Source organism: Ruminococcus sp. AF37-20, assembly GCF_003460465.1.
Taxonomy (GTDB): domain Bacteria; phylum Bacillota; class Clostridia; order Oscillospirales; family Ruminococcaceae; genus Hominimerdicola; species Hominimerdicola aceti.
In genome coordinates this window covers 1-44,157 of record NZ_QTVE01000017.1, presented here as the reverse complement: position 1 = coordinate 44,157, position 44,157 = coordinate 1, and the positions used below count along the sequence as shown (strand labels likewise).

58 protein-coding genes and 2 other RNA genes are annotated in these 44,157 nt (G+C 41.2%); 8 read left to right on the top strand and 52 right to left on the bottom strand.

All coding sequences use genetic code 11. The features are described from left to right. Positions 1–181: 181 nt before the first annotated feature. The 11 genes from DW015_RS10500 to DW015_RS10450 form a co-directional block, all read right to left on the bottom strand. Positions 182–373: a helix-turn-helix transcriptional regulator gene (locus tag DW015_RS10500; protein WP_041337515.1), complete on the bottom strand. Its 192-nt coding sequence runs from the start codon at positions 371–373 to the stop codon at positions 182–184. Between the two features lie 67 nt (positions 374–440). After that, on the bottom strand, positions 441–1,178 hold the full coding sequence (locus DW015_RS10495; RefSeq protein ID WP_041337516.1) for a DNA adenine methylase: 738 nt from the start codon (positions 1,176–1,178) through the stop codon (positions 441–443). A 61-nt stretch (positions 1,179–1,239) separates the two neighbouring features. Beyond that, positions 1,240–1,467: a hypothetical protein gene (locus tag DW015_RS10490; RefSeq protein WP_041337517.1), complete on the bottom strand. Its 228-nt coding sequence runs from the start codon at positions 1,465–1,467 to the stop codon at positions 1,240–1,242. A gap of 11 nt (positions 1,468–1,478) precedes the next feature. Continuing rightward, positions 1,479–2,354: a glycoside hydrolase family 25 protein gene (locus DW015_RS10485; RefSeq protein WP_117905599.1), complete on the bottom strand. Its 876-nt coding sequence runs from the start codon at positions 2,352–2,354 to the stop codon at positions 1,479–1,481. Next, positions 2,338–2,550 carry a hypothetical protein gene (locus tag DW015_RS10480; protein ID WP_041337519.1) on the bottom strand — a complete coding sequence of 71 codons (213 nt, stop codon included), beginning with the start codon at positions 2,548–2,550 and terminating at the stop codon, positions 2,338–2,340. The genes DW015_RS10485 and DW015_RS10480 overlap by 17 nt, the downstream gene beginning before the upstream one ends. A 7-nt stretch (positions 2,551–2,557) precedes the next feature. Next, positions 2,558–3,244 carry a hypothetical protein gene (locus DW015_RS10475; RefSeq protein WP_117905598.1) on the bottom strand — a complete coding sequence of 229 codons (687 nt, stop codon included), beginning with the start codon at positions 3,242–3,244 and terminating at the stop codon, positions 2,558–2,560. Next, entirely contained in the window at positions 3,231–3,440 is a 210-nt protein-coding gene (locus tag DW015_RS10470; protein ID WP_117863471.1) for a hypothetical protein, read from the bottom strand. The genes DW015_RS10475 and DW015_RS10470 overlap by 14 nt, the downstream gene beginning before the upstream one ends. Beyond that, on the bottom strand, positions 3,433–4,011 hold the full coding sequence (locus tag DW015_RS10465) for a hypothetical protein (RefSeq protein ID WP_117905597.1): 579 nt from the start codon (positions 4,009–4,011) through the stop codon (positions 3,433–3,435). The genes DW015_RS10470 and DW015_RS10465 overlap by 8 nt, the downstream gene beginning before the upstream one ends. 11 nt (positions 4,012–4,022) lie before the next feature. Then, entirely contained in the window at positions 4,023–5,183 is a 1,161-nt protein-coding gene (locus DW015_RS10460; protein ID WP_117905596.1) for a hypothetical protein, read from the bottom strand. A gap of 11 nt (positions 5,184–5,194) precedes the next feature. After that, complete coding sequence (locus DW015_RS10455; RefSeq protein WP_041337523.1) at positions 5,195–5,563, bottom strand: hypothetical protein; 369 nt, start codon at positions 5,561–5,563, stop codon at positions 5,195–5,197. A 10-nt stretch (positions 5,564–5,573) separates the two neighbouring features. Beyond that, the gene (locus DW015_RS10450) at positions 5,574–8,537 is read right to left on the bottom strand and encodes a hypothetical protein (RefSeq protein ID WP_117905595.1); all 2,964 of its coding nucleotides are present in this window, start codon (positions 8,535–8,537) and stop codon (positions 5,574–5,576) included. Positions 8,538–8,613: 76 nt separating this feature from the next. Here DW015_RS10450 and DW015_RS10445 point away from each other — a divergent pair, with 76 nt between their 5' ends. After that, a complete protein-coding gene (locus DW015_RS10445; protein ID WP_158455163.1) occupies positions 8,614–9,291 on the top strand; it encodes a zinc ribbon domain-containing protein in 678 nt (225 codons plus the stop codon). 32 nt (positions 9,292–9,323) lie between these two features. On the opposite strand, the gene DW015_RS10440 is transcribed toward DW015_RS10445, so the two are convergent. The 31 genes from DW015_RS10440 to DW015_RS10285 all read right to left on the bottom strand — a co-directional run bounded on the left by DW015_RS10440 (position 9,324) and on the right by DW015_RS10285 (position 28,640). Next, complete coding sequence (locus tag DW015_RS10440) at positions 9,324–9,881, bottom strand: Gp15 family bacteriophage protein (protein ID WP_041337525.1); 558 nt, start codon at positions 9,879–9,881, stop codon at positions 9,324–9,326. Then, the gene (locus DW015_RS10435) at positions 9,878–10,372 is read right to left on the bottom strand and encodes a hypothetical protein (RefSeq protein ID WP_117905594.1); all 495 of its coding nucleotides are present in this window, start codon (positions 10,370–10,372) and stop codon (positions 9,878–9,880) included. Before DW015_RS10435 ends, DW015_RS10440 begins: the two co-directional genes overlap by 4 nt. A gap of 43 nt (positions 10,373–10,415) precedes the next feature. Continuing rightward, entirely contained in the window at positions 10,416–10,919 is a 504-nt protein-coding gene (locus DW015_RS10430; protein WP_117905593.1) for a hypothetical protein, read from the bottom strand. Next, a complete protein-coding gene (locus DW015_RS10425; RefSeq protein ID WP_117863477.1) occupies positions 10,920–11,351 on the bottom strand; it encodes a hypothetical protein in 432 nt (143 codons plus the stop codon). Continuing rightward, on the bottom strand, positions 11,335–11,706 hold the full coding sequence (locus DW015_RS10420) for a minor capsid protein (RefSeq protein WP_117905592.1): 372 nt from the start codon (positions 11,704–11,706) through the stop codon (positions 11,335–11,337). The genes DW015_RS10425 and DW015_RS10420 overlap by 17 nt, the downstream gene beginning before the upstream one ends. Then, entirely contained in the window at positions 11,703–12,029 is a 327-nt protein-coding gene (locus DW015_RS10415) for a DUF6751 family protein (protein ID WP_041337529.1), read from the bottom strand. Before DW015_RS10415 ends, DW015_RS10420 begins: the two co-directional genes overlap by 4 nt. Next, the gene (locus tag DW015_RS10410) at positions 12,030–12,350 is read right to left on the bottom strand and encodes a hypothetical protein (RefSeq protein WP_117863478.1); all 321 of its coding nucleotides are present in this window, start codon (positions 12,348–12,350) and stop codon (positions 12,030–12,032) included. Positions 12,351–12,353: 3 nt separating this feature from the next. After that, positions 12,354–12,590, bottom strand: a complete 237-nt coding sequence (locus DW015_RS10405; RefSeq protein ID WP_117905591.1) for a Rho termination factor N-terminal domain-containing protein — start codon at positions 12,588–12,590, stop codon at positions 12,354–12,356. Between the two features lie 11 nt (positions 12,591–12,601). Continuing rightward, complete coding sequence (locus DW015_RS10400) at positions 12,602–13,489, bottom strand: hypothetical protein (protein ID WP_117905590.1); 888 nt, start codon at positions 13,487–13,489, stop codon at positions 12,602–12,604. A 20-nt stretch (positions 13,490–13,509) separates the two neighbouring features. Then, positions 13,510–14,046, bottom strand: a complete 537-nt coding sequence (locus tag DW015_RS10395; protein WP_041337533.1) for a phage scaffolding protein — start codon at positions 14,044–14,046, stop codon at positions 13,510–13,512. 321 nt (positions 14,047–14,367) lie between these two features. Beyond that, positions 14,368–14,628 carry a hypothetical protein gene (locus DW015_RS10390; RefSeq protein ID WP_041337534.1) on the bottom strand — a complete coding sequence of 87 codons (261 nt, stop codon included), beginning with the start codon at positions 14,626–14,628 and terminating at the stop codon, positions 14,368–14,370. 11 nt (positions 14,629–14,639) lie between these two features. Next, positions 14,640–16,310 (bottom strand): phage minor capsid protein, encoded by a 1,671-nt coding sequence (locus tag DW015_RS10385; RefSeq protein ID WP_117905589.1) that lies wholly within the window; start codon positions 16,308–16,310, stop codon positions 14,640–14,642. After that, positions 16,310–17,770: a hypothetical protein gene (locus tag DW015_RS10380; RefSeq protein ID WP_117863481.1), complete on the bottom strand. Its 1,461-nt coding sequence runs from the start codon at positions 17,768–17,770 to the stop codon at positions 16,310–16,312. Before DW015_RS10380 ends, DW015_RS10385 begins: the two co-directional genes overlap by 1 nt. Next, the gene (locus DW015_RS10375; protein WP_117905588.1) at positions 17,767–19,143 is read right to left on the bottom strand and encodes a PBSX family phage terminase large subunit; all 1,377 of its coding nucleotides are present in this window, start codon (positions 19,141–19,143) and stop codon (positions 17,767–17,769) included. The genes DW015_RS10380 and DW015_RS10375 overlap by 4 nt, the downstream gene beginning before the upstream one ends. After that, positions 19,127–19,594, bottom strand: coding sequence for a hypothetical protein (locus DW015_RS10370; RefSeq protein WP_041337537.1), 468 nt, complete (start codon positions 19,592–19,594; stop codon positions 19,127–19,129). The genes DW015_RS10375 and DW015_RS10370 overlap by 17 nt, the downstream gene beginning before the upstream one ends. 241 nt (positions 19,595–19,835) lie before the next feature. Beyond that, a complete protein-coding gene (locus DW015_RS10365; protein WP_117863483.1) occupies positions 19,836–20,318 on the bottom strand; it encodes a transcription termination/antitermination NusG family protein in 483 nt (160 codons plus the stop codon). Continuing rightward, on the bottom strand, positions 20,315–20,863 hold the full coding sequence (locus DW015_RS10360) for a phage protein Gp27 family protein (RefSeq protein WP_041337539.1): 549 nt from the start codon (positions 20,861–20,863) through the stop codon (positions 20,315–20,317). Before DW015_RS10360 ends, DW015_RS10365 begins: the two co-directional genes overlap by 4 nt. Positions 20,864–20,875: 12 nt before the next feature. Further along, the gene (locus tag DW015_RS10355; protein WP_041337540.1) at positions 20,876–21,202 is read right to left on the bottom strand and encodes a hypothetical protein; all 327 of its coding nucleotides are present in this window, start codon (positions 21,200–21,202) and stop codon (positions 20,876–20,878) included. A gap of 1 nt (position 21,203) precedes the next feature. After that, complete coding sequence (locus tag DW015_RS10350) at positions 21,204–21,500, bottom strand: hypothetical protein (protein WP_041337541.1); 297 nt, start codon at positions 21,498–21,500, stop codon at positions 21,204–21,206. A gap of 100 nt (positions 21,501–21,600) precedes the next feature. After that, positions 21,601–21,915, bottom strand: a complete 315-nt coding sequence (locus DW015_RS10345) for a Mor transcription activator family protein (RefSeq protein WP_041337542.1) — start codon at positions 21,913–21,915, stop codon at positions 21,601–21,603. Further along, positions 21,902–22,429 (bottom strand): phage protein GemA/Gp16 family protein, encoded by a 528-nt coding sequence (locus tag DW015_RS10340; protein ID WP_051706958.1) that lies wholly within the window; start codon positions 22,427–22,429, stop codon positions 21,902–21,904. Before DW015_RS10340 ends, DW015_RS10345 begins: the two co-directional genes overlap by 14 nt. 18 nt (positions 22,430–22,447) lie before the next feature. Continuing rightward, positions 22,448–23,098 carry a hypothetical protein gene (locus DW015_RS10335; RefSeq protein WP_041337543.1) on the bottom strand — a complete coding sequence of 217 codons (651 nt, stop codon included), beginning with the start codon at positions 23,096–23,098 and terminating at the stop codon, positions 22,448–22,450. Next, positions 23,085–23,345, bottom strand: coding sequence for an AbrB/MazE/SpoVT family DNA-binding domain-containing protein (locus DW015_RS10330; RefSeq protein ID WP_041337544.1), 261 nt, complete (start codon positions 23,343–23,345; stop codon positions 23,085–23,087). The genes DW015_RS10335 and DW015_RS10330 overlap by 14 nt, the downstream gene beginning before the upstream one ends. A 263-nt stretch (positions 23,346–23,608) precedes the next feature. Continuing rightward, on the bottom strand, positions 23,609–23,806 hold the full coding sequence (locus DW015_RS10325; RefSeq protein WP_041337545.1) for a hypothetical protein: 198 nt from the start codon (positions 23,804–23,806) through the stop codon (positions 23,609–23,611). A 24-nt stretch (positions 23,807–23,830) separates the two neighbouring features. Continuing rightward, a complete protein-coding gene (locus DW015_RS10320) occupies positions 23,831–24,754 on the bottom strand; it encodes an AAA family ATPase (protein WP_117905587.1) in 924 nt (307 codons plus the stop codon). Positions 24,755–24,757: 3 nt separating this feature from the next. Continuing rightward, on the bottom strand, positions 24,758–26,776 hold the full coding sequence (locus DW015_RS10315; protein ID WP_117863485.1) for a DNA-binding domain-containing protein: 2,019 nt from the start codon (positions 26,774–26,776) through the stop codon (positions 24,758–24,760). 48 nt (positions 26,777–26,824) lie between these two features. Further along, the gene (locus tag DW015_RS10310) at positions 26,825–27,028 is read right to left on the bottom strand and encodes a hypothetical protein (protein ID WP_041337548.1); all 204 of its coding nucleotides are present in this window, start codon (positions 27,026–27,028) and stop codon (positions 26,825–26,827) included. Positions 27,029–27,044: 16 nt separating this feature from the next. Continuing rightward, positions 27,045–27,118, bottom strand: an RNA gene (locus DW015_RS10305) — hammerhead ribozyme type II. Positions 27,119–27,700: 582 nt separating this feature from the next. Continuing rightward, an RNA gene (locus DW015_RS10300) (hammerhead ribozyme type II) lies at positions 27,701–27,772 on the bottom strand. 169 nt (positions 27,773–27,941) lie between these two features. Further along, positions 27,942–28,175, bottom strand: a complete 234-nt coding sequence (locus DW015_RS10290; protein ID WP_117905586.1) for a hypothetical protein — start codon at positions 28,173–28,175, stop codon at positions 27,942–27,944. Between the two features lie 12 nt (positions 28,176–28,187). Continuing rightward, the gene (locus DW015_RS10285) at positions 28,188–28,640 is read right to left on the bottom strand and encodes a hypothetical protein (protein ID WP_041337551.1); all 453 of its coding nucleotides are present in this window, start codon (positions 28,638–28,640) and stop codon (positions 28,188–28,190) included. Between the two features lie 192 nt (positions 28,641–28,832). Here DW015_RS10285 and DW015_RS10280 point away from each other — a divergent pair, with 192 nt between their 5' ends. Both DW015_RS10280 and DW015_RS10275 read left to right on the top strand, forming a co-directional pair. Beyond that, positions 28,833–29,534, top strand: coding sequence for a S24 family peptidase (locus DW015_RS10280; protein ID WP_117905585.1), 702 nt, complete (start codon positions 28,833–28,835; stop codon positions 29,532–29,534). 681 nt (positions 29,535–30,215) lie between these two features. Continuing rightward, a complete protein-coding gene (locus DW015_RS10275) occupies positions 30,216–30,530 on the top strand; it encodes a transposase (protein ID WP_347501058.1) in 315 nt (104 codons plus the stop codon). 123 nt (positions 30,531–30,653) lie between these two features. Here DW015_RS10275 and DW015_RS10270 read toward each other — a convergent pair whose 3' ends face one another. From DW015_RS10270 to DW015_RS10230, 10 genes are all read right to left on the bottom strand, one after another. Next, positions 30,654–31,256, bottom strand: a complete 603-nt coding sequence (locus tag DW015_RS10270; protein ID WP_038670458.1) for a hypothetical protein — start codon at positions 31,254–31,256, stop codon at positions 30,654–30,656. Continuing rightward, complete coding sequence (locus tag DW015_RS10265) at positions 31,243–32,904, bottom strand: hypothetical protein (protein WP_117905584.1); 1,662 nt, start codon at positions 32,902–32,904, stop codon at positions 31,243–31,245. The genes DW015_RS10270 and DW015_RS10265 overlap by 14 nt, the downstream gene beginning before the upstream one ends. A 17-nt stretch (positions 32,905–32,921) precedes the next feature. Beyond that, the gene (locus DW015_RS10260; RefSeq protein ID WP_038670449.1) at positions 32,922–33,593 is read right to left on the bottom strand and encodes an ABC transporter ATP-binding protein; all 672 of its coding nucleotides are present in this window, start codon (positions 33,591–33,593) and stop codon (positions 32,922–32,924) included. Positions 33,594–33,595: 2 nt separating this feature from the next. Further along, positions 33,596–34,924 (bottom strand): FtsX-like permease family protein, encoded by a 1,329-nt coding sequence (locus DW015_RS10255; protein ID WP_117905583.1) that lies wholly within the window; start codon positions 34,922–34,924, stop codon positions 33,596–33,598. Then, positions 34,921–36,066, bottom strand: a complete 1,146-nt coding sequence (locus DW015_RS10250) for a hypothetical protein (RefSeq protein WP_022287137.1) — start codon at positions 36,064–36,066, stop codon at positions 34,921–34,923. The genes DW015_RS10255 and DW015_RS10250 overlap by 4 nt, the downstream gene beginning before the upstream one ends. Positions 36,067–36,272: 206 nt before the next feature. Continuing rightward, positions 36,273–36,677, bottom strand: a complete 405-nt coding sequence (locus DW015_RS10245) for a hypothetical protein (RefSeq protein WP_046442033.1) — start codon at positions 36,675–36,677, stop codon at positions 36,273–36,275. A gap of 118 nt (positions 36,678–36,795) precedes the next feature. Next, the gene (locus DW015_RS13890; protein WP_278306200.1) at positions 36,796–36,930 is read right to left on the bottom strand and encodes a hypothetical protein; all 135 of its coding nucleotides are present in this window, start codon (positions 36,928–36,930) and stop codon (positions 36,796–36,798) included. Continuing rightward, positions 36,902–37,522 (bottom strand): accessory gene regulator B family protein, encoded by a 621-nt coding sequence (locus tag DW015_RS10240; protein WP_117905582.1) that lies wholly within the window; start codon positions 37,520–37,522, stop codon positions 36,902–36,904. Before DW015_RS10240 ends, DW015_RS13890 begins: the two co-directional genes overlap by 29 nt. 119 nt (positions 37,523–37,641) lie before the next feature. Further along, positions 37,642–38,328, bottom strand: a complete 687-nt coding sequence (locus tag DW015_RS13620) for a GHKL domain-containing protein (protein ID WP_207659375.1) — start codon at positions 38,326–38,328, stop codon at positions 37,642–37,644. A 617-nt stretch (positions 38,329–38,945) separates the two neighbouring features. Next, complete coding sequence (locus DW015_RS10230; protein WP_117905580.1) at positions 38,946–39,674, bottom strand: LytTR family DNA-binding domain-containing protein; 729 nt, start codon at positions 39,672–39,674, stop codon at positions 38,946–38,948. Between the two features lie 168 nt (positions 39,675–39,842). On the opposite strand from DW015_RS10230, the gene DW015_RS10225 reads away from it, so the two are divergent. The 5 genes from DW015_RS10225 (at position 39,843) to DW015_RS10205 (ending at position 44,043) form a co-directional block, all read left to right on the top strand. Further along, positions 39,843–40,301: a helix-turn-helix domain-containing protein gene (locus tag DW015_RS10225; RefSeq protein ID WP_117905579.1), complete on the top strand. Its 459-nt coding sequence runs from the start codon at positions 39,843–39,845 to the stop codon at positions 40,299–40,301. A gap of 393 nt (positions 40,302–40,694) precedes the next feature. After that, positions 40,695–41,345, top strand: coding sequence for a TIR domain-containing protein (locus DW015_RS10220; protein ID WP_117877055.1), 651 nt, complete (start codon positions 40,695–40,697; stop codon positions 41,343–41,345). A 9-nt stretch (positions 41,346–41,354) separates the two neighbouring features. Further along, complete coding sequence (locus DW015_RS10215) at positions 41,355–42,239, top strand: macro domain-containing protein (protein WP_242993271.1); 885 nt, start codon at positions 41,355–41,357, stop codon at positions 42,237–42,239. A 112-nt stretch (positions 42,240–42,351) separates the two neighbouring features. After that, on the top strand, positions 42,352–42,918 hold the full coding sequence (locus tag DW015_RS10210; RefSeq protein WP_117905578.1) for a TIR domain-containing protein: 567 nt from the start codon (positions 42,352–42,354) through the stop codon (positions 42,916–42,918). A gap of 696 nt (positions 42,919–43,614) precedes the next feature. Continuing rightward, positions 43,615–44,043, top strand: coding sequence for a sigma-70 family RNA polymerase sigma factor (locus tag DW015_RS10205; protein WP_022287983.1), 429 nt, complete (start codon positions 43,615–43,617; stop codon positions 44,041–44,043). Positions 44,044–44,157: the final 114 nt, after the last annotated feature.

Here is a 44,157-nt window from a genome sequence, read left to right as displayed (position 1 = left end):
GGTATTTATTGTATACTGTAAAAAAATGAGCGGCTGTTTTTCAAGCCGCTCCACAATTGATGTTTGACAAGCAAAATCCAAAAAACTGACAAGCAAAACGCAAAAAAGTGATGAAATGTTTCAACAAAACGAAACACTCATCACTTTTTTTGAATTATCGAGAATTTTTGAAACGTATTTTTTACAGCTCTAAAATGTCATTTAAATCGCATTTTAAAAATCTGCAAATCAGCTCAAGATGTGAAAATTTGAAACCGACAGCGATGTTATTGCAAAGCTGTGAGATTGTGGACGGTCTGATGCCTGTCGCCTGCGCAAGTTCAGCCTGAGTAATGCCCCTGGAATTAAGCAAAGCCCTTAATTTTACTCTCATGATTACCTCCGGTATGTTTTTTACAACATAAATAACGAAATCCGTTATTTATTCTCTAAAAAAAATACTAGAAATTTGTGATTATTACCTCTTTGAAATCACCTGATGAAAGACTGTTATTGCGGGTGACCGCCTGAATATTGTAGTCTTTATACAGGTCTCTCACATACTTGTCATCGTTGTACGACAGTACAAATCTGCCCTTGATCTGGTGAAGAACTCTGCAGAGCCGCTCATGGTCATCCTCGGTAAATTTAACAGTGTAATGCCGCTCTGTCTTGTGGTATGGAGGGTCGCAGTAGAATAAAGCTTTCTCACGGTCGTATACCTTGATAAGATCCTCAAAATCTTTGTTTTCGATCACTACTCCATCCAGTCTTGCCTCGATATCTGCGAAATTATCTGTGTTAAGCCGCTTTTTGTTGCAGCCAAACGTTCTCAGACTTGCTCCGAAGCCTGTCTTGACAAGCACATAGAACATAGCAGCCCGCTGAATGTCTGTAAATCCGGTTACAGATATGCGCTCACGGCAGTCAAGGAACATTTCCCGGCTGTTTAAATAGTATTTTATCTCCTTTTTAAGCTCATCAGAATGATATTTTAAGCATCTGAAAAAGTTGACCAAATCACTGTTGGCGTCATTATAGATCTCTAGATCAGCGTGTTTGCCTTTTGCAAAAAGTATAGACCCGCCTCCGCCGAATACATCGATAAATCTGTTGTAGCTTTCAGTAGGCGGGAAAGACTTGATGATCTTACTTTTAAGCTGGCTCTTTCCACCAATCCATGGTATTGGACTTTTCATAAATATGACCTCCTTTTAATATAGTATACAGCTCCGAGCGGATTGCCCGGAGCTGTTACTTTTAAATCTTTTTAAGCCAATCAGCAACAACATAATAATGCTTGCGACCAAGCTTGATTTTTCTCCAGTAGTGACCGTGATGAAATTCATAAAAATCATCAGCGACTTTTACCGGAGTATTATCTTCGAGAACGCCAACGATCGTTCCGGCGGTGAAGTTGCAATCGCTCCTGTAATTAAGCCTAGTGACTGTCACCATTTGGCTGTATGATGTTTCTTTTGTATCCATAAGCTACTCCTTTACTTTATCGTTGCAGACAGCTTTTTAATAAATTTAGTCCCCGCAATACCGTTCTGAGTATAGCCCCACTTTTTCAACAGAACATTGACCGCCTTTAGGGTACCGTCTCCGAACGTGCCGTTGTTGTCAAGTTTGTACCCTGCCAGCATAAGGAGCTGTTTCAGTGCAAGAACTCCATCGGATTTATCACCTTTCTTAAAGCCCGAACTGTCAAGTACCTTAGACGTGCTTGTGTTAGTAGCCTTAAACCCGTTAAGCCCCTTAGCCTTTATCACAGATGGGTAATCCACATAGCAGTAATCCATGTCTACCGGCACGGAAACACCGCTGACCTTGCCCGTTGAACTGTACTGCCACATACCGTATGTGCCGCCGTAGTTGCACTTGCTGTTGTATTCTGCAATCCACAGTGCATAGCGTCTTGCGACATCATTTGTTATGTAAGTCTGGAGCGGACTGCGGCTGATATACAGACCTGCGAAGTAGCCTGCTTCCTCCAGCGCAGTGCAAAAAGTTTTTACCATGTCGGAGCATACCGTTTTACCGCGTGCAAAAGCTTTCTGCCACTCCAGATCAAAGTAAATCGGGTATTCAAAAGTTTTGCCCTTGATGTAATCGAGACAAAGAACTGCGTCCTGTTTCGCACCGGATACCGTTGTCTGCCATGTATAGTAATATGCACCGACGTCAAGCCCAGCTGCCTTTGCATTTTTGTAATGCGTTTCAAAAAGCGGGTCTTTTACTACACAGTTCTTCGTGTGATCCCAGTTATTGCATCTGATAATAACAAAACTGTAGCCCGCCGCTTTGACCTTTGCGAAATCTACGTTTGTCTGATACATAGAAACATCAATGCCTTTAATTGTCGCTGCCATGATAATTATCCTCCTTGTTATTTTTATAGTTTTTCTGATACTGCGTGCCGAAATAGAACGATATCACCACAGTAAACACCGTGATGAACTGCTCTGCTGAAATCGTGCGGCGCAGTGCCAGCACGCAAAACACCGCTGTCAACAATATCGTCACGATAGACTTGACGTCTATAAGCTTTGCAAATTTCTGTTTCATATCTTGCTCACTCCTTTATCTCAAAAGCAAATCTGCTTAACAGATATTTCTTGCCGTTAAGCAGCACTGTCTGCGTGGGCACTGCATAATCAGGATAGTAGTCGCTGTCATTCTGCCCCGATGTGTGTGAAAGAATGTGATAAAGGTTTGTAAAGCCTTTGTTCAAAGTCGACGATGTCACAGGTGTGAAAGAGGTCAGCCACTTGCGCCGACACACAGGTCTGACAGGCACAGACTTTATCGTCATTCCGTCAGTAAATACAGAACATAACCGTATGTTGTTGTCTGCACAGCTTGTTGCCAAGCCGTACCCCTTTTCCTGCGTTTCATAGTCTGTTACCTCGCCGATAACGATGTTAATGCCTGGGCGGTCATTCTGATTGCCGTCAATGCCTATGGCTGCCAAGCCGTCCTGTTTGTATATGACCCAACGCCTTTTTGGAGAGATGTTGCTATAAGTTCCAACACATGGACAAGTCAAATCTTCCGTTCGCAGGTCAATCCAGCCGTTTGTTCCCGTGTCGCTGAATTGACCACGCAGAAACACCTCATCAGTGACCCACAGATTGAATACAACATCATTCGTGCTGAGTGTTGCACCATCGCCCTCATAGACTATCTTTTTAAAGTCCCACACCTCGATAAGCTTTGTTATCAGCCCTCTCAGTCCGTCTGTGCCCTCATATATTTTCATCTTCGACCGCCTCCGCTATGCCTGTTATACCTATATTCCCATACGCTTCTCCCACTGACACTCCCACAAGGCTCTGTCCGCTCGCCATATCGGGTATAGTGTCGATAATATCCATATTGCCGTTGAAGTCCTCGATGCTGAACCTGTCCGACCTGTCGGGCTTTTTAAGTCCGAGATTTTCCGTGAAACTAGCCAACTATACTTCCCCCTTCCGCATTTTTGCCGACTATGAGATAGTATACCTTGAAAGCGTATGTTCCGCCCTGGTCAGAGTTGTGTTCAAGGTATGCCTCCCAGTCGATGTCCCTGCCGTTGCTTGCGACTTTGTATTGAAAACTCTGCGACTTGAAGTGCTTTTTGCCCCAGTCGCACACCATAAACACCGCAGGGTTCGTGACCCCCGAGGGTATCATTCCTGTGCGTGTATTGTATGACCACTGTGAGCCGTTGTCGGCGTTGACCTTCATATTCACCGTGAAAGACCCCCACCGCATATACAGTGGGTAGAGCCTGTTCACAAGGCTTACTATCTGCGCCGCTGTCTTTGCACGAAACACCGCTGTACCGCCGTCTAAAAGCTCGTCCGTCTGTTCGCCCGAGTACCGCAGCTCATACTCCTCCTCGCCCACTATTTCTTCAAGAGCTGCCACCCTCGCCGTGAGCTGCTGGATAAGCTCCTCGGTGGTGGGCGTTGTCTGACCTGTGTCTGCTGTATCGGCAGTTTTCTCCGCCTGCGTATCAGCCGTCATTATCTCGTTATCGTCCATAATCTCGCCTCCTAAAGCTGTTCTTCCACCGACAGACCCACCGCAGAAATATCGGCTGAAAGTCCGCCGTCAAAATTGAATCCTATGTTAGTTATTGGTATATCGTAGCTTTCACCGCTTTCGGTGACGTATGTTATCACGTCACCGACGTCAAATCGTGGGTCGCCAAGGCGGTGAAAAAGCTCCGTTGTATACCACGAAAAGCCGCCTATCCTATGCCACAATGACCGCAGCAGTGACATTGTCATATATGGATTTTCAAACTCCAGCACACGCCCTGCCGTGCCTGTGGTGTTGCCCAGCCGCAGAGTTTCGCTGTCGCTGACCTTGCAGACAATGCCTGCGAGGATATTCGGACGTTCTCCCAGTGTTGGCAGGTCGATAGTGTTGTTGTCCATTATCTTCACGCTCGAGCCGTACCATTTGCGGACGTATCTGCCGTATCGGTCAACAAAACCGAACTCGCCTTGTGCCGAGGCGATGTAGCTGAGCATTTGCCGCATTGTGGTGTCTTTGGGTATAGAGCTTATTTTGAAGTCGAAGTTTGCGGTCTTTAGGCGTATATGCCCCTTGCCATAGAGCCTTGCTCCGCCCTTTACACGCAGCTTTGCAGGGATGGTGTAGTCGTTGCCGTTTTGCAGTCCAAGCTGCTTACAGATGTCGTCCTCCACAGCTTTTGACCACGCAGGTAGCTTGACCTTTGGCACATAGGTCTTGTCGGAGAAGTAAAGCCTATCCGCAAGAGTGACCTCAGTATTTCCGCCCGACTTTTTCGATTTCACGCAGGTGAACCGCCCCAGAGGTATTCTTTCGCCGCCAAGCACCTCTCCAAGCTTGCTTATCTGCTCCACTGTCAGCTTTGAAAGTTCTGCGTAGGTGTAGGCTTCTAGGGTGGAGTAGGTGGTTTCGCCTGTGAGGTCTGCAAGGTACAGGGACAGGTCATACTCTTTGCCGAGGAAACGTGTTTCAGCATCGTTTATCTGTAATGCCCAAGACTGTGAGCACACTGCACCAAGCTCTATGTCGTCACTGAGGCTCGTTGACTGCACGTCACTGGTAGCGGACATTATGTTGTCCCCCATTATTACGCTCTCGTCGTTTTCAAGCCACATACGCCATGTGCGGCAGTAGCTTTCGATGCGTGAGGAGACGGTTGTACTTGTTGTATACATATATCCGCCTCCTACTGCATGATAAGGTCAACAGCAACGCCTTTGCAAAACTGCCGCTTTTCGTCCCAGCCGAATATTTCATAGCTTGGATCTCCTGCATAGACCCTTATTTTGATTTCATTAAAAGTCTCGTCCAAAAGTGTGGCGTTAAAAAATGGGCTATCAACATTTGAGATATACTTATTTATCTGTGCAGTCTGCTCGCCTGTGAGATGATACCATTTAATAGTGACCGTTTTCTTTATAGCCCTGATGTCTCCGACCATAAGACAATTAGCGGTGCGCCCTGCATTGCCCGACCAGATTTTATTGTTACAAAAAGTAATTTCAGCAGGAGTGGCTACCGTTTCTTCTTCAAATTTCAATCCATTTGATTTCATAGTATCCCTCCTATACTTTTATCGGCGATTTGCCGTTGCGCTTGATAAAATCATTTATATCGTCAATAACGATCTGTGACAGCACTCTGCCCTTTACTTCGATTGGTATCGTTACGCTTATTTTCTGATTGCCTACAGCTCCGCCGTAAACAGCAAGCGCCTCAAACAAAGCCTGCTTGATCGTATCCAGCGGAGCTTCGATGTTTGTGCCGCGTTTCTGGTCGCCGAGAACCGCAAGAAACTCGGAGTTCGGCGGAATTACCGCGCCGGTGGCGAGCATTGGAATCTGAGGAACTGGTATAGGGTCATAGTCCCAAAACTCATCAAATGGTGTAAAGCCTGCTATTTCAATATCACGAATATCATTAAGTATGCCATTAAGAAAATCCAGTGGAGTAGAAATAACTTTATTTATTCCGCCAATTATGCCGTTTACAACCGTTGTGAATACTCCTGTTATACCCTCTTTGATACCGTCAAAAATTTTGCCACCAGTCGAAAATACGTCCTTAACTGCTTGCCAAGCCTTTGAAAATATATCTTTAAACCAATCAGCTACCTTAATAAACGGTGATTTTATTGCAGTCCACAAATCCCTGAAAAATTGTGCTGTAGCCGAAAACGCCGATTTTATATTTGTCCACGCAGTTGTAAATATATCTCCAAACCAACTTCCTACTGCAGAAAAAATGTCTTTGATTCCTGTCCACAGATTTGAGAACCAACCTATAACGGCATTCCAGACAGACAAAATACCGTCCCAAGCTGCTTGGAAAATTCCCGTAAACCATTCTGCCACGACGGCAAATACATCTTTTATGCCTTGCCATATTCCGGCGAAAAAGTCTTTAATTGATGTCCAGACCTCTGTTACCCAGTCTACAAATTGCTGTATGGTCATTTTAAAGCTGTCCCACAAATCAATAAAAAACTGTTTTACTGTTTCCCAATTTTTGTACAGCAATACGCCGATAGCGATAAGCGCACCGATTCCTAGACATACAAGTGTGATTGGACTCGTCAAAAAATTAACTGCTACACCAAGTGCAGTAATTAACGGTGTCAATACACTTGTTCCTGCCGCCAATGCGGCAAATGCACTTACTACGCCTTGAATTATTCCGGATATTGCAAATGCCGATCCCAAAGTCCCAACTACAACAGCAAAATTTTCGACAGCAGTCTGATGATTCTTTATCCAGTCACTAACCCCATTTAAGGCTGATGTAATACCTTTCAACGCGCCTACTATAATACCTCCGGTCCATGTTGCAATAGGCTTCAAAAATTTATCCCACAGCCATTTACCCATAGGTTTTAACGCTGAAATGGCTGAATCAAGAACTTTTATAGCTGCCGCCAGCAAATTAAGAAATGTTGGTATCAAAGTACTTATAGTCCATGATGCCATAGGGAGCAAAATATTATCCCAGAACCATTCGATACCGTCAAATATGTCGGCAGTTAAAGGCTTTAATGCGGATGTTACATTTTCAAATGATGTAATGAGCGGTGAGAAGTCAATGTTCTGCGCCCATTCAACAGTGTCTGCCGTTATGTTTTCAATTGTGTCGAGTATATCATTAAAAATATCAAGAATGTCCTGAATAATTTTTGTACCACTGCTATCAGACCAAGCGGAGGAAAAATTGCGTGACACATATCCGATTGTATTATTAATGTTTGTCCATATACCGAGTAAATGTTCAGAAATTTGTTCGCCCGTTCCGTTACTCCAAACATCGGTGAATGATCCGCCTATGCTTTTGATAACACTCCATACACCCTCGAAAGCAAATCTCATACTATCTGTTACCTTGACTCCATTTTTATCCCAAGCTTGTTTAAATGGCGTAAAAATAGTATTAAAAGATGATTTTACCCAATAAAAAAAATCTTTAAGCTTTTTATCGGCATCAGATGTATCAACATCTACAGTAGTGGAGATCGTATTGCCGCTTAGAGTACCGACCACTGGCGATGCATTTGTATCAGATGAGGAACTGTTGTCCGCCAGCTTATTTATCTGATCAAAGCTTGCAAGTGCATTTTCTTGAGCCTCGACAGTAGCTTCAGCCGATGTTGCCATATCGGAATAATTTTCCGCCGCCTGCGAAGAACTTTCAGCAACTCCATCTGTTGTATTCATCAGTTTAATTCCAAACACCTCAGAAAGTGCTTTAACTGCTGAATTAGCAACAGCTGTCAAACTTTGCAATTCCGCTGTTATGTTTTTTACAACTGTTACAGCACCAGAAAGAACAGGCTGTCCTATTACAGCAAGCAACTGTTTCCAAGACTCTTTCAGATTACCGATGACATTTTCCCAGCCGTCTGCTTCTCGCGCGGCTTGTCCCTCCGCTCCAGAAAGAGCATTTGCATCCTTGACCATTTGCAATAGTGTAAGTTGCTTCTGAGCTTCGGATAATTCCATAAATGATTTTCCATAGAGTTTATTAGCCGCTGTGTTTCGCGTAGTTTCTGTACAACTCAAACCCAAAGCAGCATCGTTTTCAAAGTTGCCTTTCAAGAACGATTTTAGGCTTTCTGCAGTATCTTCAAGGCTTCGATCGTAATATGCCGCACTGTCTGCTGTTACCTGCAACGCTTCTTCCATCATTTTTAGAGCACTAACTGAATCCATACCCGTAGTTTTAGCAAAAGCATAAATAGATGTGCCTACATTTTGAAGTCTTGTCTGAAGAATGCTACTGTTATCAGCTATACTTTTCATAGCATTATCTGCAGCAGATTTTAAAGTTCCAAAAGTCTGTTGCATTTGAGAATTTGCAGCATTTATATCTGCAGCAGCTTCAAGAGCTTCTTTTCCACTGAACACAGTACCAAGTGCTGCACCCATTTTTAAAACTATATTTCGGAGATTATTAAGCTGGTTACCTAAACTGTTTATACCTTTGGAAAATCCTTTTGTATCTATTTTTGTATCGAAATTAAGTCTGCCGTCAATTGCCAATTATATCAGCCTCCTTTCTTGACAAAATCCTCCATACGCTGTATAATGAAAAAAATACATAATGGGAGGAAATGTTATGTTTTGCTTTAAATGCGGCGCAGAAATATCCGATGAATCAGATTTCTGCATGAAATGTGGAACTGAAATTCTGCATCACAATAAAACCGAAATTGAAGAAGTCAACTCGATTTCAACTATACCTATGAATGCCACAATAAAATCGGCTTTTGTGTCAACTATAATAGTTTCGGAAACGGAGATCTCATACAAAAGTGGGCTCAAAAGCGAAACTATAAAAGTATCCGACATATCAGATATTAGATATACAGCCGGAACTCCTTCCGAGAACGGTCGCTTGTTTATAACAGCAAACGGAAAATCATATAACGTAATGTTTTTCTTTAACAATAATAAAAAAATTGCTGAGTTATGTGGTTACTTCTCCGCACTTAGCAATAATACTTTTATACCGATGGAAGTAACCACATCAACTTCATCACAAACAGGCGAAACACAACATGAAGAAAAAACGTTATCAAAACGTCAGCGTATAAAGGAAAACAAGAAAAACGGTATTGCTTGCTGTCCTAAATGTGGAAGTACTTCGCTTACGGCAAACAAAAAAGGCTTTGGAGTCGGAAAAGCAGTCATAGGAACTGCTGTTGCCGGTCCAATAGGTCTTGTTTCCGGAAACAAAGGAGCAAAAAAAGTTCGTATAACTTGCCTTAACTGCGGTAATCAGTGGTGGGCGTAATAAAAAAGTCAGTCCAAACGGGCTGACTTTTTTTATAACAGATTATTTATAAAATCAAGTTCATCCTGTTCCTCTGCTGTAAGCTTCACCTTAATATCAATAAGTTCTTTGTTGTTCCGGTAAAAGTCCTGTTCTCCTTTACTAAGTTTTTTATTGTGTGCAAGCTTATAGCGTATATTTATAACATTACTGTATAAACCCTCACCAATCTCATTAAAAAGGCCTAAAACCGTCCACCAATGCATATAATCAATTTCACGAATTTCCTTTCCTGCTACCTTATTGAGAGCTGGAAAAATAATCCCTTCATCCTGATCCCAGTTTATCAACGGTTTAGGTTGACGTTTAGATTTTGGCATATCTCCGCCGTCAAGAAACCATTTGGCTTGTTCTGCCGCTTCGTAAAGATCCGAGTTAGGTATCTGATCGTGATGCTTGTACAACAGTTGTATACATCCATATGTTTTGGCTTTGTCATTAAGCGTATCGTCATTGCACATAGAAAAAATCAGCAAAGCTACGCGATAATCACTATATATTGAATATATTTTACCGTTGACTGTCAAAGCTTTAGGCAATGCACCTATCATTTTGTTTCACCAACAATGGTATTGCGCTGTGCCGCATAGGAATTAAGTTTCTCCTGTGATTTCTTTCTTTCCTCCACAGAACATTCATTTATGTACGCGAAGATGCACTGCATAAAATTCATAAATATTGGTTGACCTCCGGCAGGCGAAAGACATGAATCAGTTCCGAATACTATTAATGAAATATCATAACCAAAGATCTCATTTATAAGATCCTTCACCGCCATATCAAGTTTGTCCACACTATCAGCGGCAAGTTTCAGCTTTTCAAAGTCCGGATTATTCTCATCAAGATTCTGCAGATCATTGATAGAGTTCATATCGATATCTCCGTATCTACTGCGTATATTCTCATATTTCTCATCAAAGCCTGAAATTCGGTTAATAAACTGAGTATCTGTTGGATTAATACGGATTATTTTATCCGGATTCCCATTTAATTCGATATTTTTGTATCCGTCGTCAAAACTAAGCTTAATTGTTTCTGACATAAAAAACACTCCTTAGAAAAGAGGGGCTTAGTCGCCCCTCAAATTATCCTTTAGCCAGCGGCGTAAATGTCACCACTTTATTTGCGATTGTTACAGTACCCTTAATACGATTGCCGCAGGGTTGGATATTAAACGGTATGTTGACACCGCCCTGCGGTCCGCCATATGACTGCGGCTTAACGATGCAATCTTCCATCCATGCATCGTAAGGACCTTCGGTCTTATCGATAAGCACCTCAAGATATTTGCTCTTGCAGTCGTCGCCAACAAGACGATCCAACGCAATAGATTTGATCTTTTCGTAAATCGCATCTTCTGTATTTGCGTAGTAGGTTTCAACAGACAAACTAGGTTCGTAACCGTTGTCATTTACATCTGTTTCATCAAGGATATTCTTAACAGTCGCGGTATCCGGTCCCAAATCCATAGACATATCCTCAATGTTTTTGCCGATCAGGAACCATGACGGAGTTTCTCCGCCAAAAGTGGAATCCAACAAATGCATAAGATGACTTCTTTTAAGCTTTTTTATTCCTGTAGCTGCCATTTATATTTCCTCCTCAAATGTAAAATGTATCTGTATCTGATACAATCCTCTGTCTCCGTCCTCATCCAGAGCAAGCAGTATGCCATTATCAGCGGATATACTGATAGGTTCAAAATTTCCTGCAAGTTCTGGATAATTCCGGCTACTGTTCTGTTTTTCAATCCAGAAGATAAAATCCTCCGTAAAAGCTGATGCATTGAGCCTTGACAGATCATCGGCTGTGTATTCTCTGCTCTGGAGCAAAGCATTGTACTGCCATGTCTGATTTCCGCACACGTCCTCACTGAGTTTTACAAGACCTGATGTCTGTATACTGTAATTAACAGGTTCAGACTCAGTCTGGTCTATGTGCAGATCAATATCTCCAAGATTGGGATACTGTAACACATATTCTTTCATAGCCTCCAAAAGGCTTTTATTTTGCTCCGGCAATTCGTTTCACTCCTTTGATTATTCCGGACAGATGATCGGGTTTCATACGCTCGAACCATAGTCTGCCTCGCTTGCCCCCAAGGTTAAGCCCCTGCTTGCCCATACCTTTGTTATCGTAATAATTTTTGCGGGCGTATGGTGTGTTGTAATGCACCATGCCTGATCCAACTACCGTTGATGTAATACCGGACTGTTTAAGCTTACCGGTAAGCATTGGCACATAACTATCACAGCAACGTAATACTTCGCTGTCGATATACTTCTGTACTCGGCCGCCTTTTTGCAGACCACGCCTCGCAAACACTTCATTTTCGGGGGCGACCGTGAGAGTTACTTTAATACTGTTATTACTCATTTAGCCGTCACCTCAGTGTGCCGCATTATGGGACTGCCGTAATCCTTGCGCTCTACAGTACTGATTTTGAGCGGGCTTACAGCCTTAAGCAACTCTGCCACAGAGGCTGTCACGTCAAAATCAATATCGCCCTTTGCAATATAGTCGGACTTATCGACTACAGCCAACAACGGCAGATGTATCAACGCCCGGTCAACATCGGTCTTGCCCGTCTTTGCAATGTTTTCGGCTTCGGTGTCCTGCCACCAGCACGGATAATGCTGTGTAATAAATGCACCGTCGGGCTGTTTGTGCCAGACGGTGCATTTTGTATTATATCTCATTTATATCCACCCCACAGACCTGAGATTAAGGTATCTGGAGGCGGTCTTGATCAGCTCATCGGCGACAGCAGTCTGAGTGGTCGAATAACTTATCGAATAATCTCCGACCTTTTCGGAGGCTATCTGTTTATCCGGCTGTGCGGAGTACATGATCTCTGCACAAGCACAGCAGGCTTTGGCAAGGCTGATCTCGTCGGTCTCGGCAAAGCTCAGACTGTCGAGATATTCCGATGCACGCTCCGCAAAATAAGGATAATCCGTTTCGGAAATCTTATTGCCATGAAAATCAGCAGTGTAAAACGTGTAATCAGCATAAGCCATAGCCTACACCTCCGTTTCGCTTGTCGTATCCTCTACCGCAACTGCATCGACGATTTCCTGAATGATTGCGTCCTTCTTGCTTGCCGACCCGAGGTCAATGCCAAGTTCGGCGGCATAAGCTTTTAGTTCAGGGACTGTCATGCTCTTATAATCAATGACATTTTCATTTTCGCGATAGTCGGCAGGCGGTTCTATTGTTATTGGCTTCTCGTTAAAAGTCAATCCTACTGTCTTTGCCATAAAGACACCTCCTATGCCTTGTGGTGCAGATAAATACCTGCCGCCTTGTTTTCGTACACATCAGCCAGACCATAAGCACGGAAGAAGAACAGCCAGCTGTCATCCGTCTGATTTTCCTCCGGCGTAACGACCTTGTTTACCGTGTGCTTAGGATACTGGATAACCGCCGACTTCTGGATTATCATAAAGTTTATATCCTTTGCGGTTGTCGCCTTAGCAAAACCGCCTGCCGTTTCATCGACGCCCTCTGATTTTGTCGTGCCGTCCTTAAGATCGATCGCAGTGTAAAATCTGCTCTGAGGCACTTTTACGATCTTAGCAAAGCCGTCAAGTACAGCCTTTGACTTTGTGGTGTCCACATTGATAGCAAGGTTATACAGAGTAGGAGTGATGTACAGAATACGGTTTTCCGGCGATACTTCGTCTTCGTCCATTTTGTTCTGTGCAGTGATCAGAGCGGTAAGGACATCATTACCCGATGAAAGTGTTGCTCCTGCAGAAACCTTAGATATGCCTGTTGTACCTGCATAGGTCGCGAACCTGAATGCGTCCTGTTCGGGAGCAGCCTTGACGCGGATAAACTCTGAGGACAGTCTGCCGAAAGCAAGTCCTGCAGTCTCCTCATTGTCCATATTGTCAACGCTGAATTTACGACCTCTGTCGTAATTAAAGGTAACAGTCTCGTTTGTAAGAGTAACGTCGCCCTTTACATAGCCACTGTTTCTGGAGTAGTCCGCCAGACCGTCCATAGAGATCTTAGGGATTATGATCTCATTTGCGTTTGCGCCCGCTTTAACAAGAGTAGGATCGCTGTCGAGATCGGCGGTCAAAGATGCCTGCTTGTAAACCTCGTCAAGCAGTGCGATGTAGGTTTTAAATTTTGTAATTGCGTTTGCCATAATATTTTACCTCCGTAAAATTACTTAGTCGCAGGCAGACCCATTACGGCTCTTGCCTGTGCGTCTGATGTTGTTTCTGTTGCCGAACCGTGGTCAAGACCGGTGTCTATCCTTGCGGTAGGCTCATCACCATCCGCAAAGAGAAATGCTTTGTCGGCCTTAAGCTTGTCAAGCTGTTCGGTAAGACCTGTGATCTTGCCGTCATCGTCAAGCTTGAGGAGCGACGAGTCAAGCTGAGACTTGACAATGTCCACATCTCTTGCTTTTGCTCCGGCAAGGGACAGTTCCAGAGCCTTGTCAAGCTTAAGTGCGGCAATATCTGCATTGTACTTGCTTTCCCAGTCGGACGCCGCTTTCTTAAGTCCTTCAATGTCCTCGCCGTCAAATGCTTTGACCTTATCAGTAAGCTCTGAGATCGTGCCTTTTGCCGTTTCCAGTTCTGCGTTAAGGTCTGTGTACTTCTGCTGTTCTGCGGTCAGCTCCGCTGTGTGCTGTTCAAGCACCTTGTTTGCCTGCTCCTCGGTAATACCGAGAGCTGTTAAATCTTTCAGTTCCATAGGGATTTTTCCTCCTTAATTTTGAGTATAAAATTTATCTCCTCGCAAGCGGCTCGGATTTTTGCTCCGCAAAAACGAGGATAAATAAAACGCCCTTGAAAGAGCGTTTTACTATCGTTAAAATGCAGTTTTAATCATCTGATAAATCTACAAGGCATTTAATAACCAAACAAATACCTTTTATTATTGTGAAGACCCATGCGGCTACATAACAGCCAACGGGGATTTGCCCTGTATCGAGGGCGTAAAGCAATATAAGGGTTGAAAGCATAAATTATCAGCTCCTTTTTGCAAAATTAAAAGCCCCCAGTAGCTGGGAGCTTATTCATTATGAATTTGAAAATAAACCTTATCATAAATATCCAATGCTTTATATCCGAAATCTGTCATATTATTCTGATTTTCGTCCATGCCATAAACAACTGATATGTTGCTAATTATGCATTGAAACATAGAAACATCTTTATTATTTATTTCTATCTGACTTGTTTCGGGGAAGAGCTTGTATGGGTATTCCAAATCTTCAAAATCGCCATATTTGACAAGCATTTCATATTCATCTTTTTTGAAATTGAATATCATAATAATACACCTCACTTTGGATTACATTGAATAAGCACGCCCGTTTCAGGATTTATGGATACTGCACATTTATCTGTAACAAATAGCTGAGATATTTTAGGTTTACCATCTTCATCATATAAAATGTTACCGTTTTTATCCCTGCTAATTTTGGGTTTCATTGCTTTACCATTGGTCAAAGCATCCTGAATATCTTGAAGTTCAACGCCAAGACGTTTCTTACCCGTATCAGGATCTTTGATTACACCAATAACACGTTCAATGAAATGATCCGATTGCCCAGTTATTTCAATACCGTTAGTTGTAGTTAAACCAACAAGACTGTTGTTAATCTCATTGTGCAACTTCTTATAATGATCGTAACCTACAAGCGGAGAAATTTTTCCCTTTTTTACAGAAGTAATATATGCATTCATCAATTTGTACTCAGGAGAGTTATTATACTTCATATTTTCAAAAATGTCAAGGCTTTTCGGCGGATTTTCTATGCCGTAGCTTTTCATTTGCTTAACAAAGTAACGATTATTCCCATATACCGCTTTCTGCGAAACACTCTTGTTAAATCCAACAACCCGAACTCTGTCCTTTTCGGGATAAAGATCGTTCGTATCGCAAAACTCAGACAGCCGTTTTTCCTTAGTTTTCAGTATAGCCGAGTGGCGTTCAAACTGATTTTGCAGTCTCCGTTTAAGCACCTCGTCTTCCGTCTCAGAGATAGCACCGTCATATGCAGCTAAACGTCTTTTTGTAGCTCGTATAGACCGCTCCATAGCACGCTGTTTCTGCGATAATTCATACTGTCTGTTGTTTTCGGTCACGTCAACAGGGAGATTAGCACGTTCGGAAATTCCCTCGAAAAACGGATAAAAATCATGTCGGCAGTTCCAGCCTTTCAAGCCGTCACCCGTTCCGTAGCCTGTGGCGGTGCTGAGTTTAGGGTATTTTTTAGATTTGCCCGAAATGCTGTAAACCTTGCCTTGCCATAAAGCGTGTGAGGGACGCGCGCCCATGTGTGCGGTGACCTCAACCAGATCGCAGTCCATTTCTGCGGCAAGATCAAGCTGCATCTGACCTGCGGTCTGACTTATGCCCGTCATTACCGCACGCCGCACTGCAACGTCTGCCCAGTCGGTCTTACCCGATGGATAAGTTACAGTCGCAATACCTTGTTTAGCAAGCTCGACAACTGCGTCGTAAATAGCATCCTGATATGTAAAAGCACCGCTTTGTACCTTTAACCATGCCTTGTCCATAAGATGAGTAACAGTTGCCTGCGAGGACTCTACCATGGACTTACACAGATTTTTTGTCATACCATTTGCATTTTTAACGCCTGCCTTAAGCGTGTTGGATAATGCCACCGACCTCAGAGCGGCGGAGCAGTCCTTGCCGTAAGTTCTGTATATCTTGGCGTCGTTGTTGATTGCCTCCTTACAGGCATCGGTGTACAGCTTTGATATCTGCCGCTTTGATTTGCCTGTAAATTCTGCAAGCATAGCAGTGATCTCTTTTGTAGACATCTTCAGCTGGCTTGCTTTGTACAACTGCCATTCCGCCGAGGGAGTAAGATAGTCCGCTTTAACAAGCTTTTTGGCAATAGACTTGATTATATCAGTCTGTACCTCGCTTACAAGATCAATCAAGTCATCTGGCAGTTTTTGTAACGTCTGAGGGGTAAGCATTACTCCTCACCGTCCTCAAAGCCCATAAGCTCATCGTCGGTAGGTTCACCGTCTGCAAGACGTGCCTTTGCCTCCTCTTCCGATTCGCCGTACCATTTAACACGGTATTCCCACTTCTGCATTAAACCTGCTGTGACATCATCTTTGTCACGTTGTCGCTCGGCATTTTCGTCTACCAGTGGACTTTGGTCAAAGACTATGGATATATGTGCGTCCTCCTTGACCTGTGCGTCGATAAAGCTGTGGCCTATCCAGAGGAGCGTTTTAACAAGACCATGCAAAAAGCTCTCAACTTTTATAAAATGCTTGTGTGCGTTTTGGATCAAGTCCTGCTTGTCGCCTGTGTACTGGGTAGCAGTTACTATAGAGCCTGCATTAAACTGATAATGCTTAGTACCAAATCCCACCTTAAAGCTGAGATAATCAAGCTGTGCCTGTATACCCGCCGTATTGTCTGCAACTCTCAGATCGGGATTATGCTCCTGCACCATACTCTTACCCGTGCCATCGTCCATAGTCTCGCCGATATAATAAAACAGTTGTTGATTTACCTCATCGGGAGCAACCTTTTTATCTCCAGACATATCTTCAAGCATATTTTTGTTTAAAAACACTTTTTTCTGTCCCAACCAAAAATCAGAGTTAAGATTATTATATGCAAGATCAACTCCCTTCAAGTTGTCAATCGCTCCGGCAAAAACCGCACAGCCCATCCCATTATTGCCGTTAATGGGATTAACGATAGCAGGTTTGCATATGGTAAACCAAGGCTTGTCTGATCCTGTATGCATTATTCTTGCAACACCGTCCGGCAGAGGTTCTTCGCTCAACAGCGATTTATCTTTTATTCCAAAGATGTGATTTTCTATGACATATTCGCCTTTTTCCAGACGGTGTATCTCAAGATACAGCTTGTTGCTGCCTTTTGTACAGATATCGGAGCAAAACGCTGCTTCGGTGATAATGCCGTTGTCCGATGATAGGACTATTATCCTATCCGCCTCAAGGTAATTTAGATCTATCCATGCGTCCGGTGACGGCAGAAGTCTGCCGTCTGAGCTTACCACAGCATTTTTAAGACGTATCACAACGGCACAAGTGCCGGAATACATCATTTTTTCCATAAGGTCGTTAGCCTGATCCCAGAAGTTGTTGCTGCCGAACACTCCGCCGTTGTCGGTATCGCCAACGATGAACTTTTCCGAGTATTCATCATCTACTTTTACAAACGTTTTGTCGTTTATTAATATGCTTGCCCAGTCCTCGCACACCTTTTTGGCCATTTTCATGGTATACATATCACGACTCTTGCGTTTTTCTCCGTTTTCAAAAGTTATCCTATGAAATGGTTCATGAAAACCCTTCCACCAGTCTTTCCATACGGATATATTATTATAATAGTCGGTCGAAATGTTATAGCCGAAGTTATTATTCAGCCAGTTTATTATCTCACTGTTCAAATGTTTTCACCTCCTGCCAGCGTTAGCGGCTTGATAAATTTGCTAAAGCTGTACTCCAGAGCGTCGGCGGTATCTATATCGCAAGTACCGTCGTCAAGACGCTCATCTCTGTCCGGAATTTTAGGATCCCATATCTGCTCCGACAAGCTTCCGATAACATTTTTGCAAATGTCAAGCACCCAAAATCTGCCCTGAACCATCAAAGACGTAAGCATAGATATTCTGTCGTTTCGTGGAGCTTTGTAGCAGTCCACGATCTTGACCATCAGTCTTGCTCTGGCACAGGCTACTCTCAGACCGTTTATTACCGCTTGGTTTTCGTTGTCCGCCCATGCAAATTTAATTAAAAGCGGATTAAAACGCATATATAACGTCTTTACAAACTTTATAAAAGCAGTGTAAATAGTATCGGGACCGACCTCGCCCTTGCCGCCGTCTATTTTGTGATCTGCAATAACGACAAGCTTTTTAAAGCCCTCAATAAAAGCCGTAGCCACGAATGTGGTCTTTGACTTGTTGCCGCCGAAGTCGATACCTATCTGTATTGATGTGATCTTGCTTTTGTCAAGCTGTGATTCGGGTATTATATACTTTTCGGGGTTGTTGGCAAAGCTCTGGAAGATAAGACCCTCTGCCGCTATCCTTAACCCCAGTATATCTCGCTTGTACCAGATAGATGTCGGATCGTACTGAGATTTTACCTCAGCCTTACGCTGATCTGAGATATTTATGTTATCGTCAATAGTAAAATGTGCGTAGTTGTATCCGCCGAGGAATTTGCGATCGGCGGCGTCCTGCTGGTACTTGTCAATGTACTCGGTGTATATCCAGCTTTTTGGATTGTCCGGGTTAAGATCCCACCATATCTTACGCTTATCTGCGGCGATAGATCTGTTAAAAGCCTCCTGCACAAATGATTTGTGATGCAGATTGATCTCAGTACCTATCCACATACCATAAGAGTTGCCTCGTATGGACTTATAACTGCTGGCAAGCATAGCGCCGGAAAAGATGACGATCCTTGTTTTAAATCCTGTATCCTTGCCCTTTATGATAAGAGCCTCATTGCCCTTGTACTTACCCCAGCGGCATTGACCTCGAAAGAAATGCTCAATACCAAAGCCGTTACAGTCGCCAAGAATGATTTTCGCATTGCCGAGTGTTGACGCCGATGCAAGATGTATCTTGTCTTTAGTAGTCTTAAGCTCGTGACAAAAAGCAAGGGCGTTGTCCACTGTCTTTCCGGCTCTTACCGCTCCCTCGGCAACGTTTATCATGCAGTCCTGTGACTTTCGGATATATGCCTTATGCTTATCGCCAAAATTGTAGGGTATGGTCTTTTTGCGTTTCTCAGGCTTAGTTGTCCTTGCCATAGATATCCTCCTCAATTTCCGATGTGTCCTCCAGCTCAGGATCAGCCTTGGGATTCGGTGACCAGTTTTCTTTGTCTTTATTCTGCAAATAGCTCAGAGCGGCGGACGGATTGGGAGCGACTTTTTTTACCCTGCGCCTGATCGTTTTGCGCCCTCTGGCGTCAACTCTAACTTCTTCCTCTGCATATTCGCCGCCCAGAGCCGCCGCAAGCAAAGCTCTCTCCACTTCGGAGTTTACAAGTTCAGGATTGTCGTCCAAAAAATCCTGAAGTTCCTTGTGCCGCTTTTTATAATCTGTGGCAAGCTTTTTCCGTTCTGCCTTGTCGGAGGTATTAATAAAAGCCTCCGACAGCTCGCCGAGGCTTTGTATATCCGTCTGTATTTTTACATCATTAATGTTGCTTACAGCTGCCGACAGCGTGTCGATAGCCTGTTTTCTCTTTACATTCACATTAACACCTCCGTTCGCTCAAACTCAAACTACACGCCCGTTTTAAGGGCTTTCTCTTTCAAGTGTGAAATTATCCTAAGAATTATTTCAAAACGTGCTATAACGCCGTTAAACGCCGCTAAAATGAAATCAAATAGCAATGCTTCGCCATTCGGATATTTTTGTTTCAAAATTCCGTTGATGTCCGGCGCTATGTAATCTGAGCTTAAGCGCAGGGGACGAATCAACCTTACGCTTATGATCAGATCTTTTCCAGTTCTGCAGCAACGTCAAAGTAATGACGCCTGCCGTTTATCTCACAGTACAGCGTACAGCGTTTACGCCGCCTGCTGTATTTAACAATGCAGTGTTCTCTGCCTTTGAGCAGTCCCTCTGTGATAGTCACCTTTCCGCTGTTTATGTAACCACGGCTGACGGTAAGATTTTCGACATCAAGTATCCACCGAAGTCTGACTTCCTCGCTCATCGGCAGCGGAGTGGGCGGTCTGCCCAAAAATCTCAATACGCCGACAGTATTTTTCACGGTGTAGTAAAGCTCGTCTGTGATGCCTTCACTGTTAACAAAAACATATGTGGGAAATATCATCCGGCGTACCATGCGCCACACGCCGCCTTTACGTTCCAACAGGTCGTGAGCAGGCGCATAGGCGTTAATATTTTTATCTCTGAGAGTGGCAACAACGTCATGCTCTCTGCCGCTCTGAACATAAATAACGTAGATCATATATCGCTCCTTTTCTCCTCAAGGAACTTAGCCACATCCTTGTAAAGATCGGGACGTTCCCTTGCCATTGCCTCGAACACCATTGACTTGACCTGTTCAAAGCCCGCGTTAAGGATATCCTCGTTTTTCAGATCCATATTCTTTTTATACGCCGCAGCCTTTACAAGGCTGGTAGCCTGTTTGAGCAAGGCTTCCGGGTCTATGTTCTTCCATTTTTCTTCGGGAGTGTTCTGTATAGATTCCAACACGTTATGCGACAGCAGCCTGATTATTCCCTCGCTGGTATCGAGAGCCGGATACTTGTTTATCTCCTCCATTATGACCCTGAAATTCTCCTGAGCCATTCTGAGGGTCTCAACAGATTCATTCAGATTTGCGGCGTATCTGCAAACCGAGGATATTGATATGGGCTGATCGGTCTGATCCTTTATATAGTCTGCGATCTCCGCATATGTAAAATCGGCTTTCATCATATCTTCGACCGTTGCTTTAAGTTCCGGCGACAGCTTGTCTATTTTAGAGTGCTTTCTGCGCTTTCTTGCCATTATCCGCACCCCCTACAGCTTTATGCAGGGGTCGTTGATACCTCCGGCAAGCAGGCTGATCCCCTTTGCCGTAAGCTTTGCCTCGAGATCGTCAAAATCGCTGTCTGCCAGCGTAGACGGCTCTTTGGACAACACCGTCCTCAGATGTATGTATCCGGCTTCATAAAGATAGTTCACGCTGTCGGTAATTTCGCCCTTTGTTATATCGGGAAGAGCATACTCAACGCTCTTAAGCTTATGATACTGATATCTGAGCATATTTATAGTGCGCATAACAGAGCCGTTATTTTCTTTAAAATTGCCTGCTCTGATAAGCTGCATCTGCTTTTCCATATCCATGCTATTTTTCTCCCTTCATTTCCATCAAGATATCCATGATCTTGTCCAGCTTCTGTTCAGTCTTAAGCTGTTCTCTGTAAAAATCCTCTTTGGTAAGATAGTTCTGCTTGACGTCGGTAATATCGGTCTTGCACTTGTCAAACTCGTCTTTAGAGACGTAATTTTCTCTGACCTTATCCAGACCGCTTTTGCATTTATCGATGTCGTCCATAGTCCGCTTTAAAAAGTAGGTTATAATACCTATACCGCCTGTAAGAACGAGCTGAAATACTATCGTAAATATCTGCTGACTTGTCATAAAAACACCCCCAATATATTTAGTACCGTTATCCGTTATAATAACTGTACCATATATATTGGGGGTGTTACAGATGAAGCGTTTCAGCGAGTTTCTGCAATTATATTTCATCAAAGGTAATCTGACCCTCGATAGGAGCGTTTTGCTTTTCCTGCCTTATCTCAGCCGTTATGCTGCGGATCGTGCGCTCAGACAGATTATATTTATTGACAAGAAACTTGAAGTTATATCCGTTAAAATCCCTGCGTATCTTTTCGTCACGTGCCGATCGGATAACAGAATCAGCTTTTGCAATGTAAATTGACAAACCACCGTAACGCTGCACAAGCTTTTCGTATGCCTGTGAGCCGATGCAGTCGTAAATATCCCGCTGCTCTGGAGTAAGGTCTTCTTCGTATATATCAAGTTCCGGCATATTTCTCACCTTGCCTTTTCGCCCGCCGCTCTGCCGAATTAACATAACGCTTGAGCTGTTCGATAAGCTTAGAACACTGTTCCTGATCTATCCACCGAAACGGCTGCTTTTTTGATGCCGTAACGCCCAGTACTTTGCCTATCACGCCAATTAGCCTGTCTCCAACGTCAGCTGACTCTGGATTAGTATCAAGTTCCTTGAGCCTGTAGCAGTATCTCCAGCACAGCCGCTGCTGTTCAGGCGTAGCCATACCGTTGCAGCCGATCTCTTCAGCTTCTTTCTTTTTGTTTCTAGATTTGGTATTATGCAGCAGATGGTTTGGATCGGCAAGCTTCATGCGATTGATAAGTTCCGCCTGAACAGCCTTGAATTCGCTATCGTCAAGCTGTTTTACCGAATCTTTACCGGTAATGCTAAAGATCAATTCGTGCAGCATATCATCTTTATCTTTGCCGACAATACCAAGACCTGCTCCCAGACCGTAAATTCTTTTAATCTGCTCCTTTGTTGCCATATCCAAATCCTCCTGTCCTTATTTTTTAGCCGTGAATTTCGTTTTCGGCGTTCTTTCAACTACAACCGCGCTGTCAATCATATCCACAGCACGCTCCACAATCTCATCGGTAAGCTGTTCGTTATTAATCATAAGCAGACGTTTAAGATTCTGCCAAGCGACGGCTTCGGATACCAGATAAGCGTTCTCCTGCGCCGCCTTTTCATCCAGACCGCCAAGCTGCATAAGATTTTTTACGTCGGTCTCATATTTCGCACCCTTAAGCTTTTTCTCCAGAACTTTGCGGCTCTTATCGTCAAGCCCAAGCCCATCCAGTATCTTAGCAACGCTGCCGTCCTTTATGTACTCCTTGTTGTAAACGGCGGAAAGCAAGCGTTTTGCAGATTCTGACAAGGTGTAGGTTACGTCCTCTTTTACAACGTCGCCGTACGCTTTACCAAAGATCTCCTTAAGCATTGTTGGGTACACAAGCTTAACGTTGTCGGCGTTGGTGACTGTGATTGCATTGCCAGCATTGTCGCTGTAGACAGCAGATTTAAACTTTGTATCCTGCAGGTCGGCTTCCGAAGCCTTAAGGATATCAGCCTCGATGCCGTCTGCCTCTGATTTAAGCTCCGAAATTTCCGCCTTGATCTCAGCATAACGTTTTACCTTTTCAGACAGATCCATAAGCCGTCTTTACCTCCTCTATGATTTCTTCGGCGCAGTTTCTGCAGGTATCACGTCCCTTGATAGAGCGCACATTATCAACACTGCCACAATAGCAACAGGTAGGTCTGTGCTTGCGAATCATGATACCGTCCGCTGTCTTCTCAATGTCAACAGCCATGCCTCCCGCAAAGCCCGCTGCAAGTCTGATGTCCTTCGGGATCGTCAATCCAGCTTTGCTTGTAAGCTTTTTATGTTTTGTTTCCATAGCGTTTTTACCTCCTTGTTTTTCTGCACTCTGCATTTATCAGGGCTTGTGACCTGCGCCGATCGGCGGCTGCATTACAGGAGGGGCACAGCCCCTCTGATACTTATTATTTCTTGTCTACAATTGAGCATTCATTGCATTCTCCGTTACTGTTGCAAATATTATCACAATAGCCGCATTTATCGCAGTACGGACAGTCATCACAACACATTTTCATAAAAAAGGCACATTCTGCGCTGCCTTTCATAAAACATTCAAAATTATTATGCATATTTAGTCGCCTTTACTTTCCTCGGCTCCTCGATGCGTACCATGTCTATCCAGCGTATCTTATCAGTATATCTATGTACAAGGCAAAGCTGCTTGTCCGTCGCCTTCGAAACCATCCAGTCCGCAGGATCAAGCTTGTAATACGCTATTATTCGTTTCTGAGCTTTGGTGGGATTTTTTCCGTGCTTCATTCTTTTTGTCCTCCGTTTCACTTTTTATACCGCCATATCCATATATTTAGCGATTGCAGACAATCCCTTGGCGGTCACATTGCCGTTATCGAGGGCGTTGGAGTATAGATTGACCGCTCCTTTGATAGCCTGTGGACTTTGAGCGATACACAGTAAAAATTCAACAGCAGCAGTGTCCTCTCTGATATCCGGAAAGAGCATTTCGATGTCGCTCTTCTTTATCTGCTTAACGCTGTAAAACCGGGTATTCTTCGTCCTGTTGCGTATCTGTGCAAACTCCGCTTTCTGCTTTCCGCCAAGTCTGCTTACCGTGGTTTCGTTGCCGACAAAGCATATTCCAAGGGTCTGTCCCTTTTCGTCAAAGCAGTCGCAAAGGCTTCGGAGAGTATCAATGGCATTTCTGGTGAGATGCTGGGCTTCGTCCACGATTATCACCATGCCGTCCGAAAGCTTTGACGAGATTTCCAGCCAGAGTCTGCTCACAGAGCCGGAGGATACGTTCAGCTTAGAACCGATAAGCTCCAGCACGGATTTTGATGACTTGATGCACGGATTTACCGTTATGTATATACAGTTTGTGCCGTGCTCACGGTAATACTGCCTGCAAGCCTGTGTTTTGCCTATACCTGCGTCACCGCAGGCTATGGCAAGACCGCCCTGAAGCTGACAGTTGCGTATGATCTTGTACACGTTAGACGATATTGACGTTTCCTTATAGTCTGTGCCGACATAGATTTCAGCTGCAGCCTGCTTGGTTACAAAGTATTCAATTACTTTTTTCATCTGCTTATCTACATCGCCGTTGTAGGTACCTGACTTAATTGCAGAGTATGAGCTATCGGATATACCAATCTTTTTGCAGACTGCAGCCGCAGATAGATTTTCCGAGTACTGCAGCTGTTTTATCTGTTCCAATGCCCACTCCTGTTTAGCTGTTAGCTTTTTCATTTATTAATCACTCCTCCATTTATTCTTCCGCCTCTCGGCGTTTTCGTTCATTTTATCTATATTGACCACAATATCGTCTCCGGAAGCCTTTGATATACTTTCCGGTTCATTATCAGCTCTTATCATAATCACATTGGACGGCATAACGATCTTAAAGCTCTGCTTACCATGTGCTGCCTTGAGAGCGGCAGCCTCCATAAGGTCGATCTTATGCTCTGAGTTTAAGCCATCTGTGATATTCTGGGCCTCGGCTTTAATAAACCGTTGTACTCTGCGCTGTAAAGCCATTGCATCGGAAATCTCTTCCTTGCTTTCGGTGATGTAATCTATAAGCAGCTTGTCCGCACATTCCCAAGTCCAAAGGTAACGGTCCGATTTATCGTAAACCCTTACGCTTCTAAGATCGGCGGGATCGTATCTTACATAGACCTCCTCGCCCAGGTGACGGTAAGTGTTTTCATAGTCCATAAACCAGACCTTTTCGCCGGATATTTCAACAAATACGCCGTTGCGCTTGATCTTTTGTACCCTTGTTGATCTCATAAGCATAAGATTAAGTTCGGCTTCCGGAGCTTTGCGTATTCCTACAGACTTTATATCCATATTCCATACGTCGATACGACTCATTCCTTTGTACTTTGTCTCAGCTCCGCCATATTCCTGCATATTAAAATCACCGTCAATATACATATCAATATATTCTCTAATCTCAAAGTCGCAGGGAATCTTGCCTTCTTTAATTCTACGCTTAAGGCTCTCAGGTCGCTGCATAATAGTGCCGCCGCAGTAACCTTCAAACATTCTTGCAAACTGCATTGTGACCGTGCTAAATGTACGCTCAATAGGCTTTGCTTTAGCGTTACGGACGATTGCGTTATGCATCGTGATTCCAAGCCTTTGGAGTATTGTCGGTGGTTCGATCTCAGGGTTATCGGTTTTCCTGCTTCGATGACCTTTTCCGCCAACGTCATGGGTCAAAAACTCTCGACCGTTATCAAAATATACGGCTTTCGGAATGCCAAATCGCATAATTCCATGCCTTAATGCGATGATTGTTGACTGGGAGTTCGGACTGTCGCATATATTCCAGCCGACCAGCACTCCGCTTTTGGCATCCAAAAAGGCTGTAAGGTACAGCCTGTGGATCGTGCCGTTATCTTCATCGTAGGACTGTATATCGAACGTGTGGTTATCTGCGATCCAGACGTCGTTAGCGTGGAGACCGTCGTACATACGGCTGATATATGGCAGGCATTTATCTTTCATAGCCTTATCGCCGTCGCGCATATATGTAAGCACGGCTTGTGGTATTTCCGACTTTATATGCCGCCTGAAAGTATTGTCTGACGGGAAGTTTGATACCATTGACGGATACCACTCTTTTGCACATTCAAGCGTTAGGTCGTAACAACGCGAAACGGTAGGTTTGTTTTCGGAAAGATAGAAATAGCAAAACTGCTCCCACAGCTCCGGTGGGATACTGCTCTTACCCTTATTGGCTCCGCCTCGATTTTCACAAAGCCCCTGCAGATTATTATTTCTGTAGGCTGCATACTTGCGGTATAGTATATCCACCGACACTTTGATATCATTATGCTCGAGCTGACACTTGCCGACGTAAAGCTTATCCACTTCGGTTTTCTTTCCGGGGTATTGATCCCGGTAACGCTGCCAGTCTCTGAGGATATCTACCCAGAGTGCGATTTCATCACGCTCATCTTCGGAAAACTCTTCGATTGACGTTTTCACAGGCTTTGACGTTTTCACAGGCTTTTTGGGCTGTTTTAATGCATTTTTAACAGGCTGTGCAACAAGTTCTAAGCCCGCTTCCGCTCTTTTCTGAGCATAGTATTTTGCCTGCAGGCCTTCGGGGAGTGATGATATTGGGATCATATATTTAGGACGGTTCCTGTCGTTGATTTCGATATTGCATGACAATTTTCCGTCCTTGCACAGTTTCTTTATATATCGTTCACTGCAGCCTTTAAGATCAGCAGTTTTGGCAACCGTCAAATATTCCACATCATCACCTCCCGAAGTTACTTGACAAAACTAATGTTTTCTGATATACTAAGTATCAGAGCCAGAACGGTTGTTTACGAGGTCGGACAGAAAATCTTCTGTTTCGGTCAATACTGCAAGAATGGTCGCAACATTCCTGCGGAGCTGTTCAGGCTCTATTTTTATGTCCTCAAGGCAGCTTGCCTGAGCCAGAAGCCGGGCTTGTCCCACCGCATGAGACAGTACTTGTGTTTTAAATTCCTTGTATTTCATTGGTTACACTTCCTTTCTCGGTCTGCCATCATCAGTACCGGGAGACCGTCCCCGGCAGACCGAACCGCCTGTTGCGGCTCGGTTTCGGCTAGAAAAATCGGAATGTATAAGTCTACTCCTTCCGAAAGAGTACCCTGCGCACTTATACTGCGTTGCACAACCTTGTCGACTAGGTTGATTGAGTTGGCTTTCACATCAGGACTTGCACCTGATAGGCTTACGCTTGCGAACCTAGCACTATGCGTGAACATTTAGCCGCCCCGATTATTACCGAAACGGCAAGGTAGATAGGATAAAAAGTTATCCTAAGTGGGTCTGATACGCTCAGACGGGCGGTATCTTTATGTTGTCTTTAGACTGTGTTATAAAAATACAAAAGACGTTCCAGCTGGTGCAAACATTAAGCTCATGCGCTCTCAGCTTGCATTTACGAGTTCGCACCTTAAGGAAAGTCGGAACTCTTATAACAAAACCTGTACCTCGGCTAATTCAACCCGACGACACGTAGCCAGAACACGTGGTTTTTAAGTCATACGCTACCGATATTTTATGTCCTCGGTCTACAGACTGTATGACAGGCTTGGTTCAAGATCTAAGTCGTTACCTCTGAGCTTGCAAGCTGCAGGTGATTCACTATATCCCCTATGGCGGGCAAGCACGGCACCTGCATATTTTGGTCTGCCATCATCAGTACCGGGAGACCGTCCCCGGCAGACAGCCGAGTTACTGTCGGCTGTTTCGGCTGTTTCGTGATCTGCCGCACAGATCGTCAAGACTGCATCGCAGCACATTGGCTATCCTGATCGTAGTCTTAAGAGAGGGCGTCAAAACGCCCTGCTCTATCTTGCACACGGTCACATTGCTGATCCCCGCATACTTAGCAAGCTCTCTCTGATTAAGATCACGCTGCTCTCTAATCTGCTTTATGCTTTTCCCAATATCTGCGCTCATAAAGGCGTTCCCTCCTTTTAGCAAAGTATATATCTCTGATAAGAGAGATGATAAGGTGCATACAGAACAATCCGGATAGTGTAAGCAACGGTATGATCCAGAACTCGGAATGTCCGCTAAGACTTGTTATGGCACACCATAGCATGATAATGGCAAACATGGTAAGCACCTTTCCCTCGTCCGTAAGTTTTTTCATAATAAACCCTCCTTACTTATACATCATAACGGTGATGACGTCTTTAGCGGCAGCAAGCGGACTGTCTCCTGTGATGCCTATATCATACACATGACCGTTCTTCATGGTTACAAGCACCCACTCTTCTCCGTTGTCTTCGCAGTAAGTTATATCATCAACATCATCATTGGCGGCATGGAGCAGGAAATAGAGCTCTTTTTCTACGAATAAAGCTTTATTCATTATATATCCTCTTATTGGCGGAGTTTGTTCCGCCCTTGTTTGCTGCTCGCCGTATTTTTCAGCTATGCAATCAAGATCATCATCTATTGCTGCCTTAGCATCCTCGATTGTATTATAAGCCTTTGGCGAGAAAGCCCCGTAAGGTGATATGCAAACATAGCCTATCCTATCGTTACCTGATATCGTATAGCCTCTGTACTCATACATATTCACATCGGTTTCCTTAATCTTATACTTATTCATTAAAATTCCTCCTTTTTCGATTGACGTTTAACGCTTTTTGTGTTAAACTTAATTTATCATGGGGTAACTATGCCCTAGAGGTTACCCTATAGTAAATTATAACTAGATTTTTTCTAATTGTCAAGTGAAATTCTAACTCGAAATTAGAAAAACGCTAATTTCGTGATAAGTAACAAAGGAGATGATTGAATTTTGGATATTTTGGATAGAATAACTATGCTTTTAGGCAATCGAGAGCAAAAAGAATTGACTAATTACCTGAAATTAAATAATGTTGCTTTTTCAGAATGGAAGTCTGGGAAAAGCAAATCATATAGAAAATATCTAATTGAAATTGCTGAATTTTTTGATGTTTCAATAGATTACCTTGTTTACGGCAAAGAAAAAAGCTCACCAGCGGAACAGTTGACCGATGATGAGCAAGAGTTACTTACATATTATAAGGAATTAGATTTAATGAAAAAGGGTCAAGTCCTCGAACGTGCCAAGGTCCTTTTTGAGCAGTCAAAAATACCATTAAAAGAGCTTGAAAACAGTGTTTTCATAGAGTACTATTCGTTGCCTGTCAGTGCCAGAACTGGCGTTGATCTGGATGGCTGCGAAAAAGGTATGTTGGAGGTTAAGAAAACGCAGCTCACTCTTGAGGCTAATTTTGCTCTAAGAGTGTCTGGCAACAGCATGGAGCCTGTATTCCACGACGGAGACGTAGTTCTGATAGCCTCGCAGCCATCTGTTGAGATCGGCGAGATAGGCATTTTTATACTTAACGGGGAAGGATTTATAAAGAAGTTCGGCGGAGATCGCTTGATTTCCCTTAACCCGGATTATGATGATATTCCGCTGCATGATTATGATAGTATCTATTGCCGGGGAAAGGTTATTGGAACTGTATGATATAAAAATATGAAACTAAGCAACTTGTGCTTGATCTTCCGACTGTAGTGATTGTTCGAGCCGCACAGTGGGACATTGATAAGTTAATGGGAACTAGTTCCCATTAATCGAATTTTTAGTTCCTATATTCCCGTATAAAATATGGAAATTTTTCAATTAGATTTTTCAATTGAACATTCAAACTATTTTATAAACGTTATAGCTTTAAAATGCGTAAATACGCTGTTTTGTGACAATTTTAAAATTTGAAAACAGTTCTAAAACGTTCTAAAAAGGTAAAATTTAAAGGTCTTAAAATGCTTTTAAAATTGCATTTTAAGACCTTATTTTTTTGACATTCAATTTTCTTATCCGCAAAGCACGTCAACTTTTTGCATATTCAAACCGCCGCATTTGCGCCACTTTCGTGGGTTTTCTATGCTAATTCCGAGTTATTCCGCATTTTTGCGTTTTTCGGATTTTGCGTGGCGAGCAACAACAATATCGTTTTTTATCACTGTTGTTGAATTTACAGAGATTTTTTCGCAGGGCCAGAGCTGCAGCTTATTTGGAAAAATCAGCCCAAAATTTCTTCGGACATGGAGAATAAAATCATCTCAATGTTACGTAAAAGGTATGTCAACTGCTGACATTGAAGAGCATATCCGCAATATTTAGGTCTGAGCGTGTCAGAAAGAACTTATGGCTGATTTAAAACGTGTTTATCCCGCTGTTGATGTGCCTTCTGCGCATGATGCCATTGACGAATTTGCATCAATATGGGACAAGAAGTATCCAAAGATTTCAAAGTCATGGTATGAAAATCGGGCGAATCTAAGCACTTACTTCAAGTTTCTGCAGGAACTGAGAAAGCTGACTTACACTACCAATGCGATTGAGGGAATTAACAGTAAGCTGCGAAAGGTCACCAAAACAAAGTCGTTATTTCCAACCGATGAGAGACTGTTCAAAATGCTGTATCTTGCACAGAATACTTTTATGAAAATATGCAGATAAGACCGACGGTGGTTTCGACGATCTCATCAAATAGATTTGCTCTTTAATTTTGATATGCCATTCCGCAGCTATACAGAATTTAGAATCAGGTCATTTTTTGTCAAACTTGTATATAACACAATCTTAAAGTTTTGCATTTTTACAATGATAATATGTTCCGATTGCCCGGTCATCATATTCGTCAGTATATTTCAAGGTCGGCAAATCGCAGATGTAATAGTCCGCAAGTGAATTGTTGTGTATGGTAAGCTTTATGCCGTAATCGGTTTTGTATGCCGACTCTATAATTACAGTTTCCTCAGCCGCCTGGTACATTCTTTTCAGATATTTTTCCGAGTGCATATAATTATATATCAGCACAACCAAAATCACAGCCGCCCCAAGCAGTGCAGAATAAATTATCACGTTCTTTCCATACTTTTTGAAAAAATATTTCGCACCTGTTGACTTGCAGACTTTTTCTGTAATCCGCTCCCGTTCGGCAGCTGTCAGCCTGTAGGCATGTATTTTTTTTGACTTTATAAATCCCATTTGGTTTGCCTTTGAAATCATATATTGGTATGCCGCAGCTCTGCCTTTCAGTTTCCCGAAAATCACAGCCTTGCGAAGTAAAATGCACATTCTGTCCAACGCCTGCGGTCTGTCGCTGTCACTTTCCATAAGGCTTGAAAACAGCTCGTTTCCACCGTAATCAAGAAACTGCAAAAGGTTTTCACGCTTGTCCATTCTTATCACCCGACTTTGCAAGTACGTCTTCAAGCTTTGCTCCGAATTTTTCGTAAACCGTGTATGCAAGACTTTCAATAGGCGGCTTTGCGGCTTTCATCTTGTACATACGCTTGCCCTCACTGTCTGTGCAGGATACCAGACTTCCCACCTTTGTGGGATAGTTTTTGTTGTTTATCCGCTGAATTTCATTATAAAGTTCTGTTAGATGAGTGACATAAAATCCCCTTACCCCCACTGCCGCTATAATTTCAAGATGAATTTTTGCAATGTTTAAGCACTCAACTGGCGTGGTTGACTGAATGGATTCGTTGAGAATAACAAGACTTCTGTCGGTCATATATTCGCAGATTTTTTTCAGCTCCTTGATTTCCGTGGTAAATCGGCTTGAATTTATTCCGACAGCTTCTTCCTTTGGAAAATGGGTGAATATGTAATCGGCAGGGGAAATCTCTGCACTTTCCGCAGGAACGTACAATCCCATTTGTGCCATTAAATGACATACTCCCACCGCTCTTGCGAAAGTGGTTTTTCCGCCGTTGTTTGCTCCCGTCACCATATAAAACCGTGCGTAATCTGACATATCAATATCGTTTGCAACAATTTTTTCGGTCAGAATTTCCTGCGGATTTTGCGTAACAAGCTGCCTGTAGAAGTTGAGGTCAAAGACGTTTTTCAGCCTTGTAACACGCTTCTCAGAGGGGAGAAATTTCGGTCGGCACATTTTCATTCCCCTTGCCCTAACACTTGATATAAACTGTGCCGCTCCGCCATAGAAGTCAAGCTGTGATTCCAGCTCCGAAAGGTCTGAAAAAACCGAGGAACGATAGCTTTTAAGTGCTGCGGCAATCCGCAGGGCGGACTCCTTTGTGTATTTGCTCAGTTCACGGAAAAGGGCAGTGTCTATATCAATGGGAGTGTGCCTTGTTGCCGAGTTGAAATGCTCCTCGCCAATAAACTGCTCTCTGCCTGCAAAACTTTTGAACACAAGCTTTTCAAGAATATTTCCCTTGGGATAAATTTTGTCATATCCGATTTCAAGCAGTCCTGCACTGTCGGGATTCATAGCCGAATCAAAATTAACACCGATTTTTACGCTCCGTATGGTTTTTGAAAAGGTATCTTTCAGCTGTGAAATGCTGTATGCTATTTCGAAAATGTTCTCGCTTTTTGGCAGTTTTTCAAAAAACTGTGCAAGCCTTTTTACCGCTACCGACTTAATTGCGTGATTATACTTTGCAAAGAACCTGTTGATGTTTTCAATGCAGCCGAGAAATTCTTCAAGGCTGTCCATATGGGTCTTAATCTGCATAAACGAGTTGACACAATCAACATCTGAAAAGTCAATTCTGTTTCCTGCGAGTTCATTTATCAGCTGTCGAAATCTGCCGTTAAGTTCGGGGACATTCATAAAGTCCTCAAGACAATCCAGCCTGTAATCAAGGGTTTCAATGTCATCTGTAAACTCTTTCATTTTAGATGTTGCGACAGCAAAATTCATAGGTGCAATAAGTTTTGCTATGTTATCCGTTTCAAGATTGACCATAAAATCCTGCGGATAATTTTCATATTTTTTCTGCCGCTTTTTTGCATACTCCTCAGCCTCCGCCGACGGATAGAACAGATCTACATAATCGGTAATTTTCATTGTTTTCACTCCACAATTTATTTTGCTGTAACAATATTCCCGTCACTAATCTCAATAACCCTGCCGCATTGCTCCGCAATCTTCGGGTCGTGGGTAACTATAACAACCGTCCTGCCCTGTTTGTTCAGGGACTTGAAAAGCTCCATAATCTCAGCGGAAGTCTTTGTGTCCAGTGCTCCCGTCGGTTCGTCCGCCAAAATCATTGACGGTTCATTGACTATCGCTCTGGCAATTGCCACACGCTGCTTCTGTCCGCCCGAAAGTTTGCTGCATAGCTTTTTGGCAAGCTCCTCAATGCCTACCGATTTCAGTGCCGCAAGGGCTTTTTCTTTCTTGTCACTGACTTTCTTTTTGGAAAAATTCAGCGGTATCATCACGTTTTCCAGTGCCGTGAAATCCTCAACCAGTGCAAAATCCTGCATAACCATCCCGATTTTCTCGTTTCTGATTTTTGCATACTGACTTTCGGAAAGGTCTTTCACAAGCACATCATCAATGTAGTATTCGCCCTCCTGATAGTTGTCAATGCAGGCTAAAATATGCAGAAGCGTTGATTTTCCTGCACCCGATTTTCCGATAATCGCAATAAGCTCACCGTCCCGAATTTCTGCCGAAACACCGTGGAGAGCCTTGAATTCGTTGGCTTTCTTTGAATTATATATTTTTACTATGTTATTAAGTTTTACCATTACTATTCCTCCGATAATATTATTGCTTTTTTTATAGCCTTTGATGTAAGGATAATGCAGAAAATGATACAGGATACCAAGATATATACAGCACACACAATCAGGCAAATGGTGATCTGTTTCCAGCCCAATGTAATTACTGTTTTGCTGAACAATCCTGCCTTGTAGAAAATCAACGATCCTGCTATTGAAATTATCAAAGACACAATGCAAATCAGCCCATTGTAAATTACATTGATTGTAAGCAACTGTTTTCTTTTTGCACCACCCAAATACAGTATGGCTTCGTTTCTCATATTATTTTTGCAGTTAATCGCATTAACGCTCACTGACGCAATCAGTACAAGCAGGTATATTGCACACATTATTGGCATCAATGTGTACAACTCTCTATAAACAATGGTCTGACTGTTGTTGTTCAACTGAGAAAACTGTATCGCAAATGATAATACAGAAAGATTCTCGTTGATATATTTTCTGTTGTAAAGCTTTTCATCATCGGAAATATTCCGGTTGTACTTTATAAAAAGGGAGTCTGACATTACTGAATCCAAATCGGTTTTATTCCACTCCTTATCTGTAAAAAACAATACAGGTTCATTATATACAATGCTGTCCGCTGAATACCCAAGAGATTCGAGTTTCAAAGCAATCTCCTCGTTTGTAAAGCCTTTGTTTTTAAGCTGGTCATTCAGACAGTTGAAATGTGTAGAAAGCATTAACTGATAGGATGGTTCATTTGATTCATATTCCGAGTTTGCTCCAAGGTATTTTTCATTATCACCAATTACACCGATTATTCTGACCTTCAACGTTCCATTTTCAGTTTCAAATTCAGCAATATCATTAACATTATAGCCTTGATAATTTCGGGTAATTACAGCCTGCGGTATATCATCGGATTGCTTGGAATCAGTTATCCACGAACCTTTTTCTATTGTCGGGCGAAAAAGATTTGCAGAATAATCATCATATACAAGTGCATATGCGGTCTTAACCTCGTTAGTTTGTGTATCAACGCCTGTTTGCAGGGACGCAAAGTTTACAGACGAGATAAAATCAACATCTTTCAGCTGAGTTTTGATTTCATCTGTGTTTTCCAAAAGTCCGCCATTTTCATTATCTTTCAAAAAATATCCACCACAATACAATCCCTCGCCATTAAGCAGCGGTTTGACAGCCTCATATGAGGAAGCCTTTTCGTCTATTATCGATGTCATAATTATTCCGATAACAAAAACAGCAATCAGCTGGAGGCTTATTAAAACATTGATAAACGAGTGCTTTTTCAGGAAGATACCGATAACCCTGCCGTATAACTTAATTCTCATTTCAATCCCTCCTTAATTTTTTTGCCGAGATTATGATGAAGCAAAAACAGATTAAGAAGATACGATATTGCAGAGTAAATCAAAATTATTTCTGCGTAAACATATGGATTATATGCAGCTTTCATAAGCGGAAATTTAGCTGAAAGTACAGTAAGAATAAATTTATCATAGCACAAAGCTGAAATAATGCTTACAGGAAGCATAATAAGAATAATCTCATTTGCGGTTGATATGCTCAGATTTGAGGTTAACCCTCCGCAGATACGCATAATGGTCAGTTGTCTTGTTCTGCTGATAATGATGTAATTATACAGAATGGAAATGTTCAATGCCGAAAGAATGGCAATGATTACCGAAATCAGTACAACTGTTATGTAGTAGGAAGTGTTTGATGCCAAGTCGAATGCCGGTTCATAAAGAGTGATTTTATCTTTGAAAAATTCGCTGATATATGCGGTAAAATCATCATATTCAGATTTAGTGATTTTATTGTTGAGTGCAAGATAAACCCCGTCGTTCATAATTGTATCGTCGGGGACTGAGCTGAACGGAACATAGATACTGTAAAAAAAATAGCTGCTGTTAGCAGGGTTTATTGTGCCGATAACATCATAGCTCTGACCGAATGCTGTAACCGAATTTGTATATTCGGGTGCTGAAGTCGGCTGATTTACATTTCCGCTGCCCATTACAACAGCCTTTTTTTCTCCGTTTGAATATTGCTCCTGCGTGAAAAAACTGCCGTCCTTAATTACAAGGTCATCAATCATTGGCTGAAATACGTTATCGGAATATTCAAATTTTCCTTCAGAATACTGAAGATAGAATGCGACAGGTATTTCCTCATCAATTCCGCTTACCTGCGTGGACGAAAAACAGGTAATATATGAAACATCACCCATAAGCTTATTCGGCATATTCTTCACAAACTCACAAAAATTTTTTTTTGTAATAATGTCATTTATGGAAAAACCGACAGCATAGCTGTCAATTTCGCCGTCCTCAATATTTTTGCTGTACTGATAGTACAATCCAACACCGAAAAACAAAACCCCGAATGAAACAAACATAGAAATCACAAGTAGAACCAGCATACCGGTATGATTTTTCATCATATTTCTAAGATTTTTCAGCGTGTACATTCTTTCCTCCTTCAAACCCATTAAGGCAATGCATTATCTGATGTTATTCAGATAATGCATTGCCTTTGTAAAATGTTCAATTGATTTTTATTAAAATTTCTTTAATGCATATTTAATTCGGAGCAAAGCCCGATGTAAGCGTAGCTTTTCATCGGCTGCGACGAAGCAAGCTTGCCGCAGGAGCTTTAGCTCCTCAGGGTTATATATTAGTAATCAGACTGAATATCCTTAAAAACTCTATTATCTTTCATGACTAGAGTTCTGGCAGAATACTTATAACTAGTATTACGGTTATGGGTTGTTGTTGCTTTCAAAAGCTGACCTTTGGACAGCGTACCATTTTTCCATCCAGAAGGAGTATAAGAACCGATTTTTGCTGCAGAAGTCTTGTAATAAAGGGTTGACTGTACAGAGTAATTTGTTTTTGTAGTTGAAAGATTCGTTACCGTTCCCACTGAATCTGTCTCGCTTGGAGTATAAGACGTATATGCAAGTATAATTCGATAACTATCCTCATATGATGCTTGATACGCACTAGCACCTATAGCACTCATAGAAGCCATTATCATAACAGCAGCACCCATAGCCGCAATTTTCTTCTTAAGTTTCATATTGAAAACCTTTGAATCAATCTTCTTCCTGCACAAAATGATTAATTCAGCTCAAAACTATACTAGTGTAGATCGTAATAGTCGAATATGCCAATCTTTTGAATTGTGTTTTTGATGCTTATCTCTTGTAAATGTTCTTAGGTTCTCTAGTCTGATATCCGCCATAATGAGAAGCTGCTCCACAAGCCAAAATTGCAGTATGCTTTGCAATCTTCTGAATCATTTCAGCTATCGTTTTCTTGAACTTTTTCACATGAATTTCCCCCTCTCTCTTGAATTTTTGCTTCTTTAACTTTTGCTGCGATCATAAGCAAAACAATTAAAAAAGTTGTAAATATAATCATTGTGCCAAGATAACTTTCTCTGAGAATTAACCCGGCACAATTAATTATTGAAGTCATAGCTGTCCCTGTTATTTTTAACTTTATTTTTTTTGAATCATCAATTGGTTTGTTTTTATTTTCTATAGGACCCAAGATAGAAACTATCAGTTCAGTAACACAGATTAAAACAATAATAATCAATAGGGAGAATTTATTAGAAAATATACTATTGGCTAAAGCGGTTAATATGAATGTAGTACACATCAATAAATTGCACCTAAAGTATGTATCAGCGTGATAGCCTCCGGTGAATGATCTGATAAGTATAAACAATAAAAGAAAGATAATACTTTCTGCTATGTGATTAATAATTATCCCCAATAAAAGAACAAGAAAAATATTTAAAAACGACGATATACTGATTTCTATTCCATATCTATAAAAGTCTTGTACATCTGATTCGCTGCTGATTACTTCTTGCTCTGTAAGGAAAGTAACGATTTTAGATACCAAATAATTCATTTTATCACCTTGCTTTTTTATATTTTAATAAATATAAAGTCTTTCGTCAAGCGTTTTGGCACATCGTGCAGTTTTCGGGCACAAAAAATAACTCGGCGTAAGCCGAGCTATCATAAAGACTAAGTTTCCAATATTACAGAACAGCAGAAAGTATTGTCAATTTCATAAAAATCATATCTGCCGTTATATTTGCAGGCAATATCCTTTATTATCGCAGTTCCCAACCCGTGATTTTGTTTATCGCTCTTGGTGGTTTTTAACTGTGGATTGATGTTTAGTACTGAGCAATGCATTGAGTTTTTTATGAGAAATGTATAGATGTTGTTTTCTTTCCCTATTTCCAGGTATATAAATCTGTTAGCATCGATTGGCATATTCTTGCAAGCGGTTACGGCATTTTCCAAACTGTTGCTCAGCAGGTCGCATAAGTCTGTTTCACTGATGCCTGTAAAGTCGCTTACCGTAATGCAGGAAACCTTTATACCCAAAGCTGCCGCTGCAGATAGTTTAGAGTTTATAATTGAGTTTGCAACCGCACTGTCGGTTCTGACATAGGTTTCAATTCCATTTACAACGCTGCATGATTTTGATATAAGATTCATTGCCTCTTGGGTTTCATTTTTTGAGAGCATAAAATACACGGCTGAAAGCTGATTTTTTATATCGTGCCTTATTTTTCTGATCAGCTCGTATTGAGTCTCCGCATTATTAACATACTGTTCCATATACTGTTCTTTTACGGATAGTACCTTCATATTCTTTATCTGAGCATTCTTGAAGAAGAGTGAATAAATAACGTAAAACATTAGGAAATTCAGTATAATGATAACCAGGTATGATAAATTGATGTATATTCTTTGCGTATCATCCGCATTGAGTGAAAGTACATGGAGAAGTGATACTAGAATAAAGGAAGATATTAATACTGTGATAATCGGAGACCAATCTGATATTGTATAACTGTCAGAGAATTTGAACAGCTTGATTATAATTTTCAAGGAGATCCAAAGAGAAATCTGGATTACAATCAAAGTCATGAATCTTACGCTATTATCATTTGTAATCAAGTCCTTGACGCTTATTCTATTTAGAGATGATAATAAATTAAGTTCAACAGAAGTGATAAGCAGCAGAATAATATTGGGAATGATCGTTGATAGTAGTTTTTTAATAATACTGTCGTTAAAGGCAATAATGGCATATACCAACAATATAACTAAATATAAAGTACTTGTAAATTCCTCATATAAAGTGATGTGATTTAACAGGGTTATGGTTGTTCCAAATATGATACTAAAAATCGAAAGAAATGTTTTTGCCTGTTTGAGAGATTTAGGATTTAGAAATCTATACACAAACCATGTCATAATAAAGCCCTGATAATAATTAATCACAAGCTCAAAGCATTTCCATAGCAAGTTCTTCATTTTGTCTTCCTCAAATACTGTGTTAATTTCTCATCAACAGTTTGTTTGTAGTTTTTACTCATATTTAATCTAAAGCCTTGCTTAAAAATTATCTCGTCTTTATTTCTATCTATATTAAAAATGTGACGAAGATTAACTAGAAAACTCTTGTGTATCCGAGCAAAATCATATTGAGAAAAATGAATCTCCAATTCACCAATATTACCTCTGATCTTTATCGGTTCGTTATGTTCTGAATGATAGATAACATAATGTTTACTGCTCTCAATATAATAAATGCTCTTTATTTGCAGCGGAACTCTTCCGACTTCTTTATTTTCCAAAATAATAATTGTGTTTTGCTTCATTTCATTGAAGAGCTGATTAACCACACTATGTAGTTTTTCTGTGAAAAAAGAATCATTGCTTTTGGTTATAAAATTCAGTGGTCGGAAATAAAGACTATCATAAACCAGTTCAGGATGATTGGTAACAAAAATTATGTAACAGTCGTTTGAACTTGAAATCTTAGCTGCTAATTGAAAACCGTCCGGCTCCGGCATATCAATATCAAGAAAAACCAAATCAAATGGTTTTATTAAGTGGTGCTGATACATCAATTCACTTGAAATGTAAGTTTCTAACTCAATATCTTCATTATTCTGTCTTTTAAATTCGGATTTGACAGCTTGTGACATATTATTAACAAATACTTTATTATCATCACATATTGCTACTCTGATCATATGTATTTCCTCCTTATAATGTAGTATAAATCACATCAATTATATTCACAATATAAATAATCGACAAATTTCGCCGATTTGTTATAAATAATATAAACTTGTGGCTTCTAAATATATTTATACTATAATAAAAATGTTGGAATCGGAAAGGTAGGTGGATCGTATATTATGAAAAAGCGAGTTAAAAGCTCAAATGTTTTTGGCGAAAAACAAAAGCTCATTATCGCCAAAATCTTGATCAATCTGCGAGAGCTAAACTTTCTAACACAAACAGATATAGCAAAACATCTTCATCTTTCTCCTAGCACGATTTCTCACTATGAAAAAGGATTAACTGTCCCACCTACAGAAGTTGTGTATCGACTTGCCGACTTTTATAACGTTACTACAGATTATATTCTCGGCAAAAGTGCAAGCAGGACAAATCTTAATGACACTTATGCAATAAAGCTAACAAATAAAATGACTATAGGCGACGCTGTAGAAATAATGGCAAAGATGGACAACGCAGAACGTGAGCATTTAGCGTATTTCATTGAGGTTATAGGAAAGTCAAAAAAAATAATTCAATTTAGAACTCTGAATTTGTATCAGGGTTCTTTTTATTTTACCATAATAAAACAATAAGGTCAAGCATATTATGCCTGTTTTCAGAACTTTGCATTTTGTGCTAAATATCTTCACCTTGTGCCAAATTCGTTGACATTTATACATAAAAGTATATAATATACATAAATTAATGGATTGTCTATTTACGAGGAGAGAATGCAATGGCTTTTAGAGTATTGAGAGCGGTTGATTAAACTGATACAAATCAATACATATATTATATCATAATACGACAATGGAAAAGTATATAGTATTCTTTGTTCAGATAAAATATGGTTCTCTAATATTGTTTTCTAAGCAGGTTTTGATAAATGACGTTTTTGAACATAAAAAAACACAGTGAATTAGAGTCAATGATTTAATAGGAAACACTTAGTATCGGAATAAAATTTTTTAAATGGAGATGTTATTATGACATATGAAGAAGTAATTGAAAAAATCAGATCAACCACTAAAGTGTCTGTTGTATCCGTAAAAGATATTCAGCACGGAAAAAGTATAACGTTGTCAAACGGAAGTATTATAAACTGTTTTAATACAGGCAAACATAATGTTCAAGGAAGAAACACTGATGAAACTAAAGCTATTCTTGGTGAAACTGCTAAGCTTGGAAACAGAAAAATATTTGTTGTTTACGGTCATGATGATATTGCACGTACACAGCTTGAAGCATTGCTTCGCCGCTGGGATCTTGAGCCGATTATTCTTGATCAGCAGGCTTCAGGGGGACAAACCATAATCGAAAAGCTTGAAGAATACAGTCAAGAGGTTGGATATGCAATAGTTTTGGCAACTCCTGATGACGAAGGAAAATCCAAAAGCGAAGATAGTTACAAATCCCGTGTAAGGCAAAATGTAGTTCTTGAACTTGGAATGTTCCTTGCAAAATTGGGTAGAGAAAAGGTTGCAATTCTGCTTAAAGAAGATATAGAATTTGAAAAGCCTTCTGATATTCATGGTTTAATATATATTCCATTTGACAAGAAGGTGGATGAAGTTGCAATAAATCTCATAAGAGAACTTTCAAAGCAGGGCTATAATATTGACCCATTAAGGATTTGATTGACAAAGATGATTCGAAGAATGCTGACAATAATAAAAATCAACCTAAAATACATACTATCGAAATTCACAATAATCGCATCATCAGTTTTTGGATTGGCTTCAATCGTTCAACTATTTTTTGATTGGAATACAATCGGAATAGAAGACGATGATGTTAAGTGTAAGATAAAGGCTTTTACAGTGCTTTTGTTTATTTGTTTCCTTACAGCACTTGTCTGGGGACTGCATTCATCAAAAGAGGTAACAATACTATCTGAGGATGATGTTGAAATTATTGTAAGATATGATGATCTTATGAAGATAGCATTTCCCAAAAAACCTCAGACTGAAAGAATAGTCGTCATAGCAGTTAATTGTTGTTATGATACTGTTGTAAATGATGACATTATTCACGAAGGCTCTGTGCATGGTCAGTTTCTAAAAAGATTTGCTTATTCGGACGAAAAACGACAAGCTCTTGATGCTGAAATAGAAAGTTCCCTTAAAGCATTTGGCTATGAATATGAGGATATCTCTCTTAACGAAAAAAGAGAAGGAAAGCGAAAAAGATATCCTATGGGTTCAGTATCCCGAATAAAAGGCGAGAATGGAGTTACTTTTTTCTTGCTTGCTCTTACAGAATTTGATGTTGACTGTGTTGCTCATTGTGATAAGCATCAATACTTTGATTGTATTCTAAAATTGTTTGAGTATTATGACAAACATGGTCAAGGGAAGGAACTCTATCTATACCCTATGGGAACAGCCATGTCACGAACAGGGTTATCGAAAAAAGAAGCATTGGAGAGTATTGTTCTTTTAACCCAAATATCTAAAAACTATTTAAAATGCAAGACAACAATAATCGTTGATAAGAAGTGTAAAAACGAAATATCGATTACGGATTTATAACATGAACGTATGTCAGTGGGGGTTAAATTTCCCTATGATATTCTAAGTGGTTATCGCCTCCCTTGTTCATAGTTGTACGGTCGGTTGCCCCTTATTTAAAGGAGAAATCAGAATGGCTTATAGAAATGGTACATATATTGCATTTGACGGTCAGGGAAAGACTGATCCGACACAAAGTGATTTAAAATATCTTGGACTTCTCAGAAGTTGGGATAAGAATTCAAACTTTGATTTTCATTTTATTGATAGTCATAAGAAGACAGCAGCTGTTTTGGATTCAAGCTTGAGAAAAACGCTTGAAAATCGGCTGATGGAGAGAATGCGCAATTCAAAAAACATGCTTCTGGTACTTTCTGGTGAAACTAACTATAATAGAGGATTGCTTAATTTTGAAATAGAGAAAGCAGTTGACTTATATGAACTTCCTCTAATAATAGCATACACGGATTGTTCTCATGTTATTAATTATGATGACTACAGCATCAGATGGCCCAAAGTACTTGTAGATAGAGTCAATGATGGATCTGCAAACGCAATACACATTCCCTTTAAAAAGAAAGCTATAATTGAAGCACTAAACAGATTCTCAGTGAATAGCACAGGAAGTGATATTTTGAGGGGTCCGAATAATGTGTTTTCAAAAGAAGCATATGCACAGTGGGGATATTATTTCTCATAAATATATGATGATATAAAATGGAGGGAGCGTTATGATACAGCATTATTTGCTTATACGTCGTGAAGTATAAGCAAATAAAAACTTCAGGAAATACTTGAAAATGAGGAGCTTCAGGGAAATGAAAAAGCCTTATTAACCTCTCTGTTGGATGCTGTTTTCTATTACTATGTTAAGTATCATAACCACGTTGACAATAGTTATAATGTCATGCAGCTGTATAAGCAATATTTTATGGGCTTTTATTCCCACTCTGATTCTTTGTTCTTCTTCAATGCTTTTAGATTCCATTTTCGAGAAACATTTATAACAGATTGAATCCGATGTACTGAACTCGTCACGTTTTTTCGTGCTCGCTGGAGAGCATCGGCAGGATAGATTCCTACACAAAAGGAGTCCATCTTGTCGGTGCTTTTTAATTTATAAATAAAATATTCAACGCCTGATATGCATTATGGCAGGGGATACAAAATATGACCGTTTTGCAGAGAATGCAAACAGCATGTTTTGTGCCCTTTCTTTAGTACGCCCATTTTTCAGGCAAACAGAGTCTGTGTACTAAGTATGCAGGCTCGTTTTTTGTGTCCTCAGAAGAAAGGACACAATATGATTTTTACAACAAAGTGGCTGTGCATTATATCCAAATATCCGTAAGCCTTCGTTTTGATTCAAAACAAAAATCAAAACGGAGGAATATTAATGAGTAAAAATACATTGCGTGTCTATGACACCATAGCAAAGAAGTATGTTGAGGTTGAAGTCAGTGAAAACGTCAGAGTGGGATACAATCGAAGTCAGTGGAATATTGACGATAATGACAAGTCGTTCTATCAACATGAGATTCAGTTCTCAGCCCTTATCGGAGGCATTGACGGAGCATTTGAGAACTTTCACGAATTTGTGACTGACAAAGATGTTACTGAACGAAATGTTATGCTGCATGCGGAATATGACAGACTGCATAGTTGTTTAGCATTGTTATCGGATGACGAGCGAAAATTAATTGAACTTATATATTTTAAAAACTTAACAATTGAAGAATGCGGAAAATATCTTGGTATTACTCACCAAGCTGTCAGCAAGAAAAGAAAGAGGATTTTGTGCAAACTCTACAAACTTTTAAAATAATCAAAAAAAATGGTTGCAAAAAGCGTTGCTTCTTCCCCTATACAAGCGGAATAAAAATCCGAAGTAGCTTGACAACCGAATATCAACTCTGCAAGTACGTTAATCACACGGTCG

Excerpts from the sequence above, each read along its gene's own strand:
- DW015_RS10500 (WP_041337515.1), bottom strand. The coding sequence starts at position 373 with ATGAGAGTAAAATTAAGGGCTTTGCTTAATTCCAGGGGCATTACTCAG.
- DW015_RS10495 (WP_041337516.1), bottom strand. The coding sequence starts at position 1,178 with ATGAAAAGTCCAATACCATGGATTGGTGGAAAGAGCCAGCTTAAAAGT.
- DW015_RS10490 (WP_041337517.1), bottom strand. The coding sequence starts at position 1,467 with ATGGATACAAAAGAAACATCATACAGCCAAATGGTGACAGTCACTAGG.
- DW015_RS10485 (WP_117905599.1), bottom strand. The coding sequence starts at position 2,354 with ATGGCAGCGACAATTAAAGGCATTGATGTTTCTATGTATCAGACAAAC.
- DW015_RS10480 (WP_041337519.1), bottom strand. The coding sequence starts at position 2,550 with ATGAAACAGAAATTTGCAAAGCTTATAGACGTCAAGTCTATCGTGACG.
- DW015_RS10475 (WP_117905598.1), bottom strand. The coding sequence starts at position 3,244 with ATGAAAATATATGAGGGCACAGACGGACTGAGAGGGCTGATAACAAAG.
- DW015_RS10465 (WP_117905597.1), bottom strand. The coding sequence starts at position 4,011 with ATGGACGATAACGAGATAATGACGGCTGATACGCAGGCGGAGAAAACT.
- DW015_RS10460 (WP_117905596.1), bottom strand. The coding sequence starts at position 5,183 with ATGTATACAACAAGTACAACCGTCTCCTCACGCATCGAAAGCTACTGC.
- DW015_RS10455 (WP_041337523.1), bottom strand. The coding sequence starts at position 5,563 with ATGAAATCAAATGGATTGAAATTTGAAGAAGAAACGGTAGCCACTCCT.
- DW015_RS10445 (WP_158455163.1), top strand. The coding sequence starts at position 8,614 with ATGTTTTGCTTTAAATGCGGCGCAGAAATATCCGATGAATCAGATTTC.
- DW015_RS10440 (WP_041337525.1), bottom strand. The coding sequence starts at position 9,881 with ATGATAGGTGCATTGCCTAAAGCTTTGACAGTCAACGGTAAAATATAT.
- DW015_RS10435 (WP_117905594.1), bottom strand. The coding sequence starts at position 10,372 with ATGTCAGAAACAATTAAGCTTAGTTTTGACGACGGATACAAAAATATC.
- DW015_RS10430 (WP_117905593.1), bottom strand. The coding sequence starts at position 10,919 with ATGGCAGCTACAGGAATAAAAAAGCTTAAAAGAAGTCATCTTATGCAT.
- DW015_RS10420 (WP_117905592.1), bottom strand. The coding sequence starts at position 11,706 with ATGAGTAATAACAGTATTAAAGTAACTCTCACGGTCGCCCCCGAAAAT.
- DW015_RS10415 (WP_041337529.1), bottom strand. The coding sequence starts at position 12,029 with ATGAGATATAATACAAAATGCACCGTCTGGCACAAACAGCCCGACGGT.
- DW015_RS10410 (WP_117863478.1), bottom strand. The coding sequence starts at position 12,350 with ATGGCTTATGCTGATTACACGTTTTACACTGCTGATTTTCATGGCAAT.
- DW015_RS10405 (WP_117905591.1), bottom strand. The coding sequence starts at position 12,590 with ATGGCAAAGACAGTAGGATTGACTTTTAACGAGAAGCCAATAACAATA.
- DW015_RS10400 (WP_117905590.1), bottom strand. The coding sequence starts at position 13,489 with ATGGCAAACGCAATTACAAAATTTAAAACCTACATCGCACTGCTTGAC.
- DW015_RS10395 (WP_041337533.1), bottom strand. The coding sequence starts at position 14,046 with ATGGAACTGAAAGATTTAACAGCTCTCGGTATTACCGAGGAGCAGGCA.
- DW015_RS10390 (WP_041337534.1), bottom strand. The coding sequence starts at position 14,628 with ATGATATTCAATTTCAAAAAAGATGAATATGAAATGCTTGTCAAATAT.
- DW015_RS10385 (WP_117905589.1), bottom strand. The coding sequence starts at position 16,310 with ATGCTTACCCCTCAGACGTTACAAAAACTGCCAGATGACTTGATTGAT.
- DW015_RS10375 (WP_117905588.1), bottom strand. The coding sequence starts at position 19,143 with ATGGCAAGGACAACTAAGCCTGAGAAACGCAAAAAGACCATACCCTAC.
- DW015_RS10365 (WP_117863483.1), bottom strand. The coding sequence starts at position 20,318 with ATGATCTACGTTATTTATGTTCAGAGCGGCAGAGAGCATGACGTTGTT.
- DW015_RS10360 (WP_041337539.1), bottom strand. The coding sequence starts at position 20,863 with ATGGCAAGAAAGCGCAGAAAGCACTCTAAAATAGACAAGCTGTCGCCG.
- DW015_RS10355 (WP_041337540.1), bottom strand. The coding sequence starts at position 21,202 with ATGGATATGGAAAAGCAGATGCAGCTTATCAGAGCAGGCAATTTTAAA.
- DW015_RS10350 (WP_041337541.1), bottom strand. The coding sequence starts at position 21,500 with ATGACAAGTCAGCAGATATTTACGATAGTATTTCAGCTCGTTCTTACA.
- DW015_RS10345 (WP_041337542.1), bottom strand. The coding sequence starts at position 21,915 with ATGCCGGAACTTGATATATACGAAGAAGACCTTACTCCAGAGCAGCGG.
- DW015_RS10340 (WP_051706958.1), bottom strand. The coding sequence starts at position 22,429 with ATGGCAACAAAGGAGCAGATTAAAAGAATTTACGGTCTGGGAGCAGGT.
- DW015_RS10335 (WP_041337543.1), bottom strand. The coding sequence starts at position 23,098 with ATGGATCTGTCTGAAAAGGTAAAACGTTATGCTGAGATCAAGGCGGAA.
- DW015_RS10330 (WP_041337544.1), bottom strand. The coding sequence starts at position 23,345 with ATGGAAACAAAACATAAAAAGCTTACAAGCAAAGCTGGATTGACGATC.
- DW015_RS10325 (WP_041337545.1), bottom strand. The coding sequence starts at position 23,806 with ATGAAGCACGGAAAAAATCCCACCAAAGCTCAGAAACGAATAATAGCG.
- DW015_RS10320 (WP_117905587.1), bottom strand. The coding sequence starts at position 24,754 with ATGAAAAAGCTAACAGCTAAACAGGAGTGGGCATTGGAACAGATAAAA.
- DW015_RS10310 (WP_041337548.1), bottom strand. The coding sequence starts at position 27,028 with ATGAAATACAAGGAATTTAAAACACAAGTACTGTCTCATGCGGTGGGA.
- DW015_RS10290 (WP_117905586.1), bottom strand. The coding sequence starts at position 28,175 with ATGAAAAAACTTACGGACGAGGGAAAGGTGCTTACCATGTTTGCCATT.
- DW015_RS10285 (WP_041337551.1), bottom strand. The coding sequence starts at position 28,640 with ATGAATAAGTATAAGATTAAGGAAACCGATGTGAATATGTATGAGTAC.
- DW015_RS10275 (WP_347501058.1), top strand. The coding sequence starts at position 30,216 with ATGGCTGATTTAAAACGTGTTTATCCCGCTGTTGATGTGCCTTCTGCG.
- DW015_RS10270 (WP_038670458.1), bottom strand. The coding sequence starts at position 31,256 with ATGGACAAGCGTGAAAACCTTTTGCAGTTTCTTGATTACGGTGGAAAC.
- DW015_RS10265 (WP_117905584.1), bottom strand. The coding sequence starts at position 32,904 with ATGAAAATTACCGATTATGTAGATCTGTTCTATCCGTCGGCGGAGGCT.
- DW015_RS10260 (WP_038670449.1), bottom strand. The coding sequence starts at position 33,593 with ATGGTAAAACTTAATAACATAGTAAAAATATATAATTCAAAGAAAGCC.
- DW015_RS10255 (WP_117905583.1), bottom strand. The coding sequence starts at position 34,924 with ATGAGAATTAAGTTATACGGCAGGGTTATCGGTATCTTCCTGAAAAAG.
- DW015_RS10250 (WP_022287137.1), bottom strand. The coding sequence starts at position 36,066 with ATGTACACGCTGAAAAATCTTAGAAATATGATGAAAAATCATACCGGT.
- DW015_RS10245 (WP_046442033.1), bottom strand. The coding sequence starts at position 36,677 with ATGAAACTTAAGAAGAAAATTGCGGCTATGGGTGCTGCTGTTATGATA.
- DW015_RS10240 (WP_117905582.1), bottom strand. The coding sequence starts at position 37,522 with ATGAATTATTTGGTATCTAAAATCGTTACTTTCCTTACAGAGCAAGAA.
- DW015_RS13620 (WP_207659375.1), bottom strand. The coding sequence starts at position 38,328 with ATGTTTTACGTTATTTATTCACTCTTCTTCAAGAATGCTCAGATAAAG.
- DW015_RS10230 (WP_117905580.1), bottom strand. The coding sequence starts at position 39,674 with ATGATCAGAGTAGCAATATGTGATGATAATAAAGTATTTGTTAATAAT.
- DW015_RS10225 (WP_117905579.1), top strand. The coding sequence starts at position 39,843 with ATGAAAAAGCGAGTTAAAAGCTCAAATGTTTTTGGCGAAAAACAAAAG.
- DW015_RS10220 (WP_117877055.1), top strand. The coding sequence starts at position 40,695 with ATGACATATGAAGAAGTAATTGAAAAAATCAGATCAACCACTAAAGTG.
- DW015_RS10215 (WP_242993271.1), top strand. The coding sequence starts at position 41,355 with ATGATTCGAAGAATGCTGACAATAATAAAAATCAACCTAAAATACATA.
- DW015_RS10210 (WP_117905578.1), top strand. The coding sequence starts at position 42,352 with ATGGCTTATAGAAATGGTACATATATTGCATTTGACGGTCAGGGAAAG.
- DW015_RS10205 (WP_022287983.1), top strand. The coding sequence starts at position 43,615 with ATGAGTAAAAATACATTGCGTGTCTATGACACCATAGCAAAGAAGTAT.